This is a genomic window from Bradyrhizobium sp. ORS 285, from assembly GCF_900176205.1.
In the GTDB taxonomy this organism is placed as follows: domain Bacteria; phylum Pseudomonadota; class Alphaproteobacteria; order Rhizobiales; family Xanthobacteraceae; genus Bradyrhizobium.
Map to the genome: position 1 here is coordinate 2,315,001 of NZ_LT859959.1, position 57,671 is coordinate 2,372,671.

Annotated in this window: 46 protein-coding genes and 2 pseudogenes (1 of these 48 only partly in view); 36 read left to right on the forward strand and 12 right to left on the reverse strand. The window is 64.5% G+C overall.

Features of this window, described 5'->3' with window-relative positions:
* Positions 1 to 878, reverse strand: the 5' portion of a protein-coding gene (locus tag BRAD285_RS10510) for a polysaccharide biosynthesis/export family protein (protein ID WP_006609860.1). Its footprint begins 295 nt before the window's first position; 878 of the gene's 1,173 nt are visible here — the first part of the coding sequence; its start codon is at positions 876 to 878; its stop codon lies off the left edge, out of view.
* A 571-nt stretch (positions 879 to 1,449) separates the two neighbouring features.
* On the opposite strand from BRAD285_RS10510, the gene BRAD285_RS10515 reads away from it, so the two are divergent.
* From BRAD285_RS10515 to BRAD285_RS10525, 3 genes are all read left to right on the forward strand, one after another.
* On the forward strand, positions 1,450 to 1,731 hold the full coding sequence (locus tag BRAD285_RS10515; protein WP_035644772.1) for a hypothetical protein: 282 nt from the start codon (positions 1,450 to 1,452) through the stop codon (positions 1,729 to 1,731).
* Between the two features lie 308 nt (positions 1,732 to 2,039).
* Positions 2,040 to 2,501: a hypothetical protein gene (locus BRAD285_RS10520; RefSeq protein ID WP_244422052.1), complete on the forward strand. Its 462-nt coding sequence runs from the start codon at positions 2,040 to 2,042 to the stop codon at positions 2,499 to 2,501.
* A gap of 960 nt (positions 2,502 to 3,461) precedes the next feature.
* The gene (locus BRAD285_RS10525) at positions 3,462 to 3,845 is read left to right on the forward strand and encodes an H-NS family nucleoid-associated regulatory protein (RefSeq protein WP_006609862.1); all 384 of its coding nucleotides are present in this window, start codon (positions 3,462 to 3,464) and stop codon (positions 3,843 to 3,845) included.
* A gap of 184 nt (positions 3,846 to 4,029) precedes the next feature.
* Here BRAD285_RS10525 and BRAD285_RS10530 read toward each other — a convergent pair whose 3' ends face one another.
* On the reverse strand, positions 4,030 to 5,505 hold the full coding sequence (locus tag BRAD285_RS10530; RefSeq protein ID WP_006609863.1) for an undecaprenyl-phosphate glucose phosphotransferase: 1,476 nt from the start codon (positions 5,503 to 5,505) through the stop codon (positions 4,030 to 4,032).
* A 414-nt stretch (positions 5,506 to 5,919) separates the two neighbouring features.
* Here BRAD285_RS10530 and BRAD285_RS10535 point away from each other — a divergent pair, with 414 nt between their 5' ends.
* Together BRAD285_RS10535 and BRAD285_RS10540 are read left to right on the forward strand one after the other, a co-directional pair.
* The gene (locus BRAD285_RS10535) at positions 5,920 to 6,717 is read left to right on the forward strand and encodes a sugar phosphate nucleotidyltransferase (RefSeq protein ID WP_006609864.1); all 798 of its coding nucleotides are present in this window, start codon (positions 5,920 to 5,922) and stop codon (positions 6,715 to 6,717) included.
* Positions 6,714 to 7,367: a PIG-L deacetylase family protein gene (locus BRAD285_RS10540; RefSeq protein ID WP_006609865.1), complete on the forward strand. Its 654-nt coding sequence runs from the start codon at positions 6,714 to 6,716 to the stop codon at positions 7,365 to 7,367. Before BRAD285_RS10535 ends, BRAD285_RS10540 begins: the two co-directional genes overlap by 4 nt.
* A gap of 68 nt (positions 7,368 to 7,435) precedes the next feature.
* Here the strand turns inward: BRAD285_RS10540 and BRAD285_RS10545 are convergent, their stop codons facing one another.
* Positions 7,436 to 8,536 (reverse strand): hypothetical protein, encoded by a 1,101-nt coding sequence (locus BRAD285_RS10545; protein ID WP_006609866.1) that lies wholly within the window; start codon positions 8,534 to 8,536, stop codon positions 7,436 to 7,438.
* 305 nt (positions 8,537 to 8,841) lie between these two features.
* Between BRAD285_RS10545 and BRAD285_RS10550 the strand changes: the two genes are divergently transcribed.
* The 10 genes from BRAD285_RS10550 to asnB all read left to right on the forward strand — a co-directional run bounded on the left by BRAD285_RS10550 (position 8,842) and on the right by asnB (position 21,512).
* Entirely contained in the window at positions 8,842 to 9,879 is a 1,038-nt protein-coding gene (locus BRAD285_RS10550; protein WP_006609867.1) for an NAD(P)-dependent oxidoreductase, read from the forward strand.
* A gap of 54 nt (positions 9,880 to 9,933) precedes the next feature.
* Positions 9,934 to 11,196 carry a class I SAM-dependent methyltransferase gene (locus tag BRAD285_RS10555; protein ID WP_006609868.1) on the forward strand — a complete coding sequence of 421 codons (1,263 nt, stop codon included), beginning with the start codon at positions 9,934 to 9,936 and terminating at the stop codon, positions 11,194 to 11,196.
* A 9-nt stretch (positions 11,197 to 11,205) separates the two neighbouring features.
* On the forward strand, positions 11,206 to 11,748 hold the full coding sequence (locus tag BRAD285_RS10560) for a dTDP-4-dehydrorhamnose 3,5-epimerase family protein (RefSeq protein WP_006609869.1): 543 nt from the start codon (positions 11,206 to 11,208) through the stop codon (positions 11,746 to 11,748).
* Positions 11,749 to 11,824: 76 nt separating this feature from the next.
* A complete protein-coding gene (locus BRAD285_RS10565) occupies positions 11,825 to 13,144 on the forward strand; it encodes a DUF4910 domain-containing protein (RefSeq protein WP_006609870.1) in 1,320 nt (439 codons plus the stop codon).
* A 6-nt stretch (positions 13,145 to 13,150) separates the two neighbouring features.
* Complete coding sequence (locus BRAD285_RS10570) at positions 13,151 to 14,308, forward strand: glycosyltransferase (RefSeq protein WP_006609871.1); 1,158 nt, start codon at positions 13,151 to 13,153, stop codon at positions 14,306 to 14,308.
* A gap of 185 nt (positions 14,309 to 14,493) precedes the next feature.
* Positions 14,494 to 15,993: a lipopolysaccharide biosynthesis protein gene (locus BRAD285_RS10575; protein ID WP_006609872.1), complete on the forward strand. Its 1,500-nt coding sequence runs from the start codon at positions 14,494 to 14,496 to the stop codon at positions 15,991 to 15,993.
* Positions 15,994 to 16,093: 100 nt separating this feature from the next.
* A complete protein-coding gene (locus tag BRAD285_RS10580; protein ID WP_006609873.1) occupies positions 16,094 to 17,419 on the forward strand; it encodes a glycosyltransferase family 4 protein in 1,326 nt (441 codons plus the stop codon).
* Positions 17,419 to 18,477 (forward strand): Gfo/Idh/MocA family protein, encoded by a 1,059-nt coding sequence (locus BRAD285_RS10585; RefSeq protein ID WP_035644777.1) that lies wholly within the window; start codon positions 17,419 to 17,421, stop codon positions 18,475 to 18,477. The genes BRAD285_RS10580 and BRAD285_RS10585 overlap by 1 nt, the downstream gene beginning before the upstream one ends.
* Positions 18,474 to 19,505, forward strand: a complete 1,032-nt coding sequence (locus BRAD285_RS10590) for an NAD(P)-dependent oxidoreductase (RefSeq protein ID WP_006609875.1) — start codon at positions 18,474 to 18,476, stop codon at positions 19,503 to 19,505. The genes BRAD285_RS10585 and BRAD285_RS10590 overlap by 4 nt, the downstream gene beginning before the upstream one ends.
* A gap of 66 nt (positions 19,506 to 19,571) precedes the next feature.
* A complete protein-coding gene (gene asnB / locus BRAD285_RS10595) occupies positions 19,572 to 21,512 on the forward strand; it encodes an asparagine synthase (glutamine-hydrolyzing) (protein WP_006609876.1) in 1,941 nt (646 codons plus the stop codon).
* A 12-nt stretch (positions 21,513 to 21,524) separates the two neighbouring features.
* On the opposite strand, the gene BRAD285_RS10600 is transcribed toward asnB, so the two are convergent.
* Entirely contained in the window at positions 21,525 to 22,655 is a 1,131-nt protein-coding gene (locus BRAD285_RS10600) for an acyltransferase (RefSeq protein ID WP_244422056.1), read from the reverse strand.
* 167 nt (positions 22,656 to 22,822) lie between these two features.
* Positions 22,823 to 23,773: a glycosyltransferase gene (locus BRAD285_RS10605; RefSeq protein WP_006609878.1), complete on the reverse strand. Its 951-nt coding sequence runs from the start codon at positions 23,771 to 23,773 to the stop codon at positions 22,823 to 22,825.
* A gap of 162 nt (positions 23,774 to 23,935) precedes the next feature.
* On the opposite strand from BRAD285_RS10605, the gene BRAD285_RS10610 reads away from it, so the two are divergent.
* Entirely contained in the window at positions 23,936 to 25,924 is a 1,989-nt protein-coding gene (locus BRAD285_RS10610) for a glycosyl hydrolase family 28-related protein (protein WP_139020553.1), read from the forward strand.
* Between the two features lie 27 nt (positions 25,925 to 25,951).
* Here BRAD285_RS10610 and BRAD285_RS10615 read toward each other — a convergent pair whose 3' ends face one another.
* Positions 25,952 to 27,346 (reverse strand): O-antigen ligase, encoded by a 1,395-nt coding sequence (locus BRAD285_RS10615; protein ID WP_035644780.1) that lies wholly within the window; start codon positions 27,344 to 27,346, stop codon positions 25,952 to 25,954.
* A 187-nt stretch (positions 27,347 to 27,533) separates the two neighbouring features.
* On the opposite strand from BRAD285_RS10615, the gene BRAD285_RS10620 reads away from it, so the two are divergent.
* From BRAD285_RS10620 to BRAD285_RS10630, 3 genes are all read left to right on the forward strand, one after another.
* A complete protein-coding gene (locus BRAD285_RS10620) occupies positions 27,534 to 28,844 on the forward strand; it encodes a WecB/TagA/CpsF family glycosyltransferase (protein WP_244422060.1) in 1,311 nt (436 codons plus the stop codon).
* Between the two features lie 66 nt (positions 28,845 to 28,910).
* Positions 28,911 to 29,942, forward strand: a complete 1,032-nt coding sequence (gene opgC / locus BRAD285_RS10625; protein ID WP_006609882.1) for an OpgC domain-containing protein — start codon at positions 28,911 to 28,913, stop codon at positions 29,940 to 29,942.
* Positions 29,943 to 30,060: 118 nt separating this feature from the next.
* Positions 30,061 to 30,321: a hypothetical protein gene (locus tag BRAD285_RS10630; RefSeq protein ID WP_035644783.1), complete on the forward strand. Its 261-nt coding sequence runs from the start codon at positions 30,061 to 30,063 to the stop codon at positions 30,319 to 30,321.
* A 39-nt stretch (positions 30,322 to 30,360) separates the two neighbouring features.
* On the opposite strand, the gene BRAD285_RS10635 is transcribed toward BRAD285_RS10630, so the two are convergent.
* Positions 30,361 to 32,718, reverse strand: a complete 2,358-nt coding sequence (locus BRAD285_RS10635) for a polysaccharide biosynthesis tyrosine autokinase (protein WP_006609884.1) — start codon at positions 32,716 to 32,718, stop codon at positions 30,361 to 30,363.
* A 936-nt stretch (positions 32,719 to 33,654) separates the two neighbouring features.
* On the reverse strand, positions 33,655 to 34,287 hold the full coding sequence (locus tag BRAD285_RS10640; RefSeq protein WP_006609885.1) for an RraA family protein: 633 nt from the start codon (positions 34,285 to 34,287) through the stop codon (positions 33,655 to 33,657).
* Positions 34,288 to 34,404: 117 nt separating this feature from the next.
* Between BRAD285_RS10640 and BRAD285_RS10645 the strand changes: the two genes are divergently transcribed.
* A complete protein-coding gene (locus BRAD285_RS10645; RefSeq protein ID WP_006609886.1) occupies positions 34,405 to 35,304 on the forward strand; it encodes a LysR family transcriptional regulator in 900 nt (299 codons plus the stop codon).
* 131 nt (positions 35,305 to 35,435) lie between these two features.
* The gene (locus tag BRAD285_RS10650) at positions 35,436 to 36,344 is read left to right on the forward strand and encodes an amino acid ABC transporter substrate-binding protein (protein ID WP_006609887.1); all 909 of its coding nucleotides are present in this window, start codon (positions 35,436 to 35,438) and stop codon (positions 36,342 to 36,344) included.
* A gap of 62 nt (positions 36,345 to 36,406) precedes the next feature.
* Here the strand turns inward: BRAD285_RS10650 and BRAD285_RS10655 are convergent, their stop codons facing one another.
* The 3 genes from BRAD285_RS10655 to BRAD285_RS10665 are packed head-to-tail and all read right to left on the reverse strand — an operon-like array spanning position 36,407 to position 39,585.
* Positions 36,407 to 37,432, reverse strand: coding sequence for a class II aldolase/adducin family protein (locus BRAD285_RS10655; RefSeq protein ID WP_006609888.1), 1,026 nt, complete (start codon positions 37,430 to 37,432; stop codon positions 36,407 to 36,409).
* A 12-nt stretch (positions 37,433 to 37,444) separates the two neighbouring features.
* Positions 37,445 to 38,314, reverse strand: coding sequence for a TIGR01459 family HAD-type hydrolase (locus BRAD285_RS10660; protein ID WP_006609889.1), 870 nt, complete (start codon positions 38,312 to 38,314; stop codon positions 37,445 to 37,447).
* Positions 38,311 to 39,585, reverse strand: coding sequence for an FGGY-family carbohydrate kinase (locus BRAD285_RS10665; protein ID WP_006609890.1), 1,275 nt, complete (start codon positions 39,583 to 39,585; stop codon positions 38,311 to 38,313). The genes BRAD285_RS10660 and BRAD285_RS10665 overlap by 4 nt, the downstream gene beginning before the upstream one ends.
* Positions 39,586 to 39,771: 186 nt before the next feature.
* On the opposite strand from BRAD285_RS10665, the gene BRAD285_RS10670 reads away from it, so the two are divergent.
* The 10 genes from BRAD285_RS10670 to BRAD285_RS10715 all read left to right on the forward strand — a co-directional run bounded on the left by BRAD285_RS10670 (position 39,772) and on the right by BRAD285_RS10715 (position 51,316).
* Positions 39,772 to 40,761, forward strand: a complete 990-nt coding sequence (locus BRAD285_RS10670; RefSeq protein WP_035644786.1) for a sugar-binding transcriptional regulator — start codon at positions 39,772 to 39,774, stop codon at positions 40,759 to 40,761.
* Between the two features lie 36 nt (positions 40,762 to 40,797).
* A complete protein-coding gene (locus BRAD285_RS10675) occupies positions 40,798 to 42,237 on the forward strand; it encodes an extracellular solute-binding protein (protein WP_006609892.1) in 1,440 nt (479 codons plus the stop codon).
* A 103-nt stretch (positions 42,238 to 42,340) separates the two neighbouring features.
* Positions 42,341 to 43,273: a carbohydrate ABC transporter permease gene (locus BRAD285_RS10680; RefSeq protein WP_006609893.1), complete on the forward strand. Its 933-nt coding sequence runs from the start codon at positions 42,341 to 42,343 to the stop codon at positions 43,271 to 43,273.
* An 11-nt stretch (positions 43,274 to 43,284) separates the two neighbouring features.
* Positions 43,285 to 44,142, forward strand: coding sequence for a carbohydrate ABC transporter permease (locus BRAD285_RS10685; RefSeq protein WP_006609894.1), 858 nt, complete (start codon positions 43,285 to 43,287; stop codon positions 44,140 to 44,142).
* Positions 44,143 to 44,148: 6 nt separating this feature from the next.
* A complete protein-coding gene (locus BRAD285_RS10690; protein WP_006609895.1) occupies positions 44,149 to 45,252 on the forward strand; it encodes an ABC transporter ATP-binding protein in 1,104 nt (367 codons plus the stop codon).
* Between the two features lie 30 nt (positions 45,253 to 45,282).
* Complete coding sequence (locus tag BRAD285_RS10695; RefSeq protein ID WP_035644815.1) at positions 45,283 to 46,392, forward strand: ABC transporter ATP-binding protein; 1,110 nt, start codon at positions 45,283 to 45,285, stop codon at positions 46,390 to 46,392.
* A gap of 2 nt (positions 46,393 to 46,394) precedes the next feature.
* Positions 46,395 to 47,975, forward strand: coding sequence for an FGGY-family carbohydrate kinase (locus BRAD285_RS10700; protein ID WP_006609897.1), 1,581 nt, complete (start codon positions 46,395 to 46,397; stop codon positions 47,973 to 47,975).
* Positions 47,968 to 49,008, forward strand: a complete 1,041-nt coding sequence (locus tag BRAD285_RS10705; RefSeq protein ID WP_006609898.1) for a 2-hydroxyacid dehydrogenase — start codon at positions 47,968 to 47,970, stop codon at positions 49,006 to 49,008. The genes BRAD285_RS10700 and BRAD285_RS10705 overlap by 8 nt, the downstream gene beginning before the upstream one ends.
* Positions 49,009 to 49,022: 14 nt before the next feature.
* On the forward strand, positions 49,023 to 49,811 hold the full coding sequence (locus tag BRAD285_RS10710) for a class II aldolase/adducin family protein (protein ID WP_006609899.1): 789 nt from the start codon (positions 49,023 to 49,025) through the stop codon (positions 49,809 to 49,811).
* Complete coding sequence (locus BRAD285_RS10715) at positions 49,808 to 51,316, forward strand: glycerol-3-phosphate dehydrogenase (protein WP_006609900.1); 1,509 nt, start codon at positions 49,808 to 49,810, stop codon at positions 51,314 to 51,316. The genes BRAD285_RS10710 and BRAD285_RS10715 overlap by 4 nt, the downstream gene beginning before the upstream one ends.
* Positions 51,317 to 51,458: 142 nt before the next feature.
* Here the strand turns inward: BRAD285_RS10715 and BRAD285_RS10720 are convergent, their stop codons facing one another.
* Positions 51,459 to 52,127 (reverse strand): haloacid dehalogenase type II, encoded by a 669-nt coding sequence (locus tag BRAD285_RS10720; protein WP_006609901.1) that lies wholly within the window; start codon positions 52,125 to 52,127, stop codon positions 51,459 to 51,461.
* A gap of 246 nt (positions 52,128 to 52,373) precedes the next feature.
* On the opposite strand from BRAD285_RS10720, the gene BRAD285_RS10725 reads away from it, so the two are divergent.
* The 5 genes and pseudogenes from BRAD285_RS10725 to BRAD285_RS35350 all read left to right on the forward strand — a co-directional run bounded on the left by BRAD285_RS10725 (position 52,374) and on the right by BRAD285_RS35350 (position 56,888).
* A complete protein-coding gene (locus BRAD285_RS10725) occupies positions 52,374 to 53,750 on the forward strand; it encodes an aspartate aminotransferase family protein (RefSeq protein ID WP_006609902.1) in 1,377 nt (458 codons plus the stop codon).
* Positions 53,751 to 53,776: 26 nt separating this feature from the next.
* Positions 53,777 to 53,863, forward strand: a pseudogene (locus BRAD285_RS36275) (HAD family hydrolase); the annotation flags it as partial.
* Between the two features lie 9 nt (positions 53,864 to 53,872).
* A pseudogene (locus BRAD285_RS10730) lies at positions 53,873 to 54,157 on the forward strand (NAD(P)/FAD-dependent oxidoreductase); the annotation flags it as partial.
* Between the two features lie 837 nt (positions 54,158 to 54,994).
* On the forward strand, positions 54,995 to 55,441 hold the full coding sequence (locus tag BRAD285_RS35345) for a hypothetical protein (RefSeq protein WP_139020555.1): 447 nt from the start codon (positions 54,995 to 54,997) through the stop codon (positions 55,439 to 55,441).
* 193 nt (positions 55,442 to 55,634) lie between these two features.
* Positions 55,635 to 56,888: a hypothetical protein gene (locus tag BRAD285_RS35350; protein ID WP_006609905.1), complete on the forward strand. Its 1,254-nt coding sequence runs from the start codon at positions 55,635 to 55,637 to the stop codon at positions 56,886 to 56,888.
* The last annotated feature ends 783 nt before the right edge of the window (positions 56,889 to 57,671 follow it).

The following is a 57,671-nucleotide window of genomic DNA, read 5'->3' on the forward strand; positions in this document are numbered from 1 at the left end:
TCGGCCGGATCGGATTGCTGGTCGTTCAGGCCGCCAGCCTTGCCGATCGCCTGGGCCAGGGTCAGCGTCTCGGTATCGAACGAGATCTCCGAATTGAACCCGAAGACGTTCTGGTTGAGCGCGCCGAGCGCCGTGAAGGTCGGGGATTCCCTGGTGATGTAGACGACGTCGTTCGGGCGGATGAAGATGTTCTCGCGCGGATCCTGCACCACGCGGGCGAGCAGCACGCGGACGCGCCGGCCGTCCCGCTGCAGGGTCACATAGCTCTCGATCGCCTCGTGCTTCGGCCCGCCGGCCCGCGCAATCACGGCCAGGAGCCGCTCGCCGACGCTGTTGAGCGGCAGCACGCCGGGCGTGTTGACGTCGCCGAGGACGCTGGCCACGCTGGAATGCTGCTGGTTCAGGCTGACGACGACCTGTGGCTCGAGCGCGCGCTTCTGCAGGCGAAACACGATCTCCTGCTCGATCTGGGGCAGGGTGCGCCCGGCCGCGGCGATCTCGCCGGCGTAGGGGACGCGAATATTGCCCTGCTGATCGACCGCCTGCGCCGGCAGGTCGACGAAATTGCCCGGACGGGCGCCGGCAGCCGTCGGCGGCGTGAACAATCCGCCGGGAGCCGCCTCGAAGATGGACACGTTCAGGACGTCGCCGACGCCTGCCACCTGGACCGGCTTGGGCCGCTTGTCCGGAAAGACGCCCTGGAACGTGACCAGGTTCGGCTGTGACAGGAAGCCGATCGTTTCCGAGCTGACATCGACCAGGGCATAGGGGAGGGCCGTGGTCGAGCGGACGCTGGCAGTGGCGTTGTCACTGACCGCGTCGCTGGTCGGACCCGTCCCGGGAAGCCAGGAGCACGCCGGCAGGAACGCCAGGCACATGATGGCCGCAAGGACGCGCGAGTGGCTGCGCAGGCGGCCAAAACGACCCGCCGTCGCTGTGCTGGGGCGGATGAGAGATCCTGCGCCGCCGGTCGATCCGAACGACCCAGGCGGATGGATGAAGCTCTTCAAACGCATTTTCGGATACAACAAAAAATCACGTTGCCCCACGCCACTCCCTCCCCCAAGGAGGAAGATCGCCGTCCCTCTTGGTTCCAAACCTACTCGGCGCCCACCCCGGGCGAAAGCGCACCACCGTTCATCCCCACCCGCTTTTGCCGGATCGTGCTAATTAGGTCACAGTCCCTCCTCACCGAGGTACCGTCATCGCCGGCGCACGTCGCGGCCGCATCAGTTGCGAGGGAGGCCCATCCGGAGACCTCGTGAAATTCATAAAAATCTAGGCAGAAAGCCGTTGAGCAACGGTTATCTGAGTCGCTCCCGATCGTTTGCGACATGAGCCGTGGCGGATCGGACGGCACACAGAACCCGGTCATCTCCAGACCGGTTGTCGATGACCATCATCCAAGTCTAAGCTGGATCTGCCCGCCACCGGTCCGCTTCTAGGAGCATGCCATTGTCGAACGTGATCAGGGTCACCGCTGCACTCGCGCTCATCTTGGCTGCCGTGTCCGGCGAAGCCGCCGCGCGTGGGCTTTATCCTTTGACCGAGTGCGGCCCCGACCTCAGCCGTCTATGCCGGCTCCGCGGCGCGTTCGAGGCCACGCCGTTTCACTACAATCTCGCGGTCTATCCTGGGTGCATCAGGCGCGTCGCGGTCGAGACACCCCGCGGTGTGCAGTATCGGCGCGTCGTGGTCTGCGGGGCGCCGGAGCGGGCGATGGTGTGGTGAGGCGGGCCTGCTTGCGCCGGAGAGCGCAGAGATGGAGCTGCGGCGCGAGCCAGAACTCCAATCGAGGGGCTGCACATTAAATGGCCTGGTTGCGTGGCCTCTTTTGTGCAATCTCAAATTAAATATTTTCTCGCAACCGGCCGGACAAGGCGCGTTACGAAAAAGCGTGCTCTGAACAAACTAAAGCTTCAATTGTCGTCGACCAAGGGTGGTTAATAAGTCCTTTCGAGGGCGCGGTAAAAATATACTCCAAGCCGCTTCCTGCGCCGGACGTATTTAATGTCTTGCCTTGCAGATGGTAAATTAACTTGTCGCGAGTGGTTAATTTAATTCCGGTCATCGGAGCCGATCGTCGTCGCGATTGCAATTCGCCGGCGCTCGATAAAAATCCTGCAAATCTCGCCAACGAGTGGGGTCCGTCCTTGTGTGACGAGCTTGGTACAGCGTTGAGTGACGATGAGTTGGACGTTGGAAGCAGGGGCGCCCTCCAGGCCGTCCTGACATCATTGAACAAGATCCGAAGCGCCAAATCGCGCTTGCAAGCGCGATCATCGGACAATTCGACGCCCGCCGCGCTGATGGCGCAGATCGAACTCTGCAACACTCTCCTCGACGAAATTCAATCCATCAGTTGCAGCCTCGACAAGCGTGTCGAGCACACGGGCGCTGCTCCCAGCCGCCGTCCGGTGGCAAACAGGCGGCATCGCGGGACTGCTCACCTGATCGTCCCGCGCCCCGCCGCGCCCGGGCGCACCAAGCAACAGCGATAGGCACGGCGGCAACTTCATCGACCGCCGGGTGTGCTGGACGTATATCTTCGTGGCCAGCGGACGTGCGCGGTCGGCGCCGCGGCGCGGTTACCGCCGGGCCGCCCCCGGCAAGTCCGAGGCCGGACCGGTTGGCATCATGCTTCCCAGCGGATCGCCGGCCAACGTAAGGTCGACGCGCCCGACCGCTTTACGAGGGGGCGAAGAGCCGCTGGCGACCGTTGTGCCCATAGGCCCATCAGCCGATGTCGCCTCGTGGCCGCGGACCCGTTCGCGCTGACAGAGGCCGGGCTGCGCTCCCCTTCACTCCGTCCCCCGAGGTCGTGCCGTCCTGCCGGCTCGGGTGCGTCATCGCAATCAAGATCGCGCGGCGCCACGACTCAGGACGATCCCTGGACGCGCAACGTGCGGTTCCCAATCGCCCAGAGGCCACCGCGTCGACGCGCCGCCCTGCCGGCAGATGAATGGATCTCGACCGCTTTACGGCATATTCCTGTTGCCGTGCGTATTAAACCCCGATCTGGCATTTTGTGCAGGTGCATAAATATCTCGATCCGGGTTATCGATGAGGTCGCGCGAATAGGTTGTGCACGTTATCGGGCGTTCTGAAAAATGCTCTCGTGCAAATGGTGCCGCGAACCGGAATAAGCCGGCTTGTGTCGTGATATGCGCGTCATTACTGCGCCGTTCTGCCGCAAAATGCGAAAATCCCTTGCAGATCGTGTCGATTCGGCGTTTTTTCGTGAGGAGAATTCCGCGGACGTCATCTTGTCCGAACCGAGCGACACATTTATCGGAGTAGGGTTGCAGGTTGCTATTTTATCGAGCTACAACCAAATCCGTCGCCGGAGCGGGTATAACTCAAATATTAAGTTTTTCCGACAGCGAACCACTTGCGGATCGAAATACCGAATTATATGACATTAATCCGGCAGGATAGAGATCACAGATAAAGGTCGCTGTATGTCCACCAAGAAGATCGATTTCGAGGCGATGTCTTTCGATGATCTCTGGTCTCTCCATGAGCAGATCAGCCAGATCCTCGCTGAAAGGATCACATCGGAAAAGCGCGAGCTCGAACGTCGTCTTGCGGTTCTGAATCGCAGCCGCGGTGTGATCGAAGCGGCGAATGGCGACGGCGCTCAGTCCTACAATGGCAATGGCAAGGCGCGTCGCAAATATCCGCGGGTCCTGCCGAAATACCGCAATCCGCAGACATCCGAGACCTGGTCCGGCCGCGGCAAGCAGCCGCGTTGGCTGGTCGCTGCGATCAAGACGGGGCGCCGGATCGAGGAGTTCGCGATCAACGGCAGCAGTGCGCCGAAAGGCCGCCGGCAGCGCGCCTGACCATTCCGGTACGCTCGGCTTCCTTCACCACCGTCTCGGTCGGGCTGCGACGTTGCGCGCGCCTTTTCCTATTGGATGGCTCTCCGTTCAGCGCTGAAGGATGTTGGCCGATGCGCCGATGCGCCGGGTGCGAACGGTCTAGGCTGGAGTTTCAACTGGCCCGAGGCCGTCTTTCCCGCGCTGGCTAGTAGGCGTTGTTTCCGCGGATCAGCTCGAGCGGCGTCCTCAGCAGGATCGCGATATCTAGCGAGAGGCTCCAATTGTCGATGTACCAGAGGTCGAACTCGACGCGCTGCTCGATGGAGGCGCGTGTCGGCGTCGGTCCCCTGCAGCCATGCACCTGCGCCCATCCCGTCAGCCCGGGTTTGACGCGGCGCCTGAAAGCATAGTTGCGCACGAGCTTGTCGAACTCGTTGTCATGGGCCAAGGCGTGAGGGCGCGGCCCGACCAGGGACATGCTCCCGTTCAGCACGTTGAGCAGCTGCGGCAGCTCATCGATGCTGGTTCGCCGCAGCCACGCGCCGATGCGCGTGAACCTGCTGTCGCCGAGCTTGGCCTGGACGACGGACGGGCCGTCCTCGAGCACGGACATCGTGCGGAACTTGAAAATCTGGAACGCCCGGCCGTTGAAGCCGCAGCGTTGCTGCCGGAACAGGGCCGGCCCGGGCGAGTCGAGCCGGATGGCGATCGCGACCAGCACCAGCAGCGGTGACAGCAGCGTCAGCGCCAATCCCGCCAGCAGCACGTCCATGAGCCGCTTCGTTGCGTGCTCGACCGGACTCATCAATCCCCGGTGCAACTCGATGCAGACGGCGCTGCCGAGTTCGCGCCGCGGACGCTTGAACATCTCCGAGGCTGTGCCGACGGGCACAAAGCTGACCGGGAAGGGGAGGACCCTCAACTCGGCGCCGAGCGTGCGCAGATCTGACCACGGATCAGGATTGGCGCCGACCACGATCTCCTCGATGTCGGAGCCGCGAACGTAATCGATGACGCTGGCCACGATCCGCTGACGCTGATCCGGCCCGGCTCCGGGCTCGGGAAGCAGGAAGTGTCGCTTGACGCGAAAGCCGGTATCCGTGAGCAGTTGGGTCAGGCCCGCATTGTCCTTGCTGTCCTCGTCGGTGATCAGAACGATGTTTCGCCCCGAGAACCGTTTCTCCGCGAGCCCCTTCACCAGCAGATATTCCGTGACCCGGCGGTTGAGGATCAGCGCCGAGAGTCCCAGCATGGCGAACACGACGCTCGTCCCGCGCGAGAACTCGCTGCCGATCTTCAGCGCAAACAGGGCACCGGCCAGCACGAGGAAGGCCGTGACCCAGGTCAGGCACGTCGCGCGGACCTGGCGCGGCAGGATCAGCAGCTCTGCCGGCCGATACATGCCGCGAATCTTCATCAGCGAGACGAACAGCGCCGAGACCAGGATCGCCAGCCCCACCGATTTGCTGACGTCGTTGGCGCCGGCTGCGTCCTGCAGGTGGTAGAGAAAGCCGGACAGCACGCTGGACGTGGTGATCGTCGCAATGTCTGTCGCGATCGCGAAAGGCTCGACTGCGGCGTAATGCACGGGCCATTTGCGCGCCTGAACTTGCCGCTCCGCCAATAACGCGGTGGGCATGCCGTTCCGATCGAGAGCCTCGGGCTGATCCACGTAATGCATGGGAAAGGGGGTTCGAAACTCGGTTAAATAGCGACCTGACGCGATTATATAATCGAATATTTAATTCAGCAAATAAAATCATCGACAGTTTATTTATCAGCGCCAATGGTCTCGAAATACCGGACGGGCTGCCGTGTGTGCGGGCAGTCCGGGGCTGCGTCGGATCATGCGTGTGGCCGATTAATGTCCGTCGAGGGAATATTTCAATATCCAATCCTAAAAATATCATTTAAAATGGAATTTAATGTGATTATTAATCGTCAGGTGCTGGCGCTTCGCGAGAGGTCGATTCCGCGGCCAGCCGGTCGGGGCCGGATCGATTGGACGGCGCGACGAGAGCGTCCGAGCGGGTCGGCGAGGTTGATAGATCGTGATGCTCATTTCCAAGATTATGCATCTGAAGGACGTCGAGCCATGAAGGTTGTATTGTTCTGCGGAGGACTTGGGACACGGATCAGGGAATATTCCGAGAGCGTTCCGAAGCCGATGATTCCGATCGGTCATCAGCCGATCCTCTGGCATGTGATGCAGTACTACAGCCAGTATGGACACCGCGACTTCATCCTGTGCCTTGGTTACAAGGCGAATGTGGTGAAGGATTATTTCCTGAACTACAATCAGGCTGCGACCACCGACTGCACGATTTCGCAGTTCGGCAAGAAGATCGAGCTGCTGGGCGAGCGCCCGGCGGATTGGCGGGTCTCGCTTGTCGACACCGGCATCTGGCGCAATATCGGCCAGCGTCTGCGGGCCGTCCGACACCTGGTCGAGGGCGAAGAGATTTTCCTGGCCAATTACAGCGACGGCCTCACCGATGCGCCGCTGCCGGACATGATCGACCGCTTCAAGCGCAGCGGCATGATCGGCTGCTTCATCGCCATCCATCCGCCGATCAGCTTTCACCTCGCCGAGTTCGACGCCGACGGCAAGGTCGGACGCATGGCGGCGAGCAACGATTCCGACATCTGGATCAACGGCGGCTATTTCATCTTCCGCAAGGAGATCTTCGACTACATCGAGGAAGGCGATGAGCTCGTCGTGCAGCCGTTCAAGCGGCTCATCGATCGCGGCCTGCTGATGGCCTACCGCTACGAAGGGTTCTGGCGGGCGATGGACACACTCAGGGATCGCCAGGTGCTCGAGGAGATGATCGAGCGCGGCGACACGCCCTGGCATCTCGGCACGAATCTGTCCGCGGTGGTGAACGGATGAAGGCATTGCAGCTCGCCGGTCGCGGCGACCGGCTGTCGGTCCTCTGCCTGGGTGCGCATTCCGACGACATCGAGATCGGTGCCGGGGGAACGCTCCTGACCTGGCTCGACCAGGGCGTGCGCCTCGACGTCCACTGGTGCGTGCTGAGCGGCAATGGCGAGCGCGAGGTCGAGGCTAGGGCATCTGCAAATGACTTTCTCGCCGAGGCGGCCGGCCGGACGCTCGAGATCAAGAACTTCCGGGACGGCTTCTTTCCGGAGCAGGGCGAAGCGATCAAGGCCTGGTTCGAGGAATTGAAGGGGCGCATCGAGCCCGACGTCATCCTCGCGCACCGGCGCGACGATGCGCATCAGGATCACCGACAGGTCAACCGGCTGGTCTGGAATACATTTCGCGATCATCTCGTGCTCGAATACGAGATCCCGAAATGGGACGGCGATCTCGGTCGGCCGAATGTCTACATCCCTGTCTCCGAGCGGGTGATGAAGCGTAAGGTCGCGCTGCTGATGTCGCATTTCGGCAGCCAGCGATCGAAGCAGTGGTTCGACCCGGAGACCTTCATGGGGCTGGCCCGGCTCCGCGGCATGGAATGCCGCGCGGCCGAACGCTATGCGGAAGCGTTCGTCGTCCGCAAGCTGGCGTTGGGCTGATCGGGGCAAAACGATCGACTGCGACGTCTGCGCCGCCACCTCTTGTTGGAGGCATGGGCGCGCGGCCGTCAGCCGGCGGCGCGCCTGGGGAGCTCGACGGTTTCCTCCGTCGGCGCGCGCTCGATCGCCGACGCCGGCACCTTCTCCAGCCAGACCTCGCGCCACCAGGCGAAGATGCCGCGCGGACAGAACAAGCGGTTCTCGCTGTAGCGTGACTGGCAGTAGACGCCGTCGAGGATGACCGCGGGTGTCTTCATCCGCCGGATATAGCCGGTGCGCTCGTCGATGAATTTTTCCACCCGCGTGCGGACCCGAAAGACCTTCCCGCAATAGGGCACCATCTCGGCATCGAAGCCCATGCCGCGGTTGTTGGTCTGCTTGTCGATGGTGGCGAGGATCTCGTCGTGCGGCCGGACGCGGACGAGATCGCCAGGCTGCAGGCCGAGATGCGCGATCGGCGCGTCCTTGTCGGTCGCCAAGTCGCCGCGCTTGCGCGGAAACGGCACGCCGCCCCACAGCGACTGGATGCGGTCGTAGATCCAGCGGGCCGGACGGCCGAGCCGGGGACGGCGGGCCATGGTGGCGCCGACATAGGCGAAGTAGAGGAAGCCGCGGAACATCTTGCCCGCGGACACATTGCCGGACGTGATGTCCTCGGCATATTGCCGTGCGTCCCACCATTTCAGCGGCTGGGTGTAGTTCGGCAGCTCGGTGGCCTGGCAGGAATATCTGGGACCTTTGCCGGCCACCTGATCGGGCGATTTGGTTGCATCCGACACGGCGCGGGCGCTGCATCCGCCGGAGGCTTGGCGCGCGGCGGCTTGCGCCTGGTTGGCCGCCACGGCCTGGGCCGGATCGACCGGAGACAGCCACGCCTCCTTCCAGAAGATCAGGCACGCGGCCTGACAGCCGCCATAGGCTTCGCCATCGCAACGCAGGTCGAGATGCACCGCATTGGGCAGGCGCCGTCCTAGCCATTCGCCGGTGTTGTATCCTGTCACCGTATCGCAGGTCTTGTGGGCGCGCTTGTAGACCTGGAAGCGCTGGCCGCACCATTTGAACATCTGCGGCATGAACGGCAGGCCCTCGAGCCGCCCATTCGCATCCAGCGTGGCCAGGATCTCTTCCTTGCTGCGAATTTCGACCCAGTCGCCGGCGGATAGCGTCATGCCTTGTCTCTCAAATCTTCAACCAAAACGTCCGAATGAAAGCTGCCGAGGTTTGCGGTTCTCGTTTGGCCGATTCATGGCATTTATTTAATTTGGTGAAATATAATTAAATCGCGGGAGCCCCGAATGTCACCCGCTCAGTGCAGTCAAAACTGCTTTGCCAGGCTGTTGTCCTGTGCTTTAGCATGAATTCGGGAGCCCCGCGATGAACGGGTGACGGATTTGCTGGACGCGGCGCGATATTATAATTTATAATCGACCTGGTTATTTAAATCGTGCTTTGTTCGCGTAAAGGGGTAGCGGCTTTGCGAGTGCTCATCACCGGAAACATGGGCTATGTCGGTCCCGTGGTCGCCAGGCATCTGCGAGCGCAGCGGCCGGAGGCCACGCTGCACGGCTTCGACAATGCCTATTTCGCGCACTGCCTGACCGGGGCGCCGGTTCTTCCCGAGCGATATCTCGACGAGCAGATCCATGGCGACGTCCGCGACATGTCGCTCGATCTGCGCGGCTACGATGCCGTGGTGCAGCTGGCCGCGATCTCCAATGATCCGATGGGCAACCGCTTCCAGGACGTCACGCTCGACATCAACCAGAACACCACGATCTCGCTCGCCAGGGCGGCCGCGGCTGCGGGCGTGAAGAACTTCGTGTTCGCCTCGAGCTGCAGCGTCTACGGAATTGCCGATGGCCCGCCGCGGAAGGAGAGCGATCCGCTCAACCCGATCACCGCCTACGCCAAGTCGAAGATCGGATCGGAGCAGGCGCTGGCGTCGATCGACACCGGCATGACCATCACCTGCCTGCGCTTTGCAACCGCCTGCGGCATGTCGGATCGGCTGCGGCTCGACCTCGTGCTGAACGATTTCGTCGCGTGTGCGCTCACGCGCCGGCAGATCAGTGTGCTGTCCGACGGCACCCCCTGGCGTCCGCTGATCGACGTGGCCGACATGGCGCGGGCGATCGATTGGGCGATCGACCGGCCGGCCGACAATGGCGGCCGCTTCCTCACCGTCAATGCCGGCTCTGATGACCGTAACTATCAGGTCAAGGATCTCGCCGACGCGGTGGCCTCGCGGGTGCCGGGGACGGCGGTGTCCATCAACACCTCCGCACCCGTCGACAGCCGCTCCTACAAGGTGGATTTCGGTCTCTACCGCTCGCTCGCGCCCCGTCACCAACCGCGGGTTTCGCTGGATCAGTCGATCACCAATCTGGTCGACGGCCTGAAGCGGATGAATTTCAAGGATGCCGAATTTCGCTCGTCCGATCTGATCCGTCTCAAGGTCCTGCAGGACCACATGGAGACCGCGAGGATCAACGACAGGCTGCAATGGACCTGACGCGGCCGCCCTCCGGGCCATCGCTTCGCCAGACAGGACAGTGACGGAGACACCATGGAACTGAGCCTTCCCACCGCCGTGGGCACAGCGCCCAAATGCCGGCATTGCGGTGATGATCTCACCCTCAAGCTGATCGACCTCGGCGCGTCGCCGGTCGCGAACGACTATGTGGATCCCGCCCATTACATGCGGGCCGAGCCGTTCTATCCGCTGGAGACGTTCGTTTGCCGCGAATGCCGCTTGGCGCAGACCCGCGACCTGCTGGCGGCCTCGGACATCTTCCGCGCCGACTACGCCTATTTCTCCTCGCACTCGACATCCTGGCTCGAGCACGCCCGCAGCTATGTCGAGGCCATGGCCGGGCGCTTCGGCCTTGGCCCGGCGTCGCGCCATGTCGAGATCGCGTCGAACGACGGCTACCTGCTGCAGTACTCGCTCCAGAAGGGAATCAACTGCCTGGGAGTCGAGCCCTGCGAGAGCGTGGCGAAGGCCGCGCGCGCCAAGGGCATTGCGACGCGGATCGAGTTCTTCGGCCGCGACTGCGCGCGCGTTCTGCGGGAGGAGGGCTGGTCGGCTGATCTTCTGACGGCGAACAACGTGCTTGCCCATGTTCCCGATATCAACGACTTCGTCGGCGGCGTGAAGATCCTGCTGGCTCCCGAAGGCGTCGCGACCTTCGAGGTGCAGCATCTCCTGACGCTGATGCAGCGGCACCAGTTCGACACCATCTATCACGAGCACTTCTCATATCTGTCCTTGATCGCCGGCCTGCGCATCTTTGCGCGTGCTGGTCTGCGCGTGTTCGATGTCGAATTGCCTGAGACTCACGGCGGCTCGATCAGGTTCTTCGTCTGCCACGACGACGCGTCGCACGCCGAAAGCTCCAACGTGGCCGATGTGCTGGCGCGGGAGCGCGCCTATGGCTTGCACGACGACGCGATCTACGTGGCTTGGAACGAGCAGGTCAAGGAGACCAAGCGCGCGCTCATCGAGCTGCTCACTGCGCTCAAGCGCGACAACAAGAAGATCGTCGCCTATGGTGCGCCGGCCAAGGGCGTCACGCTGCTGAACTACTGCGGCATCCGGACCGACTTCCTCGACTTCACCGTCGATCGCGCACCCTCCAAGCAGGGCCGTTACATGCCGGGCGTCCGCGTTCCGATCCTGCCGCCGGAAGCGATCTTCGAAGCGAAGCCGGACTACGTCCTGATCCTGCCCTGGAACATCAAGAACGAGATCAAGACACAGATGGCTGAGATCCGTCGGTGGGGCGGTCGCTTCGTCGTGCCGGTGCCGAAGGCAACGATCGAGGACTAGGCGGACACGATGAGATTTGTCCAGCTGGGAGGATCGGATGCGCGCCTGATCGAGCTCACGGTTCGCGCCGACGAGCGCGGCAGCTTCACGCGGACCTGGTGCGTCAAGACCTTCGCCGACGCGGGCATCGCCTTCCAGCCGGTCCAGGGCAACAGCTCGGTGACGCGACTTCGCGGCAGCGTGCGCGGCATGCACTTCCAGCGCGCGCCGAAGCCCGACGCCAAGATCGTGCGCTGCACGGCCGGGCTGATCCACGACGTCATCGTCGACATCAGGCCGGATTCTCCGACGCGAGGCGAGGTCTATGCCTGCGAGCTCGGTCCGTCGACCGCGCGCATGCTCTACATTCCCGCCGGCTTCGCCCATGGGTTTCAGACGCTCACCGACAACGTGACGGTGGAGTACCTGATGGGCATCGACTATGCCGAGGAGCTGTCGGACGGCTTCCGCCATGATGATCCGATGTTCGCCATCAGCTGGCCGCAAGCGGTGACCGTGCTGTCGGCGAAGGATGCGTCCTGGCCGCCGATGGCGGCGCGTAATCTGTGGTGAGCGTCGTGAGACCACGAAGACCGCGATCGCTGACCTGCTCGCCGAGATCGGCGCTATGGCCGAAACGAGGCGCGTGATGTTGGACAGGTCGACATCGCCGATGCCAGGGCGGACGCCGGAGATCGATCTCCACGATCTCGTGACGGAGCTGTTTCCGATCAACCGCAGCCTGACCGGCGCGGGCGTTCGCCAGACGCTCGAGATCGTCGGCCGGCATATCGATCTCACGGTTCACGACGTCGCCACCGGAACTCCGATTCTCGACTGGCACGTGCCGGCGGTGTGGACGATCCGCGGGGCGACCATTCGAACCATAGACGGCCGATGTCTCGTCGACTTCGCCGACAACAATCTTCATGTCATGGGCTACAGCAAGCCTGTATTGGCCGTGCTGAGCCGCGCCGAATTGGCCAAGCACATTCACACGCTGCCTGAGCAGCCCGACCTGATCCCGTACCGCACCGGCTACTATGCCGATGATTGGGGCTTCTGCCTGCCGGATCGTCTGTGGCGCGAGATGACGGACGACAGCTACCGCGTCGAGATCGACAGCGATCTGGCTCCGGGATCTCTGACCTATGGCGAGTTCTTCCTCCCCGGGCAGACGGACAAGGAGGTGCTGATCACCTGCCATATCTGTCACCCGAGTCTCGCCAACGACAATCTCTCCGGCATCTCGGTGATGACGGCGCTGGCGATACGGCAGGCGCGGCTGAAGCCCCGGCTCGGATATCGGTTTCTGTTTCTGCCGGCGACGATTGGGGCGCTGGCCTGGCTCGACCGCAACGAGAGCCGTCTGGGCCAGGTGGAGCATGGCCTCGTCCTGACCTGTCTCGGTGATACCAGCAGCTTCCACTACAAGCAGAGCCGCAAGGGCGCACCGATCGACCGCGCCGTGGCGCATGTCCTCAAGCACTCCGGTCTCGCTTACGAGATCATGCCATTCAGCCCGTATGGTTATGACGAGCGGCAGTTCTGCTCACCGGGATTCGACCTCCCCGTGGGCTGTCTGATGCGCGGTGTGCATGGGACGTTTCCGGAATATCACACCTCGGCTGACAATCTCGATTTCGTCAAGCCGCATTGCCTCGATCAGTCCTACGCCGTGATCGCAGACGTGCTCGACCTTCTCGATCGCGACGGGATCTACGAACGCGTCGATGGGCGTGGTGAGCCGCAGCTCGGACGGCGCGGACTCTACCGGGCGATTGCGGGCCAGCGTGAGGCGGGCGGGGCGACGCAGATGGATCTTCTGTGGGTACTCAACCTCGCCGACGGAAAGCACAGCCTGCTGGACATGGCGATCCGTGCCGACGTCCCGTTTGTCCGCATCGAGGCGGCGGCCCGGCTGGCGCTGGACGCCGACCTCATCCGACCATTGCAAAGGGGCAGGTGAGGCACCATGAGCTCGCAATTGGACAAGTCCCGCGTCCTGGTCTTCTCGCTCCGGAACATTTTCGGCAAAGCGCTCAATCGCGGCCCGCATGTCGAGCTCGAGGACATCATCTGCGAGGTCGATTCCGCCGAATTGCTTGCGCCCACCCTGGATCCGTCGAGCCGGCGGGCCAGCTTCGCGACCCGGCTGGGCTATCATGCGCCGGTGCTGCTCAACCCGGGTCTGCCGCGCATCCCGGCCGACCGGCAATATGATGTCCTGTTTGCCATCTGCGGCTTTCCGCAGGACCTCATCATGTTCGATGCGATCGAGGATCTGCGTGGTGCTTGCCGGACATCCGTGTGTCTGCTCGACGAGATGTGGGTCAAGGAGATCGCCAAGCACCGCCATTTCCTGAAGGTGCTCGCTAAGTTCGACATCGTCATGCCGTTCCAGATCGGCACGGTGAAGCCGCTCAGCGAGGAGATCGGGCACGCCTGTACGCATCTGCCGCTCGCCATCGATGCCATCAAGTTCTGTCCCTATCCCGATCCGCCGGAGCGGGTCATCGACGTCTTCAGCATGGGGCGCCGATCCCATGTGATCCATCAGAAGCTGCTCGCCATGGCCCGCGACAGCGGCCTGTTCTATCTTCACGACACGATCAGCGGCAGCCAGGCGATCGACCTCGGAGAGCATCGGGCCCAGGTCGCCAACCTCGCCAAGCGCAGCAGGTATTTCCTCGTCAATCCCGGCAAATTTGACGAGCCGGGCGAGACGGGACGGCAGGTGGAGTTCGGCTACCGCTATTTCGAAGGCGCGGCCTCCGGCGCCATCATGCTCGGCGAACGCCCCGACAATGAGCTGTTTCCAAGACTGTTCGACTGGCCGGATGTCATGGTCCACGTGCCTCACACCTCTGATGACATCGATCAGGTCATCAGGGAGCTGGATCGCGACCGGGAGCGCCAGGAGACGATGCGGCGGACCGGCATGGTGCAGACGCTGTTACGTCATGACTGGGTCTACCGGTGGGAAACCATCCTGAAGGCGACGGGCCTGCAGCCCCTCCCGGGCGTCGCGGCCCGGAAGGATCGGCTCAGGGCGCTGGCCGAGATGGTCGATGGCCGTGGTCCGTCCGCGATCCCTGATTTAAATCGCGAGCCGGCATTTTTGGCAAAATGAGGATTTAAATCCTTTTGTCCGCCACAATGGACCGTCATCGCTGCTCCTGTATTGCTGCGTCTCTCAAGAACGCGATGATTTCGAGCGAACACCGTTTGCTGCGGGACGCTCTGTGCTGGCGACCCACTCGACCGACGACAGCGCAGTCGTTGGCGAACCCAGATGATTGAAGGTGATGACCTCATATGTCGGAAGCCGTCGCCGCCTATTTCGAAGAGCATCGGGAATCGCACGATCTCGGGCGCCGGGCCTTGCGCGGCGGCATCGTGTCCATCGTCATCCAGTACGGCAATGCCGTTCTCCAGATCGTTGCTGCGATCGTTCTGGCCCGGCTGCTTGCGCCGGAAGATTTCGGGCTCGTCGCCATCGTCACGGTGCTGACGAGCTTCGCGCCGCTGCTGATCGACTTCGGCCTGCTCGATGCGACCGCGCAGCGAAGCCGGGTGACGCCCGCCCAGGTGAGCGGACTGTTCTGGGTCAGCGCCGGCATCGGCATGGCCGTTGCCGTGATCGTCGCGGCATGCAGCCCGGTGATTGCCTGGATCTACGATGATTCACGGCTGCTGCCGATCTCGCTCTGCATCGCCGTCACCTTCGTGCTGGCGGGGCTGACCAATCAGCACATGGCGCTGCTGCGGCGGACGATGCAGTTCGGCCGCATCGGTCGGATTCAGCTGTTCGGCACCTTCGTCGGAACGATCGCAGCCATCGCGGCCGCAATGGCAGGCTACGGCTATTGGGCGCTGGTGCTGCGTCCCGTGACGAGCGCGATCTGTGTGGTCATCGGGACGTGGGCGGCCTGTCCGTGGCGCCCGGGGACGCCCGTGTTCGACGACGAGGTGAAGTCCATGGTGCGGTTCGGGCTGCACGTCGTCGGCTTCACCGTCGCCTATACGCTGTCGCGCGCCGTGGACCGGATCGCGCTCGGTCTGCTCTACCGGCCGGATCAGGTGGGCTACTACCAGAACGCGATGAACTTGTACGACAATTCGATCTATGCGGCGCTCAATCAGACGCATGCGGTCGGAAGCTCGGCGCTGAGCAAGCTGCAGGCGAACCCCGCCGCGCTCCGCGAAAAATATGAGGCGGCGCTGTCGATGCTCGCATTCTTCCTGATGCCGGCGGCGGCGATCCTGTCCGTCACGGCCGAGGACCTGACCGTCGTCCTGCTCGGGCAGAAGTGGCAGGCGGCCGGTGCGTTGCTGAGCATCATCGCGCTTCGCGGCATCTCGCATGTCGTCGAAGGCTCGCAAGGCTGGCTGCATCTGTCGCTCGGACGGGCGGACCGCTGGCAGACCTGGGGGATCATTTCTCTCGTGGCGCAGGTCGGGGCGGTACTGGCGGGGCTGCCCTTCGGGCCGGCCGGCGTCGCCTGGGGCGTCGTCATCGGCTACTCGGTGATCGCCTTGCCGTCGGTGATGTATGCCGGCCGGCCGATCGACATCGGCGCGGCGCTGGTGATCCGGGCGGTCGGTCCGCAGACGATCGGCGCCGTTGCAACCGTGGCTGCCGGCTGGTGGCTGCAGGCGACGCTGCTCGCCGGCGTCCCCGCGCTGCTGCGCATGGTGCTGTCGGGCTGCTTCTGCGCCTGTGTTGATCTGGCGATCGTCGTCGGTGTGTTCCGCCACGTCGAGCCGTTGCGGATCGCAGGTACGATCATCCAGGATCTGATGAGGAAACGGTGACGACTGTCCGAAAGGCGGCCAATGGCGCGCACCAAGATAATGGTCGCTACATATTAAATAAGATATATAATGCGATCGTGATTAAATATTTTAAATGACGATGGCCAGCGATACCTCAGCCCCGGATGTCCTGGACCCCGCGCCGCCGGCGCGGGGCGATTCCCGACGGCCCCGGTCGGGTGTCGTGAACCCGCGGCGTCTCAACATCCTCAGCGTCTCACACATGCCCGCAAGCCCGCCGCGGTTCGGTGCGCAGGCGCGCATGCACGGGCTGATGACGCAACTGGCGCGCCGCCACGATCTCACCGCCGTGACCTTGGTGGACGACGCTTTCGACATCGATGAATGCCAGCGCGCGATGCAGACCTATTGCCGCGACGTCGTGCTGGTGCGCAACCCGCTTGGCCGCGACGGTCTGGCCAAGCGGCTGCTGCAATTGCGCTCGCTGGTGTCGCCATCGAGCTTCGACCGCCTGCGCGTCGCGCTGCCCGAGTTGCAGCGCGTGCTGGACAAGGTGCTGCGTGCGACGCGCTTCGACATCGTCAATCTCGAGTTTCCCTATCTCGGTCACTGCCTGTTCCGACAGGCGCCGGCGGGAGAGATGCCGCCGCGGCTGATCGTGGATTCACATGAGATCGCCTACGATCTGGCCCGCCAGTTCGCGGCCACCGGGGCCAGTCTCGGACGCCGGCTCTATGCCGGTGCGAACTGGCGCAAGCTCAGGTGCGAGGAGCTCGCGATCTACGGGCAGGCCGACGGCGTCTACCTCTGCAGCAGCGACGACGAGGCGCGTCTGCGTCAGGATCTTCCGCACGTTCGCACAGCAGTGATCCCCAACGCCGCCGATATCGATTTCTATCAGCCGCGCCGCACGGATCCCAAGCCCGATGGACGCACCGTGGTGTATTTCGGCCTGCTGGCGACGGTGCCGAACATCGACGCCGTCACGCATTTCATCCAGGATGTCTGGCCTCTAATCGCCGCGAGACATCCCGACGCGCGCTGCAAGATCATCGGTGGCCGGCCGCCGCCGTCGCTGCTCGCGCTTGCCGGCGCACAGATCGAGTTGACCGGCTTCGTGCCGGATCTCCGGCCGCATCTCGCCGAGGCCGCGGCCGTGGTCGTGCCGCTGCGGCTCGGGGGCGGCACGCGGCTGAAGATCGTGGAGGCCATGGCGATGGGCAAGGCGATCGTCTCGACCAGCCTCGGTGCGGAGGGGATCGAGGCGGTCCCCGGGCGCGACATCCTGATCGAGAACGAGCCTGTCGCCTTCGCCGGCGCCGTGAGCCGGCTGCTCGCCGAGCCGGAGCTCGCAACGCGCATTGGTCATGCGGCGCGGCAGGTGGCGGTCGAGAAATACGCCTGGAGCGCGGCGGCGCGGGCGCTGGAAGAGTTCTATCTCGAGATCCTGGAGACCACCGCGTGATGAAGGCCGCGCTCATCGGTGCCGGGCAGATCGCCCGCCAGCATCTTGCCTGTCTCAACACGCTCCCCGGCGTCCAGCTTGCCGCGATCTGCGACCTGTCGCCGGCGACGGCGGAGGCGGCGTCCGAGCGCTACGCCATTCCGTCCTGGTTCACCGATCACCGTGCGATGCTGGAGACGGTGCGACCCGACGTCGTGCATGTCACGACGCCGCCGACCTCGCACTTCCGACTGGCGATCGATGCGCTCCAGGCCGGCGCGCATGTGATCGTCGAGAAGCCGGCGACCTCGACCTTCGAGGAGCTTCAGACCCTGACGCTGCGGGCGAGGCAGGTCGGCCGCCACGTCGTCGAGGACTACAACTACGTCTTCAACCGGGCGCCGCAGGAGATCCTGCGCCGCATCGAGACCGGCGCGTTCGGAGCCGTCACCCATGTCGACGTTCTGATCTGTCTGGACATCCTCGGTCCCGATGGCTTTGCCGATCCAAATGCGCCGCATCCGGCGCTCAATCTGGCCGGCGGCGCGATCGCCGATTTCCTGCCGCATCTCGCCTCGCTGGCGCACGCCTTTGTCGGCCCGCATCGCCACGCGCAGACCGTCTGGAGCAAGCGCAAGCCGTCGCCGCTGCCGTTCGACGAGTTTCGCTGCGTGGTCGAAGCCGAACGCGGCACCGCGACGCTCGGCTTCAGCGCCAGCGCGCAGCCGGATGCGTTCTGGCTGCGGGTCTATGGCGAGCGGATGCAGGCGACCGCCAATCTGTTCGAGACCCGGCTCACCTTCGATGGCCCGCGCAACGTGCCGAAGCCGCTGCGCCCGTTCTTCAGCGGGCTCGAGGAGGGCAGCGACATCCGCCGTGCCGCGCTGTCGACCCTGCTGCGCAAGTTCAAGGGGCCCGGCGCCTATGAGGGCCTGTGGGAGTTTCTCGCTCGCACCTATCAAGCGCTCGGCTCGCGGGCGCCGCTGCCGATCAGCGCCGAGGACGTTCTCGCTGTCAATCGGATGGTCGAGGCGATGAAGCCGACAGAGCGGGTCGAGATGAAGGAGCTGGCGATATGAGGGCTCTCGTCACGGGCGCCAACGGCTTTCTCGGCCGTCACGTGGTGAACGCGCTGCTCGCGCGCGGCATCGCGGTGCGTGCCATGGTGCGTCCCGCAACCCGTGTGGAGCCACTGAGCTGGCCGGCCTCGGTCGATATCGTGAGGGCGGATCTCCGCACCTCGCGCGAGCTCGCCTGTGCCTTCGACAATGTCGACGTGCTGATTCATCTGGCCGCTGTGGTGTCCGGCGGAGAGGATGCCCAGTTCGCCGGCACGGTCGGCGGAACCGAGCGGCTGCTCGAGGCGATGGCGAGCAGTGGCTGCCGCCGGCTCGTGCTGTGCAGCAGCTTCTCCATCTATGATTACACGGCAACGCGCGAGGTCCTCGATGAGGCCGCGCCGCTGCAGCAGACGCCGGACGTCTACACGCGCGGCGGCTACACCGTCGCCAAATGGTGGCAGGAGCGGGTGACGCGCCGCCTTGCCGAGACGCATGGCTGGGACCTCACCGTGCTTCGCCCCGGATTTATCTGGGGACGGGATCACGGCTATCTCGCCGCGCTCGGCCAGCAGATCGGTCGGCATCACGTCGTGATCGGTCCGTTGACTCGCATCCCCATGACCCATGTCGAGAACTGCGCCGATGTCTTCGCGCTGGCGGCTGTGGATCCGCGTGCGAAGGGGCAGACGCTGAACGTGGTCGACGCCCCCGGCGAGCGCGTCTGGACCTATCTGTCCGACTACATCAGCGGCACCGGCGCGCGCGGTGTCCGGCTGCCGGTCCCGCATTGGCTTGCCAGCGCGGCGGTGCGGCTGGCGTTCGCAACGGTGTTCAGGCGAGCAACGAAAGTGCCGGCGATCCTGACGCCAAAGAAGTTCGACGCGATGCTCAAGCCGCTGCGCTTCGACAATCGCAAGCTGAGGGAGACGCTCGGCTGGACGCCGCCGCTCGACTACCAGCAATGTCTCGCGCGCACCTACGGTCCTGCGCCGGTGCCGGCCGAGGCGCTGGCGTCGTGGTCGTCAGGCACCGCGGCTTCGACGTGAGCGCGGCGATGATCCTGCAAGACGACGATCGTTCGTGACCTCGCATATGGCAGGTGGATTGCTCTGATGTGTGGCATCGCCGGAATCATCGGCCGCGTCGACGACGACAATCGTGCAGCGCTGCAGCGGATGAACGACGTCATGCTCCACCGCGGCCCGGATGCAGGGGGAACCTGGACGTCTGAGCCGGACGAGCGCGGCTGGGGCGCGCTGCTGGCGCACCGCCGGCTTGCGATCCTCGATCTGTCGCCCGCTGGTGTGCAGCCGATGACGGACCCCGTCACCGGTCACGTCATCGTCTTCAACGGCGAGATCTACAACTATGCTGACCTGCGGCTGCGGCTGATCGGAGAGGGCCAGCACTTCAGCTCGACCGGTGACACCGCGGTGATGCTGCGCGCGCTCGGCCTGCACGGGCCCGAGGCGGTGAGCTGGCTGCGCGGCATGTTCGCGTTCGCCTGCTGGGACCCAAATGCGCGCCAGCTGCTGCTCGCGCGCGATCCCCTCGGCATCAAGCCGCTCTATGTGGCTCGCCCGGACACTCCGAATGCCGGCTGGTCGCTGGCCTTCGCGTCCGAGCTGCGCGCGTTGCTTGCCTCGGGCCTTCTCGGCAAGCCGCAGCTCGATCCACAGGCGGTGGCGAGCGCCGTCTGGAACGGCTTTGTCGCCGGCCCCGGCACCGCCGTGAAGGGCGTCGCGCTGTTGTCGCCAGGTCACCTCACGGCCTTCGATGGCGCCGGCAATGTGACCCGAGACGAGGACTACTGGGCGATTCCCGGCCATGCGCCGGAGCAGACGATCGAGGAGGACGAGCTCGCCGCCGTGCTGGAGGAGACGCTGCGACTGCATCTCGCCAGCGACGTGCCGCTGGCGGTCTTCCTGTCCGGCGGCATCGATTCCTCGGTCATGGCCAATTTGGCGCAGCGTGCCGCGAAACATCCGATCCATACCTTCACACTGGCCTTCGAGGAGCAGGAACTCAACGAAGGTCCGATCGCGCAACGGATTGCCGACGCCATCGGCACCGCGCATCACGAGGTGGTGCTGACCGAGCAGCATTTCGTCGACAATCTCGAGGCTGCGCTCGACAGCCTGGATCAGCCGACCTTCGACGGCTTGAACGCCTACTACATGTCGCATGCCATTCGCAGCGCGGGCTTCACGGTGGCGTTGTCAGGCACCGGAGGTGACGAGCTGTTCGGCGGCTACACGTCGTTCCGCGATCTTCCGGTCATGCGGCAATGGTCACAGCGGACGGAGATGGTGCCGGCGGGCTTGAAGGTCGCTGCGGCGGCGCTGTCCGCGCGGATGCTGTCGCCGTCGCGTGGCGCGGTTGCCTCGCAGACGCGCTGGGCCAAGCTTCCGGAGATGGTCCGCCGCGGCGATGATCTGCTGGCGCTGTATCAGATGGCCTACGCGCTGTTCCTTCCGAACTTCCAGCGCGAGCTGCTCGCGCCGGATCTGGTCGCGACGCTGAACGACGGCCTGTCGGCGCCGATGCGGGCCAAGATCACGGCAGAGACGCGCGGACGCACGCCGCTGTCGGCGATCAGCGTCATGGAGCAGCGCCTGTTCCTCGGCGAGCGGCTGCTGCGCGACAATGACGTGGCCAGCATGGCGGCTTCGCTGGAGCAGCGCGTGCCGCTGGTCGATCAGGTGCTGTTCGAAACCGTGGACCGGCTGACCGACGAGGTGCGCTATCAACCCCTGCGCAGCAAGGCGATGCTGAGGCGCATCGGCCTGCGCGGGCTCGATCTCAAGCTGTTCGACCGGCCGAAGAGCGGCTTCGTGCTGCCGATGGATCGCTGGATCCGCCGCGGCTTGCAGGACGCCATGGACCGGACGCTGCGAGACCCCCAGGCGATCGCGCCGGTCGGACTGAACCCGGCCGCCGTCGCGCGGCTCTGGCAAGCCTTCCTCGACGGCGCGCCCGGCATCTATTGGTCGCGCGTATGGTCGATCTATGTGTTCGTCCGCTGGTGTCACCGCCACCGCGTTTTTCGGTGACGAACAAAAGCCTCAGGCTTCAGCTTCCGCGAAATTGCCAGCTGATGCGGCCGAGGTTCTCCGTTCGCCCTTCGCGGCGGCCCCCGGCCTCAAGCTATGCCTGAGCTGTCTGAAATACGGCTCGACGAACCGCTCGATCGCTGCGGCATAGACGATGGAGATCAGCAGAGCGAGCGGAAAGAGCAGGTAGGGCTTGGCTGCAATGGCGGGAAAGTTCTTGTCGATGGCCTGGATGACCACGTAGTGGACCAGGTAGATCGCGTAGGAATAGGTGCCGAGCGTCATCAACCCCGGGCGATTGAGAGGACGAAACAGCGGAGCATCGGCGAACCGGACGGCGAAGTAGAACAGCGGCATCAGGGCGAGGCCCTGGAGGCTGTAGCGCGCCGTCTCTCGAAACGTCGGATCGCGGTAGATCAGGGACACCAGCAGCACGGCGACAGCGCCCACCAGGAGCAGCCATTGCGCGGCTGACATCGCGGCCGCAGGCGCACGCTGACGCGCGGGGTTGATGACCAGCGCGAGGATGCAGCCAAAGGCGATCGAATCGATGCGGGTGTCCGAGGCGTAATAGGTCCGGTCGGAGAAGAAGCCGGGGGCATGGACGAGATGAATTCGCCAGGCGAGAACTGCGAGGCAGAGACCGCCGAGCAGCATGCCGATGGTCCGCGGTCGCAGCGCCGCGCCGAGCAGCGCGGTCATCAGCAGCGGATAGATGATATAGAAATGCTCCTCGACCGCGAGCGACCATAGAATGCCGGTGCCGTCGGGAACGGTGTTGCCGGGGTCGAAGAACAGGCCGTAGTAGTTGGCAAAGTACAGAACCTGGGCGGCCAGTCCCTTCCAGGTGATCCCGCCGTCGAGCAGGCCCGCATAGGTGAGGCCATAGGCGATCGCCAATGTGATCAGCAAAGGCGGCATCAGTCTGAACGCGCGGCGCGCGTAGAATTTCGAGATGGCCAGCGTGCCGGTCCGCTCATGCTCTGATAGCATGAGGGTCGTGATCAGGAAGCCGCTCAGGAAGAAGAAGACGGTGACGCCGAAGCCGCCAGGTATCTGCGCCTGCAGTCCGGAATGGCCGAGGACGACGATCAGCACCGATAATGCCCGGATGCCGTCCAGCGACGGAATCGTGACGGACATGCCGGCCTGCGCCGGCGCAATGGTGCGCCCGTCGCAGAGGGGCGAGGCCGGGGAGGCGGCGCGCAGAGGGCTTGATTCGAGGATATCGGCCATGGTGCCCGCAAAATTCGGAGAAGGATTTCAGCGTCGCAAATGCCCAGTCGACACCGCTGCGATCGGTTGTCTGATCAACTGGTCTCGGTCAGGGGATGCGTGGCCCGCCACAGCGCGGCGCGCTCGGCATTGATCCGCGCCGTGGCCGCCCGCTTGCCAAGACGCAGGCAGGCGCGCTGATAGGCGCGCAGGAAGTGTCGGAACTCGAGATCGTCGTAGCGCGGCAGCCCCTTCAGCCAGCTGCGGAAGTAGCCCCACAGCATCGCCATGCTGCCGATCAGGGCGGGATAGGCCGGCAGGTGATAGACCGCGACCGCGACATGATAGAGCGGCGACGTGCCCATGAAATACTGGCCGAAGCCCTTGCGCAGCCGGCCGGTCCAGATGCCCTTGTGACTGGCGCCTTGCGGCCGCAGATGGATGAAGCGCAGCGCCTCGCTGTCGATGCTCTCGGCGATCCAGCCGAGCATGCGGCAGCGGTGGCAGTCGATGCCGTCCCACATCACCTGGCGCACGAAGCCGCCGATCTCCTGGAAGCAGGCGACGCGATAGAATTTGGTCATGCCGACCGACATCTCGTCGCCGCAGACCTCCGGCTGCAGCGCGCCGGTCTGCGGATGGACGAACCACGGCTTGCCCGAGGTGGTTCCGACTCGCGGATCCGCCTCCATCCGCTCCATCAGCAGCTCGAAATAGCGCGCGGGCAGATCGAGGTCCATGTCGAGCTTGCAGACATAGTCGAAATCCTCGAGCCGCACCGTGTCGAGCCCGGCATAGAAGGCTTCGATCACGCCAGGCCCGACCTTGCGTCCGCCGCGATCGGCGCGGCGCACGACGCGCAGATAGGGCAGGCGCTGGGCATATTCGTCGAGGATTTGCGGCGTGTCGTCGCTCGATCCGTCGTCGACGACGATCCACAGTGCCGGCGGCACCGATTGCGCCGCGACGCTGTCGAGCGTTCGGCGAAGATAGTCGGCCTCGTCCCGGCACGGCGAGATCAGCAGGTAGCGGCGCGATGGCGTCACGTCTCAATCCTTCCGTCGAAAGCCGCGGCGACCGACTGGCTTTCAATAAATTAAATAACGATTTAATATTATGTCGCGGCGCGTGTCAAAATCATGGTGATTTTAAATCGGCGCAGCCTCGGCGGACTGGCCGAGCCTGCTGACGCGGAAAGGGCTGGTGGCATGGGCGTCGTGAACAGAACAGCTCTCCGCGCCGCGTTCCTGGCGGCGCTGGCGATCTCTCGGCCTGCCGGCTGCCGGGCCGAAGCCGCGCAGCCGGCGACATCACTGCAACCAGCATCGGCCGTGACATTGTTGCCGGCAGATCGCGTGGCCGTTTGGACGCCGGGCCTGATGTCAGCAGGTGGGATTCCGAACCGCACCACCATCTATCGAACATTGTCGCCCAGCGGAGCCGACGACACCGCCGCGATTCAGGCGGCGCTCTATGCCGCGCCGATCGGGCAGGTGGTGATGCTCGGACCTGGCACGTTCATTCTGAGCGAGCCGCTGTTGATCAATCGTCCGGTCACGCTCCGCGGCTCGGGTGCCGGTACGACCAGGCTCGTCAAGCCAAACGGCGCAAGGGCGAGAACGTCTGCAGTCCTCGCGGGCACCAGGGGCATTCTGACGCCGGTCGATCCGAGCTCGTATGCCTATGATCCCAAGCCCGTCATCATCGTCGGTCCATCCCGGTGGAATAACGGCCCCGACAGCACTGCCTCGCGGAGCTTGGTGGCCGATGGCAGCCAGGGGGCGACGAGCATCACGTTGGCCAACGCTGCGCAGTTGCGGGCCGGCGACATCGTCCTGCTCGACGAAGTCTCCGGCGCCTCATGGCAGGCAACGCCATCCGGCTTTCCGTCGAACGCCAAGGTTTGGCAAGGCGATCGCGTCGCCTGGAACATGCACAATCCGGTGCAGCCGGGCGACGACAATGGCGCGGCGAATGCATCGGGCCCCCATGATCAGACGCCCGGCGTGCTGCCGAAATCGATGTCGTGGTTCGCGCGGGTGGATCGGGCGACCTCGGAGATCAAGGAGATCGCGTCGGTTTCAGGAGCCACGGTGACGTTCACCTCGCCCCTGACGATCAGCTACCGCAGCAGCCACGACGCCCAGCTCACCCCCTACAGTACCGATCCCAACAGCGGCGGCCACGCCGCCAACAACCGTGACATCCATGTCGCCCATGTGGGCGTCGAGCATCTCAGCATTATCGGCGGCGCGGATGGAGCGCTGAGGTTCGAGACCGCCGCCTATTCATGGGCCAAAGGGATCGAAGTCACGCAGTGGCTCGGTGAGGGCGTGGCGATCAACAATTCGTTCCGGGTCGAGTTGCGCGATTCCTATATTCACGCCGGCTCATGGCCGCAGCCCGGCGGAGCCGGTTATGCGCTCAGCCTGGCCTGGGGCTCGTCGGAGGTCCTGATCGAGAACAACATCCTCGTCGACGTCTGCAAGACCATGGTGTTCCGCTCGTCCGGCGCCGGCAGCGTCGTCGGCTACAACTATGCCGACGATTCCTTCGATTTCGACAATCCCGGCTGGGTCGAGGTCGGGATCAACGCGTCGCATATGGCGGGCTCGCACCATGTCCTGTTCGAGGGCAACCTGTCCCATAACGCCGACAGCGACTTCACGCATGGCAACGCCATCTATCTGACCTTCTTCCGCAATCATCTGACAGGCCAGCGCCAGCGCTTCGTCGACCGTTCAGGCCTGCGGACCATCGGGCTTGCGTATGGATCCTGGTGGGATTCCTTCGTCGGCAATGTGTTGGGCCAATCCGGGCGCATGAGAGGCTGGAGCTATGATGATCCTTCGATGGCAGCCAACACGGCACGTTGGGGGCAGGGCGGATCGGGGAACATCTGGATGCTCGGCTATGATCCGGAGCGATGGACGATGGGGCCGGATCCGAAGACGTTGGCGACTTTGATCCGTGGGGGCAATTTCGATTATCTCACCAATACGGTTGTCTGGACTGAGGGCCTGCAGGCCCGGCCCTTGCCGGCGTCGTTGTACCTCACCGCCAAGCCGGCCTTCTTCGGCGATTTCTCCTGGCCCTGGGTCGATCCGGTCGGTGATCCCAAGCTGCATACGTTGCCGGCCAAGGCACGGCTCGATGCCGGGACACCGTTCGCTCCAGCGCCGGGCGCGGCACGCTAGGCCGCGGGGCCAGCGCACGAGGCACGCTCAAGAGCGAACACCGAGCCGCGGCTTCCACGTCGGGCGTGCCCGCGCGAAACCGGCCGAGCGCCCGCTTGCCGTTTGCCGGCTGGGCATCGTGAGCGGCGACCGCCGCCAATAGCGCGCGGCTTCGACGGCGACGAGCACGAACACGACCCAGGACACGTCGAAGGCGCGCAGCCAGAGCGTCTCGAGAAAGTTGTAGACCATGACGAACAAGGCGACGGACAGAAGGATCCATGCTCGCCTGTGGTCGTGATTCATCACGCGGCCGATGACGTGAACGGTGGTCGCGAGGAACGCCAGCAGAAGGGCGAGACCCACATAGCCGAGCTCCAGCATGGCGTCATAATAGCCGTTGTGCGAGTTCGGCATGGCTTTCACCCAGCCGGGCGCATCCGTGATGCTCGGCGCATCCGCGCCGACCAGCCAGAAGCTCTGATAGCCCCAGCCCAGCAGCGGCCGCTTTGCGATCTCCATTTCCGAGAAAGCCCATATCGTCGTGCGGCCGGTGAAGCTTGAATCGCCGGTCAGCAGATAGGCGATGCGGCTCGTGGGGAAGCCGGCGAGCTCGCCGAACACGACATAGCCCAGCACCAGGACCGCGAGGATCAGGACCGGCGCCAGCCGCAACGTCCTGGACACCGAGAGCGTCAGCAAAGCGAGGACGGGGGCCAGGAGGGCGAGGCCGAGCGCCGTCTTGGAGCTGGAGAGGAAGATCAGGACCACGGCCGCGATCGCGACGACGAGGCCAAGCGCACGCCGATAGCCGGGGTACAGCAGCTCGTGAACTGACAGCAGAAAGGCGATCGCGGCGAATTCGCCCAGCAGGTTCTTGCCAGAGAAATAGCCCTGGTAGCCGATGTCGACCAGCGCGGAGCCATATTGCGCGTAGGTCACATAGCCGCCGGGAATCAGCACGACATTGAGGATCACGCCCGTCGCCATGCAGAGGAAGACGCCGCGCAGGATGTCGGCGCGCGGATTCGACAACAAGGCCGGCAGCACGATGGCCGTGAGCACCATCGCCTCCTGCACGAAGCGGACGAAGGCGAATTCCGGCTTGAAGGCCCAGCCGATGCTGGCGCCGGCGAAAGCGAAATAGGCGCAGAGGCCAACGATGTTCGGCGGCGCGACGAGGCGGCTGCCGCGCGCCAGACGATGGGCCGCAACGATCATGGCGATGGCCGCGAGCGCCGGCCAGAAGATCCGGTTTTCGATGCGGCTTTCCAGCAGGCCTTGCAGCCCGGGCGACGGCGGAAAGCTGAAATAGATCAGCGGCTGAATGAGCGCGGAGTAGGCGAAGGCCAGGACAGGGAGCAGAGCGCAGATATCGAAGCTCTTCCCGTGAGCGCGCGCGGCAGCAACCGCCGTGAAGGTCATCGCTTGAACTCTGGGCATTCGCGCTCTGCTCAAAACTCGAAAACGGGCACGCCGCCGAAGGGGTGGCAGAATAATCATGGTCTGGATCCCGAATTAAATAAAGACATTTCACATGGCCGGGCGCGTATTGCTGCGGATCTGCCGGAAATCTGCTCTGTCATTCACAATTAAACCATATTAAATGGATCGGATCATTTAAAATTAAATGATGGTTTTGGGCTGCCGCCTTCAGGCAAAGCGGAGCTCTGCCGAGGCCCCCGCCACAGGGCATCCTCGTGCAGCAAGGCGGATTGAGGGAGAGCGGTCGATGCTGAGCACGCAGGAACTGCAAGAGGCCGGGCGCTCCGCCTACCGCGTGGACCGTGCCGGCGCAGGCCTCGGTTGGTCCGAGACGCCGATGGCCGAGTCTGTCGTTCCTGACGACCTGGCGCGCGATGTCTACTGCGTCCTCGGCGTGCCGGTCGACGCCATCGGCATGCGCGGTGTCTTGCGCCGCATCCGCGACGCCGCGCGGCGCAAGACACGCTTTCTCATTTCCACGCCCAATCTCAATTTCCTGGTGGCCAGCCAGTCCGACAGGAGCTTCAGGGAGTCGCTCATCCTGAGCGACCTCTGTACCGTCGACGGCATGCCGGTGGTCTGGATCGCCCGGTTGATCGGCATTCCGATCAAGAGCCGGACGGCCGGCGCCGACATCTTCGATGCGCTGAAGTCGGATGAGGGCTCGGCAAGCGCGCTGAAGCTGTTTCTGTTCGGAGGCCCGCAAGGGGCCGCTGAGCTGGCGGCGCGGCGGCTGAACAGTCAGCCCAGCGGCCTGCGATGCGTCGGCTGGTCGAACCCCGGTTATTGCTCGGCCGAGGAAATGAGCCGGGATCACATTATTGATGAGATCAATGCCAGCGGCGCGGATTTTCTGGTGGCGTCCCTGAGCAGTCAGAAGGGGCAGTCCTGGCTCCAGCGCAATCATGAGCGGCTCGAGATTCCGGTCCGCGCCCATCTCGGGGCCGCGCTGAACTTCCAGGCCGGCACGGTGGCGCGGGCGCCGGAGATCCTGCGCCGGCTCGGCCTGGAGTGGCTGTGGCGCATCAAGGAGGAGCCGTATCTCTGGCGACGCTATTGGAATGACGGGACGGCGATGCTGCGCCTCGTGTTCACCCACGTGCTGCCCTTCGTGTTCTGGACCTGGTGGATGCGGCGGACGCATGAGCGGGGAGAGGCGCTGACCATTACCCAGGACTACGGTGCGCGGGCGGTCACGCTGAGCCTGTCGGGCCCCGCGGATGCGCGTCATGTCGACCGTGCCATTCCGGTGTTCCGGGCCGCGGCCGCTTTGCGCAAGCCAGTGACGGTCGATTTTTCCAATGTCTGCGCCATCGATGCGCGCTTTCTCGGACTGCTGCTCATGCTGAGGAAGCAGCTCGATGCGAACGGGTGCGATGCGGCTTTCGTCGGCGTCTCGCCGCTGCTGGCGAGGATCTTCCATTTCGGCGGTCTGGATCTCCATGACCGTCCTTGAAACATCCCGGCAGTTCGCGCGTGGCTTTACGCCGTCGTACCGCGACGGCCGTACCGGAGACGAACGGTGAGCGCGGCGGGACAGACTCGCCGCGAGGTGCTGATCGATTTCTATCGAAGCTGCTCGATGCTGTTCGTGTTCTATCACCACACCGCAAACGTGTTTCCCGACTCCGTCGATCTGTTCACGAAGTTCAATCCCTTTGCCGAACTGTTCGTCGTGATTTCCGGCTTCATGGTCGGCTACGTCTACCTGCACAAGGAACACTACGGAGAGCTCGTCAGCCGCGGGCTGAAAGTTCTCGCCGCGTATTTCGTCATCTCGGTTCCGGTTGCCATCGGCATGGCCGTTCTCGGCAAGAAGCGCGAGCCGGTCGGGCAGGCGATCTTCGACGTGATCACGTTCCAGTCCGAGCCGACCGGCATCACCATTCTCAAATTCTACGGGCTGATGTTCCTGCTGCTGCCGCTGATCCTGCCGCTGTTCAAGCGCAACAGGGTGCTCGTGCTTGCAGTGTCGGCGGCGATCTTCGTGGCCTGTACCTGGTTCGCGAATACCGAGGCCGGAGGGCTCGAGAATCCGGCGGCGATCCTGTTGCTGTTCTCGCTGCAGATGCAGCTGTTCCTGATGATCGGCACCTCTCTCGGAGACCTCCACCGCCGCGGCCGCCTGATCGGCCGGCCGTTCTACATCGCGATGGGAGCCATCTTCCTGTTCGGGGTGTTGCTCGACGGGTGGCTGGGCTTTCCGAGCAACGGCGAGAAATATCCTTATCGGTTCGACAAGCTTATCAACCTGCTGTGGAGCCTGCCGCTGCTGCTGGCGCTGCTGTGGGCCGTGTTCGCGAGCGCCGGGCGATCGCCGGCCGTGGCGCTGGTGCTCAATGTCGGCCAGAACTCCCTGATTGCGTTCCTTGGCTCGGAGGTCGTTCGCCAATCGGTCAAGCTGGCCCTCCTGATTGGGGGCATTCACCCCCAGGTCCTTGGCCAGACCCTGGTGGGCCTCGTCGACGTCATCGTGGTCACGGCCGTGCTCTGGCTCTACAGCACGCATTGGCAGCATCGGCCTCCGTTGCTGCAACCGCAGGGTGGCCGGTAGCGGTTTTCCGCGGTGCGGTGTTGCTCCCATGCGCTTGTTCGAATCTCCTGCAGCGGCTTAGTTCATCGCTAACCAATCGTCGCTAGCCTCTCGCCACGCCGAGGAGGCCTGAACATTGATGTGGGTGATCGCGCTTCATTTTGCAGCGGGAGCAGTGGCCGGAGCGATCTTCAAGGTTCGCACGCTGCTGGCGCTCGTCGCGATCAGCTTTGCGGAGTGCATTGCCGTTGCGGTCCTGGGCGGCCTCTCCGCGGCACTGCCCTGGGTCGGCGGCCTCGTCGCCCTCCAGGTCGGCTATCTCCTGGGCATCTATCTCCGCAGCGTGCTGGAGCGCGCCGGCATCGCGCATCCCGCCATCCGCCCCGAGCATCAGCGCTGAGCCTCGCGGCGGACGCCGCGCGCGCGCCTCACCCGGGATCTACTCCGCCATGACGCTGCCGTAGCGGGCGTAGTATTTGTGGTTGTAGTAATCGCCGAAATGATTGGCGTAACGCTTCAGCGCCTTCATGTCGGTCTTGTTGAGCACCACGCCGAGCAGCGCATCATAGACGTTCGGCGCCGTATTCAGGGCATGCTCGACCACGTCAGCCGGCGTCCGTCCCCATTCCACCACGAGCACGAAGCTGTCGAGCAGCCCGGAGATGGCGCGGGCATCGACCACGGGCGCAAGCGGCGGCAGATCGACGATGACGTAGTCGTAGGCGTCCCGCAGCTGCTCGAACAGCCTGCGCATCTGCTCGTTGGCGAGAATGTCGCTGCTGCCGCTCGCTGCACCCTTGGCCGGGAGGAACTGCAACCGCGTCACCGGATCGGTCCACAGCGCGTCCTCGAGCGGACGCGCGCCGGTCACGACGTCGACGATGCCGGTGCAGGCATGGGGAGCCAGCATGGCGGACAACGAGGGATTCCTGAGGTCGCAATCGACAACGATGACCCGCTTGCCCGAGCTGGCGAACGATTGGGCGAGCGAGGCGGCAATCACGGACTTGCCCTCGTCGGGCAGCGCCGAAGTCAGGCCGAACACCTTGCGCGAGCTGCGGCTCGGATCCTGCTCGATCGCGACCTTCAGCGAGCGGATCGATTCCGCGAAGCGTGAGGATGGCATGGCAGAGGCCGCCCAGCAGGTCCCCGGACCGCGCGCCACGAGGCGCTGGCCTTCGTCCGCCGGCGTCGTATCCGGGAGCTTGAGGGCCGCTTCTCTGGTGACCCTGTCGACGTCAGCAAGATTGAGCAGAGGCACGACCGAAAGACAGGGCAGGCGCAGCCGATCTTCGACCTGATTGGTCGTGCGGAAGCTGCGATCCTTGAATTCCCGCAGCAATCCCAGGCCGCCGCCGAGGGCGAGGCCGCCGAACAGACCGATGCCGAGCAGCACGATCGACTTCGGCTTGCTCTTCTTCTTGGGCGGGGTCGCTGCGGAGATGACCCGCGCCTTCGCAATCGGAAACGAGCCCTGCTGGACCGAGCCCATGTACCGCTGCAGGAAGGTGTCGTAGAGCGCGCGATATCCCTTGGCGCTGGTCTCGAGCTCCCGGATGCTGACCTCGGCGGCCGTGGTGTCGCGCGAGCGGGCGACAGCCTGGGCGAGCTGCTTCTCGACCTCCTGCTGCTGCTGCTTGGCCTCCTCGTAGTCGTGCTTGGCGACGTCGGCGAGGCGTCGGACCTCGTCCAGAATGGCCTGGCGAATGCTCTTCATCGCGGCGCGGATGTTCACCACGGCCTGATGATCCTTGCCGTACTTGGCGGAATATTCGTATTCCCGCTTGGCATTGTCGAGATATTGCTGGCGCAACCCGTTGATGATCGGCGTACTGTTCGAATTGCTGAGCGATAGTCCGTCGGGCGGATTGAGGTTGCCGCTCAGCTCCGCCGGAGACAGATCCGAGACGGAGGCAAAGCTGTCGATCGGCGTATCGGAGTTGCTCGCCGCGAGCATGTCGTCGAACCGGTTGAGCCGGGTCATCAGCGAGGCCGTGCGCGTCCGGGTGGCCACAAGCCTGTTGGTCAGTTCGGCGACCTGCTGCTGGTCCATGAACTTGCCGTCCGCCGAGACGATGTCGTGCCGACTCTTCAGCTCGTTGACGGCGCGCTCCGCGGCCGTCGCGTCATTGCCGAGATCCTGCAGGCGCTCGTGCAGCCAGGCCGTGACGGTCCGGTGCTCGTTCGCTTCCGCCTTCACCTGCTGGTCGAAATACTCCTTGACGATTGCGTTGGCGATCATCGCGGCGCGCTGCGGATCGCTGGCGCTGTAGTCGACCTCGACGACGGTGCTGGTGCCGATCCTGAATGCGTTCATCCGACGCTGGAATTCGTCGAGCAGATCGTCCATCGAAGGCGTGGTGGGCTCCGGCGCCGCGCCGGACAGCCGGCGAATGGCGTTCACGACGCCATGCAGGGGGCTCGCCTTGCCGCTGTAATCGGGATCATCGGCGAGGTTCAGCTTGCTGATGACGGCGGTTGCGATCGACTTGGATTTCAGGATCTCGATCTGGGATTCCATGTCGAGCGGCGGCTCGTCCTGCACCGGCTGGGGCTGCAGGACCGGCGGCTTGGCGCTGCCGAGCATGATCTTCACATCCGCCGAAAAGGTCGGGGGGATGATCTTCAGGACGGCGAAGCTGGCTACGAGCGACGCGGCAGCGGTGATCGCGATCACCAGATAGCGCCGGCGCAGGAAGCCTAGCGCCAGGTCAAACGGGCCGGGACCGGCGCGCTCCCAGCCCTGGTCCTGCTGGGATGTGAAGGCCACCGTGCTAGCGTTCGGGTTGTGCAGCATGTTCGTGAAGCTTCATCAGTTGCGCTTCGGAGGTCGGAGCCGTCCGGGGGCCTGCCAAAACAAGGATTTGATTGTCTGAGACTTTAAATGATCGGTCGGGTGCGTTATTTAATTTATATTAAATCCAATTTTGCCCAGCAAGTGGCGTTTTAAAATTAAATAACGTGTGTGACGGGAGCGTGAGGGGCGGGCTGATGCAGGGACCGGCCCCACTGGCGGGCGTTCATCGCTGCGTACGGACCATGTGGCCGGGCAGGGAAAGATGATCGGTCTGATCTCATCATTGCTCCGCTCTTGCGCCGCCGACGTGAGACTGCGGCCTCGCGGCGCCGTTGCGCCCGAGTTGTCCAGGTCGTTCCGCCCTTTCAACGAGAGGGCGCGGGGAATGCCGGGCGCTGGCCGCACCCATGGCCCGCCTGCAGAAAGATAAGCAGGCGGCAGTCACCACAGGTTCAGCCGAGACATCCCGGCATTCCCCGCGCGATGGTTTTAGCGGCTTATACGTCATCTCCCCGGGGACCGGCTGTCTTGCCCCCGTCACCCGCGCAACGCGAAAGCGTTGTCGCGAACTTGGTCTCGGCGTCGGGAGACCAGGACCCTACGATTTCGCCGGCGCATCGACCTCGTTCGTCCGCATGACCTCGGTCACGCTGCGAGCCGACACGCCCACCGCATCCCACCCCGCGCGTCGTGACGATCGCGATGCGCCCCTCTTGGCGAGGCGGGACCGGGACATCCAAGCACGTTTTCGCGGAAAGCGAAATCGATTTATTTTTTGTGGGACGACTGGACAGAGGTCATCCGACTGAGACGACGGAAGAAATCAGTCTTCCGGCGCACGGCCTTGGCTTACCCGGCGGGGACAGGTGAGAGTCTGCGCGAGAGCATGAGTCGCCCGTCGGGCCTGTGTACAGGCCCGGCTATCGCCGCCCGCGGCTACTTTGCGTAGGCTCCCGTATAGCGGCCCGCACGAATGCTCGCCAGGATGTCGGCCTCGCGCTGCTCCTGCGCCCGCGCCATCTCCAACAGCAGCGCAGCGCGTTCCGGCGCGAAGGCAACGACGCCGTCCGCGTCGCCCACCACGACGTCGCCGGGCGCCACGACCATGCCGCCGATCGAGACCGGCTCGTTTATGGTGCCCGGCCCGTTCTTGTAGGGGCCGCGATGATGGGCGGCGCGAGCGAACACCGGAAACGATGACGCCATCAGCACAGCGGAGTCGCGGACGGCGCCGTCGAGCACGATTCCGGCCGCGCCGCGTTGCTCGGCGATCGCGGCGATGATCTCGCCAACGAGGGCGCGCGTCTCGTCGCCGCCGCCATTGATGACGAGCACCTCGCCGGGCTTGATCAGATCGAGCGCGCGATGGATGAACAGATTGTCGCCCGGCGCGGTGTCGATCGTGAGCGCGATTCCGGCCATGGGAGGTCCCTTGTAGAACGGCTTGAGGCCGATCGCGCCGGGCAGGCGCTGCAGATTGTCGCTGATCACGGCGGTCGGGATCTGCCTGAAGGCGGCAATCAGGCCGGGATCGACTGTCGCAACCGGCGGCCGTTCGGTGTCACTCATTGTCGCTCTCCTCGATGCTTGCCGTCGGATGGCTGCACAGGCACCGGTGTAAGGCTCGCGCAAAATTCAGAAAACAGATAAATGACGATGTCAGATCATCGCTTTTGAGAATGTCTCATGATCACGCTGAAGCAGCTCGAGGCTCTGCATTGGATCGCGGAGCTCGGTACGTTCGAGCGCGCCGCGGCGAAGCTCAACACGACGCAATCTGCAATCTCCAAGCGCGTCCAGGAGCTCGAAGCGTCGGCGCGCGTTCCGCTGTTCGACCGCAGCCAGCGCGGTGCGCGGCTGACAGAACGGGGCGAGGAGATCCTCGCTTTGGGCCGCCAGATGCTGACGCTGCAGGAGCAGATCCTCGCGCTGAGGGACGGGCGGCAGTCCCCAGCCCGCCGGCTACGCCTCGGGGCCACGGAGCTGTCGGCGCTGACCTGGTTGCCGCGCCTCGTCTCGGCCATCCGGGAGCAGCACCCGGCCGTGGTGATCGAGCCTGAGGTGGAGACCACCCGCACGCTCTACGATCGCCTGATGGACGGCAGTATCGACCTGATTGTGGTTCCCGAGGTGTTTTCCGACCCGGATGTGACCTCGGTCAGGCTCGCCGAAGTGCAGAACGTCTGGACCGCGCGCCCCGGTCTGGTGCGGTCGCGCCGCCCGCTCGGATTCGAGGAGCTCGGGGAGTATACCCTCCTGATGCAGGGACGGCGCTCCGGGCAGGGGCTCTACATCAATCGATGGCTCACAGCGAACGGTGTCGCCTTCAAGCGTGCGATCACGGTCGACAATCTCACCGCCCTCGTCGGTCTCGCCGTGGCCGGCCTCGGCATCAGCTACCTTCCGCAACGTTGCTTCCGGCCACTCTTTGCCGAGGGAAAATTGTCCGTCGTGCCGGTGAGGCCGGCGCTCCCCGCCGTGCCGTATTCGGCGATGTATCGCAACGACAGGCCGTCGGCGCTGACGGCCGTCGTGGCCGAACTGGCGCGCAGGACCTGCGACTTCAGCCGGCAGCTACAGGGCTAGAGGGCGGCGCGGACAGGCATCACTTTTTGGAATGGACGGGTAAGCGTTTTTATCCCTTTTCATCGCAGTCGGCCGCAGCGAGGCTGCGGCCCGCTGCACCATGCAGTAAATGACGACGAGGAGAGGCTTTGATGCGCCGATGGGGATGCGTACTGGCACTGGTTCTGGCGGCGAATGCCGCTGGCGCCGAGGAGTTGAGCGGCACGCTGCAGAAGATCAAGGAAACCGGCAAGATCGCGGTCGCCTTCCAGGAAGCGGCGGTGCCCTTCAGCTATCTCGACGGCAACCAGAAGCCGGTGGGCTACGCGCTCGACATCTGTGCGCGGATCGCCGACGCGGTGAAGCGGGAGCTCGGGCTGCCCAACCTCGTGGTCGAGACCGTTCCGGTCACCTCGTCCACCCGCATTCCGCTGATGACCAACGGCACCATTGACCTTCTGTGCGCCTCCACGACCAACAACGCGGAGCGCCAAAAGCTCGTCACCTTCACCAACACGCATTTTCTCAGCGCAACGCGCTTCGCCGCCAAGACGTCGAGCTCGCTGCGGCGGATCGACGATTTGAAGGGCAAAACGGCCGTTGCGATCGCCGGATCGACCAACATCGCGCAATTGAACAAGGTCAATGTCGAGCGCAAGCTCGGCATCACCATCGTTCCGGCCAAGGACCAGGCCGAGGCGTTCCTGATGCTCGAGACCGACCGGGCCCAGGCCTATGTGCTCGACGACGTCCAGCTTGCGGTTGCGATCGCGCGCTCCAAGGAGCCGGCCGCCTATGTCATCAGCGAAGATGCGTTCTCCAAGGCCGAGCCATTCGGCATCATGCTGCGCAAGGATGATGCCCCGTTCAAGGCCATCGCCGACCGCGTCACGGCCGAATTGTATCAGAGCCCGGAGATCGAAAAGCTCTACAAGACGTGGTTCGAATCGCCGGTGCCGCCGACCGGGACCAATTTCAACTACCCGATGCCGGCCGCGTTGCGGGCTGGGTTCAAGAAGCCCAGCAGCAGCCCCGATCCGGAGGCCTATGCAGCCGAATGAGGCGACGGATCGCGTCGGCTGATCCAGGCCGGCGGGGCAATTCTCGCCGGCGGTTCGCAAGTCTACTGTCGCGCGGCCGTCAGTTGTTGCCGGTAGCGCTCGGCGTCCCAGTTGAGCAGCATCTGCTCGTGTTGCGACGACAGATAGCGAATGTCGGCTGACAGCGGCAGGCGGCTGGTCACGAGCGCGAGGCAGCTCAGCATTGCCTCGGCCCCAGGGCTGGCGTCGCTTCGAATGATCGCGCCGAGACCCGGCGCCAGCGCCGCGACGGGCGCGGGGAGGTCGGTGGCTTCCGCGCGGGCAAGCATCGTGGCGAGTCCGCCGGCGCCTTCGATGGTCGGCAGGCCCGGACCGAGAAACACGACGTGGTCCGGATACAGCGAGCCGCCGGTCGCGATCGCGCGGCTGAACGGGTCGGTGGCGATGCCGTGGCACGCGACATCCTTCGGCAGGCGATAGTCGGTGCCGGCGCAGAGCCGGCGCAAGGCCGCGTCGTCCGCCGCGGGCGTCGCGCGCGCCGGCAAGATCAGCCGCGTCTCCACGTCGTGCACCAGCGCCTCGGCTTCCTCGCTGGTCTCGGCGCCGACCACGAGGCCGTGATTGCCGAGGATCAGGACATCGACGGTCTCTCGCGCCACGATCGCGCTGACGGCGCGCGCCAGCGGCAGGCCGGGATGGTAGTAGTCGAGATCGCGCCAGGCGAGCCCGTCGAGCCGCGCCGCGAAGTCGTCGCGCGCATCGCGCCGCGCGGCCCAGGCAATGGTGTTGACGGCATGAACGTGCAGCACGATCCGGTGCGGCATCAGCGCATGCAGCGAGGTCTCGATCGAGGCCCGCAGCGCGCCGGGGGCGGCGAGCGGGATGCGCTCGTCGTCGCGGGCCAGCGCTTCGCGCGCTGCCGTCAGCAGCACCGGCACGAAGATATCCTTGTCATTGGCGTCGGACAGCCAGGTCCCGGACGCCTTCACCCAGAGCACATCGTCGTCCTTGATCGAGGAGTTGCCTCCGGCGCCCTGCACCAGCAGCATGTTGCGGCCGACGCGCGCCGACATTCGGCGCAACGCACTGAGCTCATCGGGGTCGCGCATCGTCCGTCTCCTTCACCAGCTCAGCTGCTGCATCGTCCAATTCGGCATGCGGCTCGTGGACGCCGCGAGTTTTCGCGTGGCCGCGGCCAGATCAGGCGCTCCCGCCAGAGCTGTGCGATGCACGCCATCGGCGAGCAGCAGGCTTTGCAGGCCCATCGCGCGCGCGCCGGCGACGTCATGATCGAGCGAGTCGCCGATCATCAGCACGCGCCGTGGATCGGGATTTCCAAGCTGCTCCAGCGCCGCCTCGAAGATCGGAGCATGCGGCTTGCCGACGAAGGTGACCGCGCCGCCAAGCCATTCATAAGCGCGCGCCAGCGTGCCGGGGGCAGGGACGAGGCCGCTCGCACCGAACATCATCAAATCGGGATTGGCGCAGATCATCGGCAGGCTCCGCGCTGCCGCCTGTGCGAAGGGCTCCCGCCAGAGATCGGGTTCGGCCAGATCGTCATCGAGTCCGCCGAGCAGGATGAAATCGGCTTCCCTGACGTCGTCGACCGTCACGATGTCGAGGTCCTCGATCAAGGAGCGGTCGCCGCCGCGGCTGATCAGAAAGCAGGTGTCGCCGCAATCCGTAAACGGCGCGCGCGTCCGGTCGCGCAATCCGGCCCATGTGACCTCGCCCGAGGTGAGAATGCCGTCATAGGCGGCGCGGGAAATACCGAGGCGCGCCAGCCGCTCGGCATTCGACCGTGCCCGCTTTCCGGAGTTGGACAGCACCAGGATCGGCTTGTGCGCTCGCTTCAGTTTGGCGAGGCAGTCCAGCGCTGCGGGGAACACCGTGCGACCATCATGCAGGGTGCCCCATTGGTCGAGCAGCACGTGATCGAACCGGTCGGCGATGGCGGACAGGCCGCTGATCTCACATGCGGCGGCGGTCATCGCGGCGGCCCCTGCAAGGCGAGCAGCGCGGTGCCGTAGCTTGCTTCGGTCTGCGTGGCGACGCTGACGGGCACGCCGATGATCCGCTCGCGGATCCTGTTCCAGGCCGCGTTCTTCGCGCCGCCGCCGATGCTGATCACCCGCCGCAACGCCGGCGCGCCGAGCGCCTGCAGCCGCTGATAGGCGAGCGCCTCGACGCCGGTGATGCCTTCGAGCAGCGCCTGGAAGAAGCGGTGATCCTCAGTGGGGCGCGGCGTCGCGCGCGGCGCGAAAGTGGGATCGGCGATCGGAAAACGCTCGCCTGGCTTCGGCAATGGGTAGTAGTCGAGCCCGGTCGGCTCGTCGGGGCGCAGCAGTGGGGTCATGCGCTCCATGTCGTCGGACGAGAAATGCGCCAGCAGCGCGCCGCCGCCGGAGTTCGACGCGCCGCCGGTGAGCCATTTGTCGCCGAGCCGGTGCGAGTACACGCCCTGATCGGCGGCGAAGATCGGCTGTGTCGCGACCACCTTCAGCACCAGCGTGGTGCCGAGCGAGGTCACCGCATCGCCCGGCGTGTCGGCTCCGGTGGCGATGAACGCGGCGACGCCGTCGGTGGTGCCGGCGACGATGCGTGCGGAGGATGCGATGCCGAGCGCGCGCGCCATCGCGGGATCGATGTCGGCGAACGGGGTGCCGGGCACCAGGATGCTCGGCAGCACCTCGCGCGGCACGCCGAGCTGATCGAACCAATCCGGCCAGCGGCGCTGCACCGGATCGTAGCCGAGCTTGAGCGCGTTGTTCTCGTCACTGACGCCATAACGGCCGGCGAGCCGGCCTGCGATCCAGTCGGCCTGATGCGCGACGCGGACTGCGCCTGTGGTCCGCGCCAAGAGATGCATCAGCTTGGCAAGCGGGCTGCTGGTGCCATGCGCTCCGCTCTCGGGCGGCGCGACCGCGGCGATCCGCTTGGCCTCGTCAGTCGCGCGTGCATCGTTGTACATCAGACCGGGCGAGCAGGGGCGTCCATCGGCATCGATCAGCAGCAGCGTGCCCGACGTGCCGTCGACCGCGATGCGCGCGACGGCGCGCAGATCGACGGTTTCGCCGAGCTTGCCGAGTGCTGACGTGGTCGCCCGCCACCACAGCTCGGGATCCTGATCGATCGCTGCGCCATCCTGACGCGGCGGCGCCAGCGGCACAGCGGCCGCGCCCTGGATGGTGCCGCAATGATCGATCGCGCAGGCGCGCACGCCGCTCGTTCCGACGTCGATGCCGACAAACAACTCCGCCATGCGACCTCCTCTCGTTTCTTCTCTTTCGACGAGCCGCCTCTGCTCGCTCTTGTCGTTCCGCCCGGCGTTGCGCTGCAGCACGTTTGGGGGATTGACGGCCGGATCGGTGTCTGCAATTTTTTGCAAGGTGTGAAGAATTTTGCAAGCAGGCATTCCGGCGTGACGACAGCTTCCGACAGGGCGCCCATGATCGACGGCGAGGCCTCGCTCGCGACGCGCGCCGCGTGGCTGTATTTCGCGGCCGGGTTGACGCAGTCGGAAGTCGCCGACCGGCTGAACATCCAGAGCACCAAGGCGCATCGTTTGATCGCGCGCGCCAGCCGCGAGGGCATGATCCGCGTCTTCGTCGAGGGCCCGGTCGCCGAATGCGTTGCGTTGGAGAATGCGCTCGCCGATCGCTACGGGCTCGATTTCTGCCGCGTCGCGCCGGACCTCGGAGAGGGCGACCTGCCGCTGAAGGCGCTTGCGCTGGAGGGCGCGAGCTTCCTGCGCCAGGTGCTGGAGCGCGGCGACGACAAGATCATCGGCGTCGGCCATGGCCGTACCCTCGCCGCCGTGGTGGCGCAACTGCCGCAGACGCCGGCGCGCGACGTGCAGTTCGTCTCGCTGCTCGGCGGCCTGACGCGCAAATTCGCCGCCAATCCGTTCGACGTGATCCATCGGCTCGCCGAGCGCACCGGCGCGGAAGCTTATCTGTTGCCGGTGCCGGTGTTCGCCAACTCCGTCGCCGACCGGCGCGTGCTGATGCAGCAGTTCGGCATCGCCGACGTGTTCGCGCTGGCGCAGCAGGCCTCGCTGCTGTTCGTCGGCATCGGACAGATCCACGCCGACGGCTTCCTGGTGTCGAGCGGCATGATCAAGCCCGACGAGGTCGTCGAGCTGAAGCGCGCCGGCGCCTGCGCCGACCTGCTCGGGCATTTCTTCAATGCCCAGGGCGATCTGCTCGACCTCGATCTCTCCGCGCGGGCCACCTCGATGGCGGCGAGCGATTTGAAGACACACCGCATCGTCGCCATCGGCGGCGGCGAGGCGAAGATCACGGCCCTGCGCGCGGTGCTGCGCAGCGGCTTTCTGAACGGGCTCATCATCGATGAGGTGACCGCTCAGGCACTATCTACCGACAAGCCGGAGAAAACATCCGGTCAGACTAAAAACAAAAGTCGGAAGGGCAGGTAACGCGACCAACTTCTACAAAAACAAAGGGAGGGTTGAATGTACGATCGTGAGAAGAATCTCTTTGCGTCCTACGCCGGCAAGCGCATCAGCCGGCGTGATCTGCTCGACGGCGCCGCCAAGCTCGGCATCGCCGGTGCTGCCGCCAATGCCGGCTTTGCGTCGGCGATGTCGCAGGCGATGGCCGCGGACTTCAACTGGAAGGCCCAGAGCGGCAAGACCGTCAAGCTGCTCTTGAACAAGCATCCTTACGTCGATGCGATGATCGGCGACATCGAGGCGTTCAAGAGCCTGACCGGCATGAACGTCAGCTACGACATCTTTCCGGAGGACGTCTATTTCGACAAGGTGACGGCGGCGCTGTCGTCAAAGTCGGATCAGTACGACGCCTTCATGACCGGCGCCTACATGACCTGGACCTATGGTCCGGCCGGCTGGATCGAGGACCTCAACACCTACATCAAGGATCCCGCCAAGACCAACCCGGCCTTCGCCTGGGACGACGTGCTGCCGGGCCTGCGCTCGTCGACCGCCTGGGACGGCGTCGCCGGCTCCGAGCTCGGCTCCGGCAAGGCCAAGCAGTGGTGCATCCCGTGGGGCTACGAGCTCAACAACATCACCTATAACCGCAACATCTTCAGCAAGGTCGGCGTCAAGCCGCCGACCAATCTCGACGAGATGCTGGAGGTCGCGGCCAAGATCACCAAGGATGCCGGCGGTCCCTACGGCGTCGGTGTGCGCGGCTCGCGCTCCTGGGCCACGATCCATCCGGGCTTCCTGTCGGCCTACGCCAATTTCGGCCAGAAGGACTTCGTGATGGAGGGCGGCAAGCTCAAGGCCGCGATGAACACCAAGGCCTCGAAGGACTTCCACGAGAAGTGGGTCAAGATGATCCAGGGCTCGGGTCCGAAGAACTGGTCGACCTACACCTGGTACCAGGTTGGCACCGATCTCGGCGCCGGCGCCTCCGGCATGATCTTCGACGCCGACATTCTCGGCTACTTCATGAATGGCGGCGAGAACAAGGAGCGCGGCAATCTCGGCTACGCGCCGTTCGCGGCCAATCCGGCCGCCAAGGCGCCGACGCCGAACGTCTGGATCTGGTCGCTCGCGATGTCGAGCTTCTCCAAGCAGAAGGACGCGGCGTGGCTGTTCATGCAGTGGGCGGCCTCCGTCGAGCATGATCTGTTCGGCGCGCGCAAGATGGACTTCGTCAATCCGGTCCGCACCTCCGTGTGGAAGGACAGCGAGTTCCGCGACCGCATCGCCAAATCCTACCCCGGCTATCTCGAGCAGCACGATCTCTCGGCGCCGGGTGCGAAGATCTACTTCACGGCGCAGCCGCTGTTCTTCGACCTCACCACGGAGTGGGCGGCCTCGCTGCAGAAGATGGTGGCCAAGGAGATCACCGTTGACGAGGGCCTCGACAAGTTGGCCGAGAGCATCAACCGTCAGCTGAAGCAGGCCGGCCTCGGCTGAGGCTGCGCCCGGCACCTCCCTGACCACCCGTCGGTCCGGACGCTCCCCACAAGCGTCCGGACCGGCCCCATCTTCTTCCTGCGATGATGTGATCACGCCTGTCATGAGCATGGCCCAACTTGTCGAGACCGAGGCGGCGCCGCGCCGCGCGAAGCGCTGGAGCGCGCGGCTGCTGCCGTATCTCCTGAGCCTGCCGGCGCTGCTGGTGTGCATCGCCATCCTGGTGCCGTTCGTCACCGCCGCGGTCTATTCGTTGCAGCGCTACCGGCTCAATCTGCCGTATCTGCGCGGCTTCATCGGCGTCGACAACTACATCGACTTTCTGTCCGATCCAGCGTTCTGGAACACGCTGCGCATCTCGCTCGTCTATACCGCGGTGACGGTGATCGTCGAATTGCTGCTCGGCCTCGGCATCGCGCTGCTGCTGCGGCGGCCGACGCGCTTCCACAACGCGGTCTCGATCATGCTGTTGCTGCCGCTGATGACGGCGCCGGCGATCGCCGCCTTGATGTGGAAGCTGATGACCAATCCGAGCTTCGGCATCCTGTCCTATCTCGTGGGGCTGCTCGGCGCGCCCGACTTCAAATGGGCCTCCGATCCGTCGACGGCGCTGTTCACGGTCGTGCTGGTCGACGTCTGGGTCTACACGCCCTTCATCATGATCCTGCTGCTGGCGGGCCTGCGCTCGCTGCCGCGGCAGCCGTTCGAGGCGGCGGCGCTCGACGGCGTGCCGGCGAGCTTCGTGTTCTTCCGCATCACGCTGCCGATGCTCGCGCCCTACATCATCACCGCGTCGCTGTTCCGGCTACTCGACTCCATCCAGCAGTTCGACATCGTCTATGCGATGACGCAAGGCGGACCCGGTGACCGGCTGATGGTGTTCCAGGTGCAGGCCTATCTCGAATTCTTCCAATACACCAATGTCGGACGCTCGGCGGCGCTGCTGATGATCCTTTGGCTGATCACCAACATCCTGTCGAACATCTTCATCAAGAACTGGCTGCGGCTGCGCGCGCGCGCCCACGGTCACGCCTGAGGAGAGAGGTCATGGATCACTCTAGTCCGGCCGGACGCATCTTCCGCGGCATCGCGCTGGCGCTGGTGCTCGTGTTCTTCATGTTTCCGATCGTCTGGATCCTGTTGATGTCGTTCCAGACCAACGAGCAGATCCTGCGCATTCCGCCGCGCATCCTGTTCGAGCCGACGCTCGCCAATTATGAGGCGCTGATCTCGGGCCAGCTCAAGACGGCCGCCGGCAATCTGCAGATCTCGTTCATGCGCAATTTGATGAACAGCTTCGTACTGTCGAGCGCGTCCGTCATCCTGGCGCTGCTGCTGGGCGTGCCCGCGGCCTATGCCTTCGCGCGGTTCAAGTTCCGGCTCGGTGAGACCATCGCGTTCACGCTGCTGTCGTTCCGCTTCGCGCCGCCGCTGCTGGTGCTGCTGCCGCTGTCGCTCTACTACCAGCAGCTCGGCCTCAACGACACCTATTTCGGCATCGTCTGGGTCTATCAGCTGATCGCGCTGCCGCTGATCCTGTGGATCGTGCGCGGCTATTTCGAGGACATCAGCCCGGATATCGAGCACGCCTACCGGCTGGCCGGGCATTCCTGGCGCGAGGCGTTCACGCGCATCGCCGTGCCGCTCGCCGGTCCCGGCATTGCGGCGGCGGGCCTGCTGTCCTTCATCTTCTGCTGGAACAATTTCGTCTTCGCGCTGATCCTGGCCTCGGCCGACAAGCAGCCGGTGACGGTCGGTGCGCTCGCCTTCGTCACCGCGTCCGGCATCCAATACGGCCAGATCGCCGCGGCGATCGTGCTCTCGGTGACGCCGACCCTGCTGCTCGCGCTCTACGCGCAGCGCTATCTGGTCGAAGGCCTCTCGCTCGGTGCAGTCAAGGGTTGAGGAAACATGGCGCGTCTCGAACTCAAATCCGTCGACAAGAGCTTTGGCGGCGCAAGCTGCGCCAAGGGCGTGTCGCTGACCGTCGAGCCAGGCGAGATCGTCGCGGTGTTCGGCCCGTCCGGCAGCGGCAAGACCGTGCTGCTGCGCATGATCGCGGGCATGTTCGAGCCTGATGCGGGCGACATCCTGGTCGGCGGGCGCTCGATCGTCGACGCTCCGCCGGAGCAGCGCGGCATCGGTATGGCGTTCCAGAACTTTGCGCTGTTCCCGCACATGACCGCGCGCGACAACATCGCCAGCGGCCTGCGCGCAGGCGGCGCGGCCGACGTCACGGCGAAGGTGGCTGCGATGAGCCGTCTTCTGAAGATAGAGCACGTGCTCGGCCACAAGCCGCGCGAATTGTCGAACGGCCAGAAGCAGCGCACGGCGCTGGCGCGCGCGCTGATCGGCAATCCCGAGGTGCTGCTGCTCGACGATCCCCTGCGCAACGTCGACGCCAAGCTGCGCTACGAGATGCGGCTGGAGCTGCCGAGCCTGCTGCGGCGCGGCTCGGCCGCGGTGCTGTATGTGACGCAGGACTATCGCGAGGCGATGGCGATCGCCGATCGCATCGCCGTGCTGATCAATGGCCGCCTGGTGCAGGTGGCGCGCCCGGAGGACATCTATGCGCGGCCGGCCTCGGTCGCGGTTGCCAGGCTGTTCGGCGATCCCAGCATCAATCTGTCGGAGGTCACGCCCGTGGCCGGGCAGGGCAGCCTGATCGCCGCCGTCGCCGGCACGCAGGTCCGGCTCGATGCCGATGAGCTGCCATCCGATGCGCGCGAGCGCTGCTGGCTCGGCGTTCGGCCCGACGATGTCGTGGTGACGCGACATGGTGGCGAGAACGCGATCCCCGCGCGGATCGTCGCGGTGACGCCGCTCCATGAGCGCGCAGTGGTGCTGCTGCGTTTCGCCGACGGCGGTGAATGGCTGGCGGCGTTGGCTCCGGAGGCGTTGCAGGCTGAAGCCGACGAGGATGTGTACGTGCGGTTCGCGCCTGACGCGGCGCTGCTGTTCGACCACGCGACGGGCGAGCGCATCGGTCTGCCGTCGCGGCGGCAGGCGGCGTGAGGATCTGAACTTTAAGAGTTTGACATGGGCATGCTCGAAATCCGCAACGTCGACAAGGTCTATCACACCAGGGGCAAGCCGGACGTCCATGCCGTGCGCGCGCTCGACATGGACATCCGGTCGGGCGAGATCGTCGCGCTGCTCGGCTCCTCCGGCTGCGGCAAGACCTCGACCTTGCGCATGATCGCCGGCTTCGAGAGCGTGAGCTCGGGCTCGATCGCGCTGGCGCAGCGGCCGATCCACGATCTGCCGCCGGCGAAGCGGCGCGTGGCGATGGCGTTCGAGGGCTACTCGCTGTATCCGCCGCTGACGGTGCGCGAGAACATCGCGTTCGCGCTGAAGGCGCAGCAGTTGTCGCGGGCCGAGATCGCGCAGCGCGTCGACGACATCGCGCGCCTGGTCGAGATCGAGGACATTCTCGATCATCATCCGCGCGCGCTGTCCGGCGGACAGCAGCAGCGCGTCTCGCTGGCGCGCGCTCTGGTGCGCGATGCCGATCTCTATCTGCTGGACGAGCCGATGGGCCAGCTGGAGCCGCAGCTCCGCGCGGTGCTGCGCGGCCGCATCAAGGGCTTGCTGGCGGAGCGCGGGATGACCGCGATCTTCGTGACCCATGACCAGACCGAGGCGAGCGCGCTCGCCGACCGCATCGCGGTCATGGAGGACGGCGTATTGCAGCAGTTCGCTGGGGAGCGCGAGCTGAAGAACCGTCCGGCCAATCTGTTCGTCGCGAGCTTCATCGGCGAGCCGCCGATGAATCTGCTGGAGACGAATGTGGCGCAAGAGGAGGGCGGATTCCGGCTGTCGGCCGGCTCCGACGTTTCTTTCCACATTTCCCGACAGACGCTGGATGTGTCCGCGCAGCAGGCGCTGGTGCAGGTCGATCGCATCAAGGTCGGCATCCGGCCGCAACGGATCGCGATCGGCAGCGGTGAGGCGCGGCTGCGCGTCGTCTCCAACCAGTGGCTCGGCGATCAGGCGCATATTGCAGGCGAGTGCGCCGGTCATCTGCTGGTCGCCGTTACCTCCAGCAAGGTGGCCGCGCGACCGGGCGATGTCGTGCCCTGCGCATTGGAGGCGCGCCATCTCCACATCTTCGGTCGCGACGGCGTCTGCGTCCGCCATGCGGAGGCCCGCTGAGCATGGCGTCATCGGCCACCCGCGATGTGATCATCGGCATCGACGCCGGGACGTCGGTGATCAAGGCGGTCGCGTTCGCGCGGGATGGTCGCCAGCTTGGCGACTTCGCAATTCCCAACAGCTATACGGCGCTGCCGGGTGGCCGCGTCGAGCAGGACATGGAGAGGACCTGGAGCGACACCGTCGCGGCTCTGCGCGGGCTCGGTGCTGCGCTGCCCGATCTGGCAGGCCGCGTCGCTGCGATCGCGGTGACCGGGCAGGGCGACGGCACCTGGCTGATCGATGCTGAGGGCGAGCCGGTCGCGCCCGCTCTGCTGTGGCTCGACTCGCGTGCGGCAGGCTTCGTCGAGTCCTTTCGATCAGGCGAGCGCAACGCGGCGCATTATCAGCGGACGGGATCGGGGCTCAACGCCTGCCAGCAGGGTCCGCAGCTCGCCTGGCTGCAGGCGCATTCCGCCGAGATCCTGGACCGCGCCAGCACGGTGTTCCACTGCAAGGACTGGCTCTACTTCCAGCTCACCGGGGCGCGCGCCACCGACCCGTCGGAGGCCGCGTTCTCCTGCGGCGATTTCCGCGGGCGCTGCTTCGACGGCGAGGCCGCTGATCTGATCGGCATTTCCCAGTCGGCGCGGTTGTTTCCGGAGGTCGTCGATGGCGTCGTCACGACACATCCGCTGTCGCAGATGGCGGCGGCGGAGACGGGCCTGCCCGCGGGCATACCGGTATCGCTCGGCTATGTCGACGTGATCTGCAATGCGCTCGGCGGCGGGCTGTATGATCCCAGTCCTGATGTCGGCTGCACCATCATCGGCTCGACCGGCATGCACATGCGGCTGGCGCGTTCGGCCGACGCGGTCAAGCTCAATGCCGAGGCGACCGGCTATACGATGCCGTTCCCGGCGCCGGGTCACTACGCGCAGATGCAGTCGACCATGGCCGCGACCTTGAACATCGACTGGCTGCTCGACGTCGCTCGCGGCGTGCTCGCGATGGAGGGCATCGCGCGGTCGCGCAACGACCTGATCCGGCGCCTGGACGAGCGCGTGCTCGCCGCGAAGGCGGGCGAGCTGCTGTACCATCCTTTCATCTCCGATGCCGGTGAGCGCGGCCCCTTCGTGTCGCATGAGGCGTCGGCGCAGCTGATCGGCCTGCGCACGCGACACGGCTATTGGGACCTGATGCGGGCGGTGATGGAGGGGCTGGCCTTCGCCGCGCGCGACTGCTACGCGGCGATGGGATCGCTGCCGACCGAGGTCCGTCTGACCGGCGGCGCTGCGCGCAGCCGCGCGCTCGGCGCCATTCTCGGTGCCGCACTCGGCAGCACGATCAGGGTCTGCCGCCGCGAGGAGGCGGGCGCATCGGGCGCGGCCATGATCGCAGCGGTCGCGACCGGACTTTATTCCAACATGATGGACTGCGCGGAGGAGTGGGTGAGGCCCTATTTGGACGAGCCGCAAGCGCCGGATATGGCGCTGGCCGAACGCTATCAGCAACTGTTTCCGGCCTATGTCGATGCGCGCCTCGCGGCGCGGCCAGTGTGGAAGCAGCTCTGGGCACAGCGCACGGGGGCCAATCATGTCTAGCTCCATCGCCATCATCGGTGACCGCTTCATGCTGCCCTCGGTGTTTGCCGAACGCATCACCGCAACCTGCGGCGACGGTCTCGACATCCGGACGCTCGAGCAGCCCTGGCCGGATGAGCCGATGGAGCACGGCTATGCCGGCTCCAAGCTCGATGGCCTCAAGGAGTTCATGGGCGATCCCGACGAGCTCGCGGCGTTCATCGGCGAGGCGCCGCTGCTGGTGACGCATCTCGCCCCGATCTCGCGGGCGATGCTGCAGCGGCTGCCCCGTCTGAAGTTCATCGCGGTGTCGCGCGGCGGCCCGGTCAATGTCGACATGCAGGCGGCTCGCGATCACGGCGTGCTCTTGGTCAATACGCCCGGACGCAACGCCAGCGCGGTGGCCGAATTCACCATCGGCGCCATGCTCGCTGAGACGCGGCTGATCCGCAGCGGTCACGAGTCGCTGCGCGGCGGCGACTGGCGCGGCGATCTCTACCGTGCCGACCGGACCGGACGCGAGCTCGGCGAGATGACTGTCGGCATCGTCGGCTATGGTGCGATCGGCACCCGCGTCGTCAAGCTGCTCAAGGCGTTCGGCTGCAAGATCCTGGTGACCGACCCCTACGTGCAGCTCAGCGCCCAGGATCGCAATGACGGCGTCGAGCATGTCGCGCTCGCCGAGCTGCTGACGCGCGCGGATGTCATCAGCCTGCATGCCCGCGTCACCGCGGAGACCACCGGCTTCATCGATCGCGACGCGCTGGACAAGGTCAAGCCGGGCGCGATCCTGATCAATACGGCGCGTGGGCCGCTGGTCGACTATCAGGCGCTCTATGACGCGCTCAGCTCGCAACGGCTCGCGGGGGCGATGCTCGACACTTTCGCGGTCGAGCCGGTGCCGCCGGACTGGCCGCTGCTGCAGCTTCCCAATGTCACCCTGACGCCGCACATCGCCGGCGCCTCGGTGCGTACCGTCACCTTTGCCGCCGATCAAGCGGCCGAAGAGGTTCGCCGCTATCTCGCCGGCGAGCCGCCGCTCAATCCCTGCTGATGAAAGGTTTTGCAATGAATCGCGAGGAACGACTGATCCGCGAGAACATCATCGCCAAGTGCCGGTGGATGAATGCGTCGGGTCTGAACCAGGGCACGTCGGGCAACATCTCCGCCCGCTACAAGGACCGCATGCTGATCACGCCGTCGGCGACGCCCTACGATTCGATGAAGCCGGAGATGATCGCCTCGATGCCGCTCGAGGGGGAGTACGGCTCCTGGGACGGGCCGCTGAAGCCCTCAACCGAATGGCGCTTTCATCTGGACATCATGCGGGGACGCCCGGATGTCGGCGGCGTCGTGCACACGCATTCGACCTACGCGACAGTGCTGGCGATCGCGCGCAAGTCGATCCCGGCCTGCCACTACATGATGGCAGCGTTCGGCGGCATGGACATCCGCTGCGCCGGCTACGCGCGCTTCGGCACGGCTGAATTGTCCGAACTGGCGCTCGAGGCGCTGGAGGGCCGCAACGGCTGCCTGCTGGCCAATCACGGCATGATCGCGGTCGGCGCCAATCTCGACAAGGCGATGTGGCTGGCAGTCGAGCTCGAGACCATCGCCAAGCAATATTATCTGTCGCTCGCGCTCGGCCAGCCGCACATCCTGGGTGACGCCGAGATCGCCGAGACGGCGCAGGGGTTCTCGACCTACGGTCTGCAAGACCCCAAGGCGAGCATGAAGGCGAAGACGAAGGCCAAGCCGGCCAAGAAGACTGCAAAGGCGCCGGCCAAGGCGGCCACCCGGACGCGCGCGGCAGCCGCTGACCGCAAGCCCGAGACGAAGCACAGCGGCAAGCGATGAACGCGCCGGTCTCACGCAGCGGATCCGATTACGGTGTGTTGGACCTCGCCGTGATCGGCGGCGGCATCAATGGCGCTGGTATCGCCCGTGATGCCGCCGGCCGCGGCCTGAAGGTGCTGTTGTGCGAGAAGGACGATTTCGCGCAAGGCACCTCGTCGCGCTCGGGCAAGCTGATCCATGGCGGCCTGCGTTATCTCGAATATTACGAGTTTCGCCTGGTCCGAGAGGCGCTGATCGAGCGCGAGGTGCTGCTGGCCTCGGCCCCGCACATCATCTGGCCGATGCGCTTCGTGCTGCCGCATTCGCCGGAGCAGCGCCCGGCCTGGCTGGTGCGCACCGGGCTGTTCCTCTACGATCATCTCGGCGGCCGCAAACAATTGCCGGCGAGCCGCAACGTCGACCTCGCGCACGAGCCGGAAGGCGCGCCATTGCGCCCAGAGTTTCGGCGCGGCTTCGAATATTCGGACTGCTGGGTCGACGATGCCCGGCTGGTGATCCTCAATCTCGTCGATGCCGCACGCAACGGCGCCGTCATCCTGCCGCGCACCCGCGCGGTGAGCGCGCGCCGCGAGGGCGAGTGTTGGCGGCTGGAGATGCGCTCCGAGAGCGGCGAGCTGCGCACCGTGCGCGCGAAGGCGCTGGTCAATGCGGCAGGTCCCTGGGTGCAGGACGTGGTGCAGGGCGTCGCCGGCCTCAACTCGGCGCATCATGTGCGGCTCGTGAAGGGCAGCCATCTGGTGGTGCCGAAATTCTGGAGCGGCTCCCAGGCCTATCTGCTGCAGAACACCGATCGCCGCGTCATCTTCGTCAACCCCTATGAGAATGATCTGGCACTGATCGGCACCACCGACATCGTGCATGACGGCCGCGCCGAGGACGTCGCGATCGACGGCGGCGAGATCGACTATCTGCTGGCAGTGCTCGATCGCTACTTCCGCGCAGCGCCCGGCAAGGCGGACATCCTCCACGCCTTCTCCGGCGTGCGGCCGCTCTACGACGACAACGCCGACAATCCCTCGGCCGTGACGCGGGACTATGTGTTCGAGGTGCACGGCACGGCGGAGCAGCCGCCGCTGCTGTCGATCTTCGGCGGCAAGATCACGACCTTCCGCAAGCTCGCCGAGCATGCGCTGGAGCGGCTCGGTCCATGGTTTCCGCAGATGGGACCGGCCTGGACGGCCGGCGCCTGTCTGCCGGGCGGCGATCTCGGCGTCTCGTTCGAGCAGTTTCTTGCCGATCTTGCCGCGGAGTATCAGGCCTTGCCGCGCGAGGCGGTGGCGCATTATGCGCGGCTCTATGGCAGTTGCGCGCGTGATCTGCTCGGGCCGGCGCGCACGCGCGACGATCTCGGCCGTCATTTCGGCGGCACGTTCTATGAGCGCGAGCTGGCTTACCTGCGCGAGCGGGAATGGGCACAGACGGCGGCCGACGTGCTGGATCGGCGCACCAAGCACGGACTGCATCTCAGCCGCGCCGAGCGCGCGGCTTTCGAGGCGCAGCTCTGATTGCTAAGTCGCAGGCGGCCGGTGAACCCGCCGCCGATCACGGCGACATCGTAGTGCCCCTCCACGGGCCCGGTGTGGCCGCCTGCAAACGCGGCCGCGGTATCGCGCCAGTAGGAGACATATTTCATCGCGGGCACTCTGCTTAGAGACCGAACACGCCGGGCAGCTCGGAGACGTCCTTGATCTCGGTGTAGCCGTAATAGGGATTGGCCGGCTCATGACCGCGGTTGACCCAGACCTTGCTTTCGATGCCGAGATCGTGCGCGGTCATCAGATCGTAGCGAAACGAGGAGGAGCAGTGCGTGATGTCCTCCGGGCCGCAGCCGAGCATGTCGAACATGTATTCGAAGCCGCGCATCCGCGGCTTGTAGGACTGCGCCTGCTCGGCGGTGAACACGGCATGGAAGGGGGCGCCGAGCTTGGCGACGTTGAAGGGGATCTGCACGTTCATGGCGTTGGAGAGAATGACCAGCGGAATCTCCTTGGCCACCTTGGCGAGCCCCGCCGGCACGTCCGGATGCGGTCCCCAGGTCGGCACGCGCTGATAGACCATGTCGGCGTCCTCCGGCTTGAAGGCGATGCCGATCTTGCGGCAGCTGCGCGCCAGCGCATTGCTGACGACCTCGGCATAGGGCTTCCAGGCGCCGAGGACTTCGTCGAGGCGGTAGGCCGAGAAGACCTTCACGAATTCGGTCATCGCCGGCTCGGGGAGCGTTGCGCTGTAGAGATCGCGCGCGGCCTCCGCCATCTGGAAATTGGTCAGCGTACCGTAGCAGTCGAAGGTCACGTATTTCGGGCGAAAGCGGCTCATCGGTCCTCACGTGGTCATGGTCTCTGCCGCCGATGATAGTCCGCGACGCCAGCATAAGATGCGGCTTTGCCCCGCTTCTGCGGCGGAAGATGTTGTCCGCGTCATCCCCTTCAGACGATTTGCCGGCGGCCGCTCGCCCAAAGTCCGATGGACATGGGAGTGCATCATCAGGCAGCGCTCCCCGACATCCTTCGCCTTATACATTTGCCTTGGCCAGCCAGGCGTTCGGCTGGACCGGAGATCATCATGCTCAGCAACTCGCTCATCGAACTCGATCGCGCCCATCTGGTGCACCCCGTCGCATCCTATAGGGGACACGAGGCCTCGGGCGCGCGGGTCCTCGCTTCGGCCAAGGGCGCCGTCGTCACCGACGCCTCCGGCCACCAGCTGGTCGATGGTTTCGCCGGCCTGTGGTGCGTCAATGCCGGCTATGGCCATGACAGCATCGTCGAGGCTGCGGCGCGGCAGATGCGCGAGCTGCCTTATGCCACCGGCTATTTCAGCCTCGCCTCGGAGCCCGCCATCCGGCTCGCCGCGGCGCTGGCGGAGCGTGCGCCGGGCGATCTCAACCACGTCTACTTCACGCTGGGCGGCTCGGACGCCGTCGACAGCACGGTCCGCTTCATCCACTATTATTGGCATGCGAAGGGACAGAAGCAGCGCGACCAGTTCATCACCTTGCAGCAGGGCTATCACGGGTCCTCGACGGTCGGCGCCGGGCTGACGGCGTTGCCCGCCTTCCACGCCAATTTCGGCGTGCCGTTGAACTGGCAGCACAAGATCCCGTCGCATTACACCTATCGCAATCCGGTCGGCAGCAATACCGAAGCGATCATTGCGGCGTCGCTCGCTGCGCTCGAGGCCAAAATCGCCGAGGTGGGCGGGCCCGAGCGGGTGGCGGCATTTTATGCCGAGCCGATCCAGGGCTCGGGTGGCGTGCTGGTGCCGCCCAAGGGCTGGATGAAGGCGATGCGCGAGCGCTGCCGGCAGCACGGCATCCTGTTCGTCGCCGACGAGGTGATCACCGGGTTCGGTCGCACCGGTCCGTTGTTCGCCTGCAGCGATGACGATATCGTCCCCGACTTCATGACGGTCGCCAAGGGTCTGACCTCGGGCTATGTCCCGATGGGCGCGGCGCTGATGTCCGATCATGTCTATGGCGTGATCGCCGACGGGGCGGGGATGTCGGCGGTGGGGCACGGCTATACCTATTCGGCGCATCCGGTGAGCGCGGCCGTCGGCCTTGCCGTGCTCGATCTCTATGAAAGCGGTCTGCTGGAGAACGGCCGGCGCGCCGGTGCGCGGCTGATGGCCGGCTTGAGGACGCTGCAGGATCATCCGCTGGTTGGTGAGGTCCGCGGCCGCGGTCTGCTGGCGGCGATCGAGCTCGTCGTCGACAAGGAGCGCAAGACGCCGCTGCCGGCCAGCGCCGAGCCGGCGCGCCGCATCTTCGATCGCGCCTGGGCGAATGGGCTGGTCATCCGCGCCTTCCCGACGGGGGTGCTCGGCTATGCCCCGCCGCTGTGCTGCACCGACGCCGATATCGATGCCATCATCGAGCGGACCGCGCGGACGCTCGACGAGACCCTGGCCGATCCGGACGTCCGCCAAGCGATGATGTGAAAGGTCTGGCGTGAAAGCGGGCAAGGAGGGCCTTTCCGGACAGCTCGGCAGCGATGGCCCGTCTGGCCAAGCGCTACAAGCTGATCGCGATGACCAATGCGCCTCGATCCGCCTGATGCAGGCGCGCGCTCGAGCTGCTGCCGGCCCTGAAGCAGAGCCAGGTGACGGCGACCTGGGCGGGCTATATCGATTCCACACCGGACGGCGGGCCCGCCATCGGCGAGCTCGCCGCGCTGCCCGGCCTGATCGTCGCTGCCGGCTTCAGCGGCTATTGTTTCGGGATTGGTCCGGGCGCCGGCCCTCTCATCGCGGACCTCGTCACCGCTGCAACGTCGATCGTCGATCACCGGGCCTATGCACCCGAGCGCTTTGCCAAGCGCGGCGCGACGAAGGTCGCGGAGTTCTGACGGAGTCATAGGCTAGGTCCATCTCCTCTCGAACCCGCCGGCGCGCTCGCCTGGTCGGGTTCTGGTTGCCGGTTGATCGAAACGCGATCCGTCAGGCCACGATGGTCCGGCCTCGCGGCGCCTGATGCGTCCGAGCTGTGCGATCTCTCCACCCTCTGCAGATAGAGGGCGCAGGGAATGCCGGGTGCTGGCCGCACCCATGGCCCGCCAGCGAAAGAAAATGCTGGCGGCAGTCACCACAGGTTCAGCCGAGGCATCCCGGCATTCCCCGCGCGATGGTTTGAGCGGCTTATACGTCCTCTCCCCGGGGACCGGCTGTCTTGCCCCCGTCACCCGCGCAACGCCAGAGCGTTGCCGCGTGCTTGGCCTCAGCGTCGGGAGGCCAGGACCCTACGATTTCGCCGGCGCATCGGGCTCGTTCGTCCGCATGACAGGTCACGCTGCGATCCAATGCACCCACCGCATCCCGCACCCACGTTTCGTGACGACCGCGAAGCGCCCCTCGGCGGGACGGGATGCGCCTAGACAACCATGATTTTCGAAAAAACGAAAGAAGAATATTTTTCGCGAGAGGACTGGACAGGGGTGATCGGCTTGAGGCGGTGAGAGAAATCAGATTCTTGGCGCAGGGGTGCCAGAGGTCTTGATGTCGGCCGCGCGCCTGGCCTGCGCTTGTCTTGATGAGTATGTCCGGTCAAGCTCAGCAAACGAACGTCTTTGGCGCCGATCGAAAGGGTCGAGGAGGGCGAATTGCGGACATGACGAGGCAGTCCAATTAAGTCATGATTGCCCAGGCGCGGACCTAATGAGACAAGCGCCAAATGCGGGGAACTGACCATGGATTTTATGGGGATTTCAGTTGGTATTCTTGCGCTGGTCTGTGCGCTTGTTCTACTGTTCGGTGCCCGGGGGGCGCGCAAACTACTGGGCTGGAGCTTTGGCGTACTGATATTCTGCGCAATCGGTCTGAGCGCTGTAGCATGGATTCGGTCGTCGTATGAAATGCGTACCCAAACAGCGGCCGCATCGATTTCCGGAACTGCGTCACCGGCGACTCCGATTAGCATTATCGCCCCTTTGCCAACTGGTTTTGTGTTGGACAACACGCCTGACCTTGCTGACAAAATAAGGGTGACGGGACCGGACAAAAGAATTTTTGTTTTCTCGGTCGGGACAGAAAAGACTGCAATTGAAAGTTTCATGCGAAGTCAGTACGGCGTTCAGGGGAGCAGGCGGGCCGAATGTTGGACCAAAGAACCCGGCCCTTGGTGTGATTATCGCTAGAAGACTTCTTTCTAACCTAGCTGAAATCTCCGCTATCCAGTAGGCGCAGCCTCAGACTATAAATCGCATCAAGGTCGTAATTGTTCTCAGTGATGGCGTGGATTAACTCAGTACCTCCGATTTGAACGCACCGAATGCACACCTTAGCATCATTACCTGACCTACTAGGCGGTTCCGCGGAGGCCGCTGTCCTATGAAGATATTCTGGTCGTGGCAATCAGATACACCTGGTCGGACAGGGCGTCACTTCGTTAGGGCCGCACTGGACGAAGTGGTTAGTATATTAAAGCAGCCTCCTCAAATTGAGGAGCCAGCAGAGCGTGAGGCCCGCGACGCGCTACACGTCGACCAAGATCGCCAGGGTGTCTCTGGTAGCCCAGATCTAGCCCGGACGATCTTTAGTAAGATCGAGCTAGCCGAAGTCTTTATCGCTGATGTAACCCTGATTGGGGAGTCAATTGCTATCGACGATGAGGTCGGCTCTCGTAAGAAGGTAGTTAATCCAAATGTAGCCATTGAATACGGCTTTGCAGAGCGGGCTATCGGCGATCAGAGAATTTTGCTGGTACAGAACGACTACTATGGCGGACGCAATAGTCTGCCATTTGATCTAAGGCACAAAGCCGGACCTATTAGATTTCATCTCCCCCCGGATGCAAGTGAAGCCGCGATAAAATCAGAGAAAAGGAATTTGCGCGGATCATTCATCACGGCACTGCGACCGTTTATCGGAAGGACAACTGACGCTGTTGGTAAACAAGTGGTGGAAACTCCCGCTCTCAAGAATATTCCAGCGTACTTCGCAGATTCGGGCTTTGTGTTGGCCTCAGTAGGAAACGGCGGAGTAAACCAGATAGATTACCGTATGGGAGATCAGCGGGTATTTTATTTACGGCTGATTCCGACCAAAGTCAGTGAGCGGAAACTTACGTTCAGTGAATTGCAGAGGTTACTAACCCAGAATCGTCTGCATACCCTGTCTAGAAATATCTTCAGCGGCGCAGTTGGTCGTAATGCTTTCGGGTCGATAGTATATGAGCCGCATGGTGAGAGTCCTACGCCGAGGTCCTTCACCCAACTATTCCGTAACGGAGAGATCTGGACAGTAGGCACAGGTTTTCATCAGAACACTCAAGGTGGATGGCTCGTACCTGCGCGGAATGTCCAAAACATATTTTCAAGAGTTCTACAAAATTTCTGCGACGTTGCTTCCGAAAGCTTGGGGCTTTCTTCTCCCTATACCATAGAGTTTGGCGGTTTGTGTCTTGCGGGTGCCCGCCTTAGTGTAGGCGTTCGCGACGAATGTTTCGGTCCTATCCATCAATCCATGTTAGTTGTGAGAAGTGTGCTCAACAATGAAGATCTAGCGTCTCAGCAGGCTTTGGTTGAAAGGTTTGTGGACGAGCTTTTCGACCTCGCGGGCGCGGACCGGCCTGCGTCGCTGTGATTGATCAAAACGTCTTCCGTTCAGCCGTGTTGCACAGGTGTCATGGGCACCTCATGAGTTCCGTTCTGAGCTGATAGCTGTCCGCCCAGATGGGTCAGCGCTCCGACGCTGCGTTTCAGATAGGCGATTTTCGAACGTCAGAGTCAGCTTGCTGTTCCGTTTCTAGCAAAAGCTGGACTAGGGGGGCCAAGTATGTTGCTCGGAACACGAGATAGTCGACTGGCCGATCGATAAATATCCAGGCGATAGGCTCGAATGAATCCCAGTAGTCAACAAAATACCCCGTCGGGCACCTATGCAGGGTGATAGTCTCGACTTCACCAAACGACTCCATCGCGCTCGCGCCGGCTCGACTGAGCGAATCCCGCCAGTCTCCTTCGGGAGTCATCCCCTCGACATGTCGCCTAAACCACTCAGGAGGCTGCCCCTCCGTGAGGCGTCCGTCTTGAAACAGCATGCACCGCCGCTTGTCTTCTTCTGTGAACATCGTTGGTCCTCGCCACGTCGAGCCGATCAGCATAGCCGATTCTCACAGAAACTCCTTGCCGGTCGGATTCTCCGCATCACGGCTTGACGCCCTCGGAGCCCGGTCGGCGGCTCGAACCTAGTCGCCTTTTGGAGGCTGCGGATCTCGGCGTGCGGCGTCAAAATTCCGCAGTGCCTGATACGAAATTGAGCCATAAAGCCGAAAGCGCCCGGGACGTCTCCCGAGCGCTTCCTTTGTGCTTTTGACATGGCACTTGGCGAGTTTGTCAGGCTCGCCAAAACTTTTTGCGGACGTAA

Bases quoted from the DNA above. Each gene is read 5' to 3' on its own strand.
- asnB (WP_006609876.1), top strand. From the start codon at position 19,572: ATGTGTGGCATCGCCGGAATCATCGGCCGCGTCGACGACGACAATCGT.
- BRAD285_RS10620 (WP_244422060.1), top strand. From the start codon at position 27,534: ATGATGGTTTTGGGCTGCCGCCTTCAGGCAAAGCGGAGCTCTGCCGAG.
- BRAD285_RS10700 (WP_006609897.1), top strand. From the start codon at position 46,395: ATGGCGTCATCGGCCACCCGCGATGTGATCATCGGCATCGACGCCGGG.
- BRAD285_RS10525 (WP_006609862.1), top strand. From the start codon at position 3,462: ATGTCCACCAAGAAGATCGATTTCGAGGCGATGTCTTTCGATGATCTC.
- BRAD285_RS10675 (WP_006609892.1), top strand. From the start codon at position 40,798: ATGTACGATCGTGAGAAGAATCTCTTTGCGTCCTACGCCGGCAAGCGC.
- BRAD285_RS10600 (WP_244422056.1), bottom strand. From the start codon at position 22,655: ATGTCCGTCACGATTCCGTCGCTGGACGGCATCCGGGCATTATCGGTG.
- BRAD285_RS10630 (WP_035644783.1), top strand. From the start codon at position 30,061: ATGTGGGTGATCGCGCTTCATTTTGCAGCGGGAGCAGTGGCCGGAGCG.
- BRAD285_RS10715 (WP_006609900.1), top strand. From the start codon at position 49,808: ATGAACGCGCCGGTCTCACGCAGCGGATCCGATTACGGTGTGTTGGAC.
- BRAD285_RS10725 (WP_006609902.1), top strand. From the start codon at position 52,374: ATGCTCAGCAACTCGCTCATCGAACTCGATCGCGCCCATCTGGTGCAC.
- BRAD285_RS10515 (WP_035644772.1), top strand. From the start codon at position 1,450: ATGCCATTGTCGAACGTGATCAGGGTCACCGCTGCACTCGCGCTCATC.
- BRAD285_RS10705 (WP_006609898.1), top strand. From the start codon at position 47,968: ATGTCTAGCTCCATCGCCATCATCGGTGACCGCTTCATGCTGCCCTCG.
- BRAD285_RS10665 (WP_006609890.1), bottom strand. From the start codon at position 39,585: ATGGCGGAGTTGTTTGTCGGCATCGACGTCGGAACGAGCGGCGTGCGC.
- BRAD285_RS10545 (WP_006609866.1), bottom strand. From the start codon at position 8,536: ATGACGCTATCCGCCGGCGACTGGGTCGAAATTCGCAGCAAGGAAGAG.
- BRAD285_RS10540 (WP_006609865.1), top strand. From the start codon at position 6,714: ATGAAGGCATTGCAGCTCGCCGGTCGCGGCGACCGGCTGTCGGTCCTC.
- BRAD285_RS10695 (WP_035644815.1), top strand. From the start codon at position 45,283: ATGCTCGAAATCCGCAACGTCGACAAGGTCTATCACACCAGGGGCAAG.
- BRAD285_RS10535 (WP_006609864.1), top strand. From the start codon at position 5,920: ATGAAGGTTGTATTGTTCTGCGGAGGACTTGGGACACGGATCAGGGAA.
- BRAD285_RS10685 (WP_006609894.1), top strand. From the start codon at position 43,285: ATGGATCACTCTAGTCCGGCCGGACGCATCTTCCGCGGCATCGCGCTG.
- BRAD285_RS10650 (WP_006609887.1), top strand. From the start codon at position 35,436: ATGCGCCGATGGGGATGCGTACTGGCACTGGTTCTGGCGGCGAATGCC.
- BRAD285_RS10590 (WP_006609875.1), top strand. From the start codon at position 18,474: ATGAGGGCTCTCGTCACGGGCGCCAACGGCTTTCTCGGCCGTCACGTG.
- BRAD285_RS10655 (WP_006609888.1), bottom strand. From the start codon at position 37,432: ATGCGCGACCCCGATGAGCTCAGTGCGTTGCGCCGAATGTCGGCGCGC.
- BRAD285_RS10710 (WP_006609899.1), top strand. From the start codon at position 49,023: ATGAATCGCGAGGAACGACTGATCCGCGAGAACATCATCGCCAAGTGC.
- BRAD285_RS10690 (WP_006609895.1), top strand. From the start codon at position 44,149: ATGGCGCGTCTCGAACTCAAATCCGTCGACAAGAGCTTTGGCGGCGCA.
- BRAD285_RS10640 (WP_006609885.1), bottom strand. From the start codon at position 34,287: ATGAGTGACACCGAACGGCCGCCGGTTGCGACAGTCGATCCCGGCCTG.
- BRAD285_RS10580 (WP_006609873.1), top strand. From the start codon at position 16,094: ATGGCCAGCGATACCTCAGCCCCGGATGTCCTGGACCCCGCGCCGCCG.
- BRAD285_RS10680 (WP_006609893.1), top strand. From the start codon at position 42,341: ATGAGCATGGCCCAACTTGTCGAGACCGAGGCGGCGCCGCGCCGCGCG.
- BRAD285_RS10565 (WP_006609870.1), top strand. From the start codon at position 11,825: ATGTTGGACAGGTCGACATCGCCGATGCCAGGGCGGACGCCGGAGATC.
- BRAD285_RS10585 (WP_035644777.1), top strand. From the start codon at position 17,419: ATGAAGGCCGCGCTCATCGGTGCCGGGCAGATCGCCCGCCAGCATCTT.
- BRAD285_RS10555 (WP_006609868.1), top strand. From the start codon at position 9,934: ATGGAACTGAGCCTTCCCACCGCCGTGGGCACAGCGCCCAAATGCCGG.
- BRAD285_RS35350 (WP_006609905.1), top strand. From the start codon at position 55,635: ATGAAGATATTCTGGTCGTGGCAATCAGATACACCTGGTCGGACAGGG.
- BRAD285_RS10610 (WP_139020553.1), top strand. From the start codon at position 23,936: ATGGGCGTCGTGAACAGAACAGCTCTCCGCGCCGCGTTCCTGGCGGCG.
- BRAD285_RS10660 (WP_006609889.1), bottom strand. From the start codon at position 38,314: ATGACCGCCGCCGCATGTGAGATCAGCGGCCTGTCCGCCATCGCCGAC.
- BRAD285_RS10530 (WP_006609863.1), bottom strand. From the start codon at position 5,505: ATGCATTACGTGGATCAGCCCGAGGCTCTCGATCGGAACGGCATGCCC.
- BRAD285_RS10670 (WP_035644786.1), top strand. From the start codon at position 39,772: ATGATCGACGGCGAGGCCTCGCTCGCGACGCGCGCCGCGTGGCTGTAT.
- BRAD285_RS10645 (WP_006609886.1), top strand. From the start codon at position 34,405: ATGATCACGCTGAAGCAGCTCGAGGCTCTGCATTGGATCGCGGAGCTC.
- BRAD285_RS10635 (WP_006609884.1), bottom strand. From the start codon at position 32,718: ATGCTGCACAACCCGAACGCTAGCACGGTGGCCTTCACATCCCAGCAG.
- BRAD285_RS10615 (WP_035644780.1), bottom strand. From the start codon at position 27,346: ATGCCCAGAGTTCAAGCGATGACCTTCACGGCGGTTGCTGCCGCGCGC.
- BRAD285_RS35345 (WP_139020555.1), top strand. From the start codon at position 54,995: ATGGATTTTATGGGGATTTCAGTTGGTATTCTTGCGCTGGTCTGTGCG.
- BRAD285_RS10720 (WP_006609901.1), bottom strand. From the start codon at position 52,127: ATGAGCCGCTTTCGCCCGAAATACGTGACCTTCGACTGCTACGGTACG.
- BRAD285_RS10570 (WP_006609871.1), top strand. From the start codon at position 13,151: ATGAGCTCGCAATTGGACAAGTCCCGCGTCCTGGTCTTCTCGCTCCGG.
- BRAD285_RS10575 (WP_006609872.1), top strand. From the start codon at position 14,494: ATGTCGGAAGCCGTCGCCGCCTATTTCGAAGAGCATCGGGAATCGCAC.
- BRAD285_RS10560 (WP_006609869.1), top strand. From the start codon at position 11,206: ATGAGATTTGTCCAGCTGGGAGGATCGGATGCGCGCCTGATCGAGCTC.